The sequence below is a fragment of the Flavobacterium sp. genome (assembly GCF_043778725.1).
Classification (GTDB): domain Bacteria; phylum Bacteroidota; class Bacteroidia; order Flavobacteriales; family Flavobacteriaceae; genus Flavobacterium.
In genome coordinates, this window is sequence record NZ_JAYWFT010000065.1 from 1 (window position 1) to 46,779 (window position 46,779).

The 46,779-nt window shown below is 31.8% G+C and carries 45 protein-coding genes and 1 tRNA gene; 23 read left to right on the plus strand and 23 right to left on the minus strand.

Going from position 1 to position 46,779, the window contains the following annotated elements; all coding sequences use genetic code 11:
• Positions 1–145 (plus strand): TrmH family RNA methyltransferase (locus ACH2CG_RS05385; protein ID WP_395063053.1); only part of this gene is annotated, 145 nt, incomplete at its 5' end.
• Between the two features lie 22 nt (positions 146–167).
• Positions 168–2,222: a T9SS type B sorting domain-containing protein gene (locus ACH2CG_RS05390; protein ID WP_395062968.1), complete on the plus strand. Its 2,055-nt coding sequence runs from the start codon at positions 168–170 to the stop codon at positions 2,220–2,222.
• Here ACH2CG_RS05390 and folK read toward each other — a convergent pair.
• Positions 2,219–3,352: a 2-amino-4-hydroxy-6-hydroxymethyldihydropteridine diphosphokinase gene (gene folK / locus ACH2CG_RS05395; protein ID WP_395062970.1), complete on the minus strand. Its 1,134-nt coding sequence runs from the start codon at positions 3,350–3,352 to the stop codon at positions 2,219–2,221. The two genes, ACH2CG_RS05390 and folK, sit on opposite strands and share 4 nt — an antisense overlap.
• A gap of 140 nt (positions 3,353–3,492) precedes the next feature.
• Here folK and sppA point away from each other — a divergent pair, with 140 nt between their 5' ends.
• Together sppA and ACH2CG_RS05405 are read left to right on the plus strand one after the other, a co-directional pair.
• The gene (gene sppA / locus ACH2CG_RS05400; protein ID WP_395062972.1) at positions 3,493–5,250 is read left to right on the plus strand and encodes a signal peptide peptidase SppA; all 1,758 of its coding nucleotides are present in this window, start codon (positions 3,493–3,495) and stop codon (positions 5,248–5,250) included.
• Positions 5,251–5,450: 200 nt separating this feature from the next.
• Positions 5,451–8,057 carry an AsmA-like C-terminal region-containing protein gene (locus ACH2CG_RS05405; protein WP_395062974.1) on the plus strand — a complete coding sequence of 869 codons (2,607 nt, stop codon included), beginning with the start codon at positions 5,451–5,453 and terminating at the stop codon, positions 8,055–8,057.
• A 35-nt stretch (positions 8,058–8,092) separates the two neighbouring features.
• Here ACH2CG_RS05405 and ACH2CG_RS05410 read toward each other — a convergent pair whose 3' ends face one another.
• Complete coding sequence (locus ACH2CG_RS05410) at positions 8,093–8,887, minus strand: DUF2797 domain-containing protein (protein WP_395062976.1); 795 nt, start codon at positions 8,885–8,887, stop codon at positions 8,093–8,095.
• Positions 8,888–9,001: 114 nt separating this feature from the next.
• Here ACH2CG_RS05410 and ACH2CG_RS05415 point away from each other — a divergent pair, with 114 nt between their 5' ends.
• From ACH2CG_RS05415 to ACH2CG_RS05430, 4 genes are all read left to right on the plus strand, one after another.
• Positions 9,002–10,537, plus strand: a complete 1,536-nt coding sequence (locus ACH2CG_RS05415; RefSeq protein WP_395062978.1) for a GH3 auxin-responsive promoter family protein — start codon at positions 9,002–9,004, stop codon at positions 10,535–10,537.
• A 2-nt stretch (positions 10,538–10,539) separates the two neighbouring features.
• Positions 10,540–10,674, plus strand: coding sequence for a hypothetical protein (locus ACH2CG_RS05420; protein ID WP_395062980.1), 135 nt, complete (start codon positions 10,540–10,542; stop codon positions 10,672–10,674).
• A 14-nt stretch (positions 10,675–10,688) separates the two neighbouring features.
• A complete protein-coding gene (locus ACH2CG_RS05425; RefSeq protein ID WP_395062982.1) occupies positions 10,689–11,570 on the plus strand; it encodes a DMT family transporter in 882 nt (293 codons plus the stop codon).
• A gap of 70 nt (positions 11,571–11,640) precedes the next feature.
• Positions 11,641–13,833: a TonB-dependent receptor domain-containing protein gene (locus tag ACH2CG_RS05430; RefSeq protein ID WP_395062984.1), complete on the plus strand. Its 2,193-nt coding sequence runs from the start codon at positions 11,641–11,643 to the stop codon at positions 13,831–13,833.
• A 55-nt stretch (positions 13,834–13,888) separates the two neighbouring features.
• Here the strand turns inward: ACH2CG_RS05430 and clpX are convergent, their stop codons facing one another.
• From clpX to ACH2CG_RS05450, 4 genes are all read right to left on the minus strand, one after another.
• Entirely contained in the window at positions 13,889–15,121 is a 1,233-nt protein-coding gene (gene clpX, locus ACH2CG_RS05435; RefSeq protein ID WP_395062986.1) for an ATP-dependent Clp protease ATP-binding subunit ClpX, read from the minus strand.
• A gap of 85 nt (positions 15,122–15,206) precedes the next feature.
• Positions 15,207–15,878: an ATP-dependent Clp endopeptidase proteolytic subunit ClpP gene (gene clpP, locus ACH2CG_RS05440; RefSeq protein WP_395062988.1), complete on the minus strand. Its 672-nt coding sequence runs from the start codon at positions 15,876–15,878 to the stop codon at positions 15,207–15,209.
• A 331-nt stretch (positions 15,879–16,209) separates the two neighbouring features.
• Positions 16,210–17,535: a trigger factor gene (locus tag ACH2CG_RS05445; protein WP_395062990.1), complete on the minus strand. Its 1,326-nt coding sequence runs from the start codon at positions 17,533–17,535 to the stop codon at positions 16,210–16,212.
• A gap of 90 nt (positions 17,536–17,625) precedes the next feature.
• On the minus strand, positions 17,626–17,970 hold the full coding sequence (locus tag ACH2CG_RS05450; protein WP_395062992.1) for a phage holin family protein: 345 nt from the start codon (positions 17,968–17,970) through the stop codon (positions 17,626–17,628).
• A gap of 96 nt (positions 17,971–18,066) precedes the next feature.
• Here ACH2CG_RS05450 and ACH2CG_RS05455 point away from each other — a divergent pair, with 96 nt between their 5' ends.
• Positions 18,067–18,888 carry a T9SS type A sorting domain-containing protein gene (locus tag ACH2CG_RS05455; protein ID WP_395062994.1) on the plus strand — a complete coding sequence of 274 codons (822 nt, stop codon included), beginning with the start codon at positions 18,067–18,069 and terminating at the stop codon, positions 18,886–18,888.
• Positions 18,889–18,946: 58 nt separating this feature from the next.
• Here ACH2CG_RS05455 and ACH2CG_RS05460 read toward each other — a convergent pair whose 3' ends face one another.
• Together ACH2CG_RS05460 and ACH2CG_RS05465 are read right to left on the minus strand one after the other, a co-directional pair.
• Positions 18,947–19,708 (minus strand): alpha/beta fold hydrolase, encoded by a 762-nt coding sequence (locus tag ACH2CG_RS05460; protein ID WP_395062996.1) that lies wholly within the window; start codon positions 19,706–19,708, stop codon positions 18,947–18,949.
• A gap of 7 nt (positions 19,709–19,715) precedes the next feature.
• Positions 19,716–20,429, minus strand: a complete 714-nt coding sequence (locus tag ACH2CG_RS05465) for a pyridoxine 5'-phosphate synthase (protein ID WP_395062998.1) — start codon at positions 20,427–20,429, stop codon at positions 19,716–19,718.
• 157 nt (positions 20,430–20,586) lie between these two features.
• Between ACH2CG_RS05465 and ACH2CG_RS05470 the strand changes: the two genes are divergently transcribed.
• The 12 genes from ACH2CG_RS05470 (at position 20,587) to ACH2CG_RS05525 (ending at position 31,716) form a co-directional block, all read left to right on the plus strand.
• Positions 20,587–21,246, plus strand: a complete 660-nt coding sequence (locus ACH2CG_RS05470) for a CBS domain-containing protein (protein ID WP_395063000.1) — start codon at positions 20,587–20,589, stop codon at positions 21,244–21,246.
• 84 nt (positions 21,247–21,330) lie between these two features.
• The gene (locus tag ACH2CG_RS05475; RefSeq protein WP_395063002.1) at positions 21,331–22,215 is read left to right on the plus strand and encodes an NAD kinase; all 885 of its coding nucleotides are present in this window, start codon (positions 21,331–21,333) and stop codon (positions 22,213–22,215) included.
• Positions 22,216–22,382: 167 nt separating this feature from the next.
• Positions 22,383–23,063 (plus strand): DUF6089 family protein, encoded by a 681-nt coding sequence (locus ACH2CG_RS05480; protein ID WP_395063004.1) that lies wholly within the window; start codon positions 22,383–22,385, stop codon positions 23,061–23,063.
• 9 nt (positions 23,064–23,072) lie between these two features.
• On the plus strand, positions 23,073–23,819 hold the full coding sequence (locus ACH2CG_RS05485) for an isoprenyl transferase (RefSeq protein ID WP_395063006.1): 747 nt from the start codon (positions 23,073–23,075) through the stop codon (positions 23,817–23,819).
• Complete coding sequence (locus ACH2CG_RS05490; protein ID WP_395063008.1) at positions 23,746–26,493, plus strand: outer membrane protein assembly factor; 2,748 nt, start codon at positions 23,746–23,748, stop codon at positions 26,491–26,493. Before ACH2CG_RS05485 ends, ACH2CG_RS05490 begins: the two co-directional genes overlap by 74 nt.
• Before the next feature lie 34 nt (positions 26,494–26,527).
• A complete protein-coding gene (locus ACH2CG_RS05495; RefSeq protein ID WP_395063010.1) occupies positions 26,528–27,526 on the plus strand; it encodes an OmpH family outer membrane protein in 999 nt (332 codons plus the stop codon).
• Positions 27,527–27,557: 31 nt separating this feature from the next.
• Positions 27,558–28,055 carry an OmpH family outer membrane protein gene (locus ACH2CG_RS05500; protein WP_395063012.1) on the plus strand — a complete coding sequence of 166 codons (498 nt, stop codon included), beginning with the start codon at positions 27,558–27,560 and terminating at the stop codon, positions 28,053–28,055.
• 89 nt (positions 28,056–28,144) lie between these two features.
• Complete coding sequence (gene murI, locus ACH2CG_RS05505) at positions 28,145–28,924, plus strand: glutamate racemase (protein WP_395063014.1); 780 nt, start codon at positions 28,145–28,147, stop codon at positions 28,922–28,924.
• A gap of 68 nt (positions 28,925–28,992) precedes the next feature.
• Positions 28,993–29,859, plus strand: a complete 867-nt coding sequence (locus ACH2CG_RS05510) for a pseudouridine synthase (RefSeq protein WP_395063016.1) — start codon at positions 28,993–28,995, stop codon at positions 29,857–29,859.
• Positions 29,860–29,888: 29 nt separating this feature from the next.
• Positions 29,889–30,251, plus strand: coding sequence for a nuclear transport factor 2 family protein (locus ACH2CG_RS05515; protein ID WP_395063017.1), 363 nt, complete (start codon positions 29,889–29,891; stop codon positions 30,249–30,251).
• Between the two features lie 180 nt (positions 30,252–30,431).
• Positions 30,432–30,830: a YtxH domain-containing protein gene (locus ACH2CG_RS05520; protein WP_395063018.1), complete on the plus strand. Its 399-nt coding sequence runs from the start codon at positions 30,432–30,434 to the stop codon at positions 30,828–30,830.
• Positions 30,831–30,891: 61 nt separating this feature from the next.
• Entirely contained in the window at positions 30,892–31,716 is an 825-nt protein-coding gene (locus tag ACH2CG_RS05525; RefSeq protein WP_395063019.1) for a mechanosensitive ion channel family protein, read from the plus strand.
• Between the two features lie 4 nt (positions 31,717–31,720).
• Here the strand turns inward: ACH2CG_RS05525 and tsaB are convergent, their stop codons facing one another.
• Genes tsaB through ACH2CG_RS05540 form a run of 3 tightly spaced genes read right to left on the minus strand, consistent with a single transcriptional unit; the run spans position 31,721 to position 35,082 of the window.
• Complete coding sequence (gene tsaB, locus ACH2CG_RS05530) at positions 31,721–32,377, minus strand: tRNA (adenosine(37)-N6)-threonylcarbamoyltransferase complex dimerization subunit type 1 TsaB (RefSeq protein ID WP_395063021.1); 657 nt, start codon at positions 32,375–32,377, stop codon at positions 31,721–31,723.
• A gap of 22 nt (positions 32,378–32,399) precedes the next feature.
• On the minus strand, positions 32,400–33,698 hold the full coding sequence (locus tag ACH2CG_RS05535) for an efflux RND transporter periplasmic adaptor subunit (protein WP_395063023.1): 1,299 nt from the start codon (positions 33,696–33,698) through the stop codon (positions 32,400–32,402).
• A gap of 4 nt (positions 33,699–33,702) precedes the next feature.
• A complete protein-coding gene (locus tag ACH2CG_RS05540; RefSeq protein WP_395063025.1) occupies positions 33,703–35,082 on the minus strand; it encodes a TolC family protein in 1,380 nt (459 codons plus the stop codon).
• Positions 35,083–35,259: 177 nt separating this feature from the next.
• On the opposite strand from ACH2CG_RS05540, the gene ACH2CG_RS05545 reads away from it, so the two are divergent.
• Positions 35,260–36,651, plus strand: coding sequence for a DUF4403 family protein (locus tag ACH2CG_RS05545; RefSeq protein ID WP_395063027.1), 1,392 nt, complete (start codon positions 35,260–35,262; stop codon positions 36,649–36,651).
• A gap of 199 nt (positions 36,652–36,850) precedes the next feature.
• Here ACH2CG_RS05545 and ACH2CG_RS05550 read toward each other — a convergent pair whose 3' ends face one another.
• The 10 genes from ACH2CG_RS05550 to deoC form a co-directional block, all read right to left on the minus strand.
• Entirely contained in the window at positions 36,851–37,117 is a 267-nt protein-coding gene (locus tag ACH2CG_RS05550) for a hypothetical protein (RefSeq protein ID WP_395063029.1), read from the minus strand.
• Positions 37,107–37,649, minus strand: a complete 543-nt coding sequence (locus ACH2CG_RS05555; protein WP_395063031.1) for a DUF420 domain-containing protein — start codon at positions 37,647–37,649, stop codon at positions 37,107–37,109. The genes ACH2CG_RS05550 and ACH2CG_RS05555 overlap by 11 nt, the downstream gene beginning before the upstream one ends.
• Before the next feature lie 2 nt (positions 37,650–37,651).
• Positions 37,652–38,332 (minus strand): SCO family protein, encoded by a 681-nt coding sequence (locus ACH2CG_RS05560; RefSeq protein WP_395063033.1) that lies wholly within the window; start codon positions 38,330–38,332, stop codon positions 37,652–37,654.
• Between the two features lie 5 nt (positions 38,333–38,337).
• Positions 38,338–38,994 (minus strand): hypothetical protein, encoded by a 657-nt coding sequence (locus ACH2CG_RS05565; protein WP_395063035.1) that lies wholly within the window; start codon positions 38,992–38,994, stop codon positions 38,338–38,340.
• A 78-nt stretch (positions 38,995–39,072) separates the two neighbouring features.
• A complete protein-coding gene (locus tag ACH2CG_RS05570) occupies positions 39,073–39,423 on the minus strand; it encodes a cytochrome C oxidase subunit IV family protein (protein WP_395063037.1) in 351 nt (116 codons plus the stop codon).
• Between the two features lie 21 nt (positions 39,424–39,444).
• Entirely contained in the window at positions 39,445–40,479 is a 1,035-nt protein-coding gene (locus tag ACH2CG_RS05575; RefSeq protein WP_395063039.1) for a cytochrome c oxidase subunit 3, read from the minus strand.
• A 42-nt stretch (positions 40,480–40,521) separates the two neighbouring features.
• Positions 40,522–41,100 carry a heme-copper oxidase subunit III gene (locus tag ACH2CG_RS05580; protein WP_395063041.1) on the minus strand — a complete coding sequence of 193 codons (579 nt, stop codon included), beginning with the start codon at positions 41,098–41,100 and terminating at the stop codon, positions 40,522–40,524.
• Between the two features lie 2 nt (positions 41,101–41,102).
• The gene (cyoE, locus tag ACH2CG_RS05585; RefSeq protein ID WP_395063043.1) at positions 41,103–42,005 is read right to left on the minus strand and encodes a heme o synthase; all 903 of its coding nucleotides are present in this window, start codon (positions 42,003–42,005) and stop codon (positions 41,103–41,105) included.
• A 102-nt stretch (positions 42,006–42,107) separates the two neighbouring features.
• Positions 42,108–44,261, minus strand: a complete 2,154-nt coding sequence (locus tag ACH2CG_RS05590; protein ID WP_395063045.1) for a gliding motility protein RemB — start codon at positions 44,259–44,261, stop codon at positions 42,108–42,110.
• Entirely contained in the window at positions 44,233–44,976 is a 744-nt protein-coding gene (gene deoC / locus ACH2CG_RS05595; protein ID WP_395063047.1) for a deoxyribose-phosphate aldolase, read from the minus strand. The genes ACH2CG_RS05590 and deoC overlap by 29 nt, the downstream gene beginning before the upstream one ends.
• A gap of 281 nt (positions 44,977–45,257) precedes the next feature.
• Between deoC and ACH2CG_RS05600 the strand changes: the two genes are divergently transcribed.
• On the plus strand, positions 45,258–45,863 hold the full coding sequence (locus ACH2CG_RS05600) for a hypothetical protein (RefSeq protein WP_395063049.1): 606 nt from the start codon (positions 45,258–45,260) through the stop codon (positions 45,861–45,863).
• Here the strand turns inward: ACH2CG_RS05600 and ACH2CG_RS05605 are convergent.
• A complete protein-coding gene (locus tag ACH2CG_RS05605) occupies positions 45,858–46,559 on the minus strand; it encodes a porin family protein (RefSeq protein ID WP_395063051.1) in 702 nt (233 codons plus the stop codon). The two genes, ACH2CG_RS05600 and ACH2CG_RS05605, sit on opposite strands and share 6 nt — an antisense overlap.
• 24 nt (positions 46,560–46,583) lie before the next feature.
• Positions 46,584–46,668: transfer RNA gene (locus ACH2CG_RS05610), tRNA-Ser, on the minus strand.
• Between the last annotated feature and the right edge of the window lie 111 nt (positions 46,669–46,779).

The following is a 46,779-nucleotide window of genomic DNA, read 5'->3' on the forward strand; positions in this document are numbered from 1 at the left end:
TGAAGTTTACGGTGTTTCACAAGATGCAATTAAAATTTGTGATGGTTGTATAGAAATTCCGCAACTTGGAACCAAACATTCCTTAAATATTTCTGTTAGTGCCGGAATAGTTGTTTGGGATTTATTTCAAAAAATAAATCGATAATGAAATAAAATGCTTTAAAAAAATGAAAAATTACCCCATAAATAAAACCATACTTCTACTAACAATCTTTGTACAGTTTTTTGTTTATGCACAATCGTCTAATGTTGCTCCTATTTTAACTGCTTCAGGAAATCAAATTTATTGTCCCGGAAGTTCCATGAAAATTGTAACCAACATGACTATTGTTGATCCAGATGATGCTGGTGTTGACGCCGTTTATGTTCAAATATCGTCTGGTTATCAAATAGGACAAGATCTTTTAACTTTAACAGGTTTTCATCCCACAATAGTTAGTTCGTGGAATACGAGCACAGGAAAACTAACTCTCACTGGAATTGCAGGTCAACCCACTTATATAGCTTTGGTTGCCGCAATAAAAGACATTGAATATTCTAACAATACTACATATCCAACTGGCACAAAAACATTTTCTATTTCTATTGGCCAAGCTAATTACTTACCTTCTAATGGCCATTATTATCAATACATACCCAATATTGGTATAACTTGGAATAATGCCAAAATTGCAGCACCAACCAATTTTTATTATGGAATTCAAGGCTATTTAGCAACAATAACAGCATCCGACGAAGCACAACTTTCTGGAGCACAAGCTGCTGGAGCTGGATGGATAGGTGGTAGCGATGAGCAAACAGAAGGAGTTTGGAAATGGATGACTGGACCAGAAGCTGGTACAATTATGACTTTTACTTTTTGGAATACTGGCGAACCTAACAACCTGAATGATGAAGACTATACTCATGTAACTGCACCAGGAGTAGGAATTCCCGGCTCATGGAACGACATTTCAAATACAGGAAATTCTAGTGGTGATTACCAACCAAAAGGATATATTGTTGAATATGGCGGAATGCCTGGTGATCCTACAATTCAAATTTCTACAAGTACAACAATTACAATTCCTTCTATAACATCATCATCTGGAGCAACAATTTGTAATTCTGGCAGTGTAACTTTACAAGCCACTGCTACTATTGGAACCATAAATTGGTATACCAATGCAACTGGAGGAACATCTATTGCAAACGGAACTAGTTTTACAACTCCAATTCTAACATCAACAACAACTTATTATGCAGATGTATTTCCTGCTGGATGCACTACAGGAACTAGAACTGCAGTAACGGCAACAATAAACAATACTCCAATTATTGCTGCAACAAGTTCAGTTTCAATTTGCAGTACTGCTTCGGCACTATTGACAGCTTCGACTTCTATAGGAATTATTAATTGGTATTCTTCATCAACTAGCACAATTCCTGTAGCAACTGGTCTAAATTTTACTACGCCACTACTTACTCAAGACACTACTTATTATGTAGAAGGAAATAATAATGGTTGCCTTTCTGCTTCTAGAATTCCGGTAAACGTTTATGTTTTTCCGCTTCCTACTGTAGCTGATGAGACTAAAATACTCTGCGAAAACAGTACGATAATACTTGATACTGGGGTTTCAAACGCAACTTATTTATGGTCAACAACAGAAACTACTCCTAACATCGTTGTTACAACTCCAGGAATTTACAATGTTACAGTTACATCATTAGCGCCACAACTTTGTTCAAAGACAAAAACAATTACAGTTATTGAACATAACATTCCGCAAATTCAAGAAGTTGTGGTTGTTGGCAATTTGGCTACGATACTAATTTCTGGATTTGGCGATTTCGAATATTCTATTGACGGAATAATCTATCAAGATTCTAATGTTTTTACAGTTGCAGATGGCGGACTTTATACTGCTTTTGTTAGAGAAAAATTCAACTGTGGCGATGACCAATTGCACTTTATAGTCATCACAATTCCTGAATTTTTTACACCTAATAACGATGGAATTAATGATTATTGGATTATTAAAGGATTAATTTATTATCCGAAAGCCGAAGTGAAAATTTTTGATCGATTTGGAAAAGCAATTATAAAGTTAAGCGCTTTAAAATATGCTTGGGATGGAACTTTAAACGGAAAACTTTTAACTTCTGACGATTATTGGTACGTTTTTAAAATTGATGAAAATTCACCTGAAGTTAAAGGACATTTCTCGATGAAGCGTTAATTTATTTTTTTCTGAATTTCATTTAAAACGTACACATAATCTTCTTGATTTTTAAGAAAATCCAATTCGGAAACATCAATAATTAAAACGTTTAAATCTTTCTGAGTTTTGATATAATCAAGATAACCATTATTTATTTTTTCTAAATATTCGGCTGGAATTTCTTGCTCATAACTTCGACCTCTTCTTTTAATGTTCTGAAGTAATCGCTCGGTATTTTGATACAAATAAACATACAAATCGGGTTTTGGCATTTCTTTATAAATGATGTCAAAAAGTGTTTTGTACAATCTATATTCATCTTCGGCAAGAGTTACTTTGGCAAAAATGAGTGATTTAAAAATATGATAATCGGCAACAATAAAATCTTTAAACAAATCAAATTGTGCCAAATCATCAGAAATTTGCTGGTATCTATCGGCCAAGAAAGACATTTCTAACGGAAAAGCATAGCGGTTTTGATCTTTATAAAATTTGGGTAAAAAAGGATTGTCCGCAAATCGTTCTAAGACAGTTTTAGCATTAAAATCTTCAGCTATTTTATAAACCAAAGTTGTTTTTCCTGCGCCAATATTTCCTTCAACAGCAATATAATTGAACGTATCCAATTTGATTTTATTCAGAGGCGATTGCAATGGAGAAATTTTTAGGCATTTCCCTTTATCATCACAATTTGAAATTAAATCTGAAATGCTTTTTTGAAAAATCGGATGGATCCAATCGGATACAATTTCCTTCATTGGAAGCAAAACAAAGAGACGTTCGTGCAAAAATTTATGTGGCACTTGTAATGAGTCACTTTCAATAATTTCATCATCAAAAGCTACAATATCTAAATCAATAATTCGCGCTTGATAATCACCACTATCATTTCTAATTCTACCTAGTTTCTTTTCGGCTTTTAAAATGCTTTTTAAAACCTTTTGCGAATTTTTGTGCGTGTGTACTAAAACTGCGCAATTATAAAAAGAATCGCTTTCAAAACCCCAAGAATCAGATTCGTAAAGAGACGAAACTTTGACAATTGTCCCTACTTCATTGTGCAACAAATCTATACATTGCTCAATGTTTTCAAGGCGATTGCCCTGATTACTACCTAAAGAAAGTATGACTTGATGTTGCTTATTCATATCTCGCAAAATAACTAAAAGAATTTCAGAATTGAAGTATATTTGTGCCTTCTGTTGATAACTATTTTTATTTTAGAAATAAGTCAATGGTTTGTAACAAATTACCTTTAAACACTACTAATTAAGAAAATGATATTACTATGAAATTTTTAGGAAACGTATTAGCCACAATAGTTGGAATATTTGTTTTTTGCATGATTTGCTTTTTCGGATTACTACTTATTGGAGCATTGCTGGGAAGTGGAGAAGAAACTGTTAAAGTAAAAAATAATTCAGTGATTGAATTAGATTTGTCAAAAATCAATTATGATTATGCTGGAAAAGTAAATTTTAAAGATTTTGATTATTTTAAAGCGCAACACGACGGTTTATCTGATGTCTTAAAAGCTATTGAATATGCAAAAACCGACGATGATATTAAAGGTATTTCAATACTAAATAATGTTTCAAATCTTGGGATTGCCCAAACAAAAGCACTCCGTGATCAATTGGAGGATTTTAAAAAATCGGGTAAATTTATTTATTCTTATGCCGATGTTTATTCGCAAAAAGATTATTATTTAAATTCTGTTGCCAATACTATTTACATCAATCCAATTGGTGAATTAGAATTTAAAGGTTTGTCGGCAGAAATAATGTTTTTCAAAGATTTCCAAGAAAAATCAGGTCTAAAGATGGAGGTAATTCGCCATGGCAAATATAAAAGTGCCGTTGAACCATTCCTTGAAAATAAAATGAGTGATGCCAATAGAGAGCAAACTACAGCCTTACTAAACTCGCTGTGGAATTCAGTAGTAACAGAAGTTGCTAAAAGCAGAAAAATTTCTGTTGAACGATTAAATCAAATTGCTGATGGACTTTTAGCCAGAACACCAGAAATGGCAAAATCTGAAAGATTAATTGACAAAATTGCTTATGAAGATGTGTATCACAACGACATTAGAAAAGCATTAAAAGTAGATCAAGACGAAGATTACAACAAAGTTTCCATTGCAGATTATGCTGATAAAATAGCTACATCAAGCATCAACTTTGAAGCTAAAGATAAAATTGCCATCATTTATGCACAAGGAGAAATTGCAAGTGGTGAAGGCGATGTAAATGTTATTGGCGAAGGTTCAATGCGCCGTTCATTACAAGAAGCAAGAAAAGATAAAAACGTAAAAGCAATTGTACTTAGAATAGATAGTCCTGGTGGAAATGCTTTAACATCTGAACTAATTTGGAGAGAAATAGAATTGACCAAAAAAGTAAAACCAATTGTTGTTTCTATGGGTAATTATGCAGCATCTGGCGGATACTATATTGCTTGCAATGCTAATGAAATTTTTGCAGAAGCCAATACAATAACTGGTTCTATTGGAGTTTTCGGGATATTGCCAAACTTTACCGTTGCAGCCGAAAAAATTGGCTTGGATATTGAACAAGTTAGAACACATACCAATGCTTCGGGTTACAGTCCTTTTAAACCATTGGATGATAATTATAGAGCCTTTGCTCAAGAAGGTGTTGAACATATTTACAGCACATTTGTAAACCGAGTTTCGGCTGGAAGAAAATTAACATTTGAGCAAGTTGACGCCATTGGACAAGGAAGAGTTTGGAGTGGACAAGATGCTTTAAAAATTGGTTTGGTAGATAAAATTGGAGGAATGGACGAAGCAATTATTGAAGCTGCAAAACTTGGAAAAACATCTAAATACAGAACTCAAGATTACCCTGAATTTGAAAAAGATTTTGGCGATGTCCTAGCACAATTTGGACTAGCACAAAGCAAAGAAAGCATGATTAAAGAAGAGATTGGCGAGAAAAACTACGAAATGCTTCAACGTATTAAAGTTATGACAACTCAAAAAGGCGTTCAAGCAAGAATGGCTTATGAATTAAAAATAAATTAAAAACAATTGGGTTAGTTGTTTATATCCGTCTTGTTGAAAAACGAGGCGGATTTTTTTTGTAAAATGATTTCTACATAGTTGAATTTATACAACATTTTATGAAAATTTTACAAATCTTAACTGTTATAAAACACTAAATTTGTAGTTAAAACTAAGAAGTGAGCGTGCTATTTAGAGAAAATCATATTAAAAGAAACAACATGGTAAAGAAAATTTTAAAAATAATAGGTATTGTTTTGTTGCTACTTGTAGTTGCAGCCTTTGCTATTCCTTATTTATTTGAAGATCAAATTAAGGCAAAAATTGCAAAATCCATAAATGAAAATGTTGATGCAACTGTTGCTTTTAAAGATGCCGATTTAAGTTTGTTTAAAAGTTTTCCGAGCGCCAATGTTTCTATTGAAAAACTGTCTATCATCAACAAAGCACCTTTTGCTGGAGACACTTTAGTTTCGTTTGACGAGCTAAATTTAAAAATGTCTGTAATGGAACTTTTTAATAGCGACGATGAACCAATGAATATTGAAGGTCTTTCTTCTAAAAATGGTTTAATTAATATTATTTTCAATAAAGACGGAGTTGGAAATTATGATATTGCTTTAAAAAATGCAGAGAAAAAGCCCGACGATGGCAAAAGCAAACCTTTAGCTTTTAAAATAAAAGAATATGAAGTAGAAAATTTCAAGTTCAAATATTATGATGAATCTTCAAAAATTTCGATGGTTTTAGACAGCATCAATCATTCTGGAACTGGCGATTTTGCTAACGATGTTTTGGACCTTACTACTAAGACTACCGCTAAAGTTTCATTGAATATGGATAAAATGAATTATATGAATAAAGTAGCCATTTCATTAGACGCTATTTTAGGAATTGATTTAAAAAATAGCAAATATACTTTCAAAGAAAACAAGGCAAAAATCAATGAATTGCCATTAGAATTTGATGGATTCCTTCAAATGGTTGATGCTGGACAACAATATGATTTAAAATTTAAAACTCCAACTTCATCATTCAAGAACTTCTTAGGATTAATTCCTTCGGCTTATTCAAGCAGTTTAGACAATGTAAAAACTTCTGGCGATTTTACTGTTGTAGGTTTTGCAAAAGGATTGCTTTCTGACACTACTGTTCCAAAATTTAATATTGCAATTGCTTCTAACAATGCCTCTTTTCAATATCCAAATTTACCAAAATCGGTTAAAAACATTGTTATTGACACTAAAATCATTAATGAAACTGGTGTGATGAATGACACTTATGTAAATTTAGACAAGCTTTCATTTTCTATTGATCAAGATGTTTTTAGTGCTAAAGCAACTATTAAAAACGTAGCAACAAATGCATTAGTTGATGCCGCTTTAAAAGGAACAATCAATTTAGGAAATCTTTCTAAAGCTTATCCTATTAAATTAGAAAAACCACTTTCTGGTATTTTAAAAGCCGATGTGACTACAAAATTCGACATGGCATCGGTAGAGAAAAGTCAATATGAAAACATCAATAATGCAGGAACTATGAGTTTGTCTGGTTTTAAATATGTTGATGAAAACGGAAAAGCAATGAACATAAGTACTGCTTTGGTTCAGTTCAATCCAAGCAGAGTGAATTTGCAAGAATTTAAAGCTACAACAGGAAAAAGTGATTTAAGTGTAACTGGAGTTTTAGAAAATTTCTACGGATTTGTATTCAGAAATCAAGAACTAAAAGGAAATTTCAACTTAAATTCTAATCAATTAGCAGTTGACGATTTTATGACAACTGCCGAACCAACAAAAACAGAAGCTAAAGCAAAAACAGAAGCAATGAAAATTCCTGCTTTCTTAAATTGCTCACTTACAGCAAAAGCAAATACAGTATTGTATGATAATTTAACGTTGAAAGATGTTACAGGAAAATTAATTGTAAAAGACCAAGCGGTAACTTTAGAAAATGTAAAAACCAATATTTTTGGAGGTCAAATTGGCGTAAACGGAATGGTTTCTACCAAAGAAGAAACACCAAAATTCAATATGAATTTGAATCTAAATCAAGTTGACATTGCACAATCGTTTACACAATTGGATATGTTGAAAAAAATTGCTCCAATTGCTGGAATCATCAACGGAAAATTAAATTCGACTATAAAACTTTCTGGAAATCTTGATGCCAATGAAATGACACCCGACTTAAAAACACTTTCTGGTGATTTATTAGGTCAATTACTTTCTACTACAGTCAATTCTAGCAATTCAACTTTATTGACAGCTTTGACAAGTAATATCAAATTTTTAGACATGAAAAAACTAAATTTAAATGATATAAAAGCAGCAATATCGTTTAAAGACGGAAAAGTAAATGTAAAACCATTTGATATAAAATACCAAGACATAAAAGCAACTGTAAGCGGTACACATGGATTTGACCAATTGATGAATTACAATTTGAAATTGGATGTTCCTGCAAAATATCTTGGTACAGAAGCCAATGCTTTAATTGCAAAATTAACTCCGGCAAACGCAGCAAAATTGGATAACATTCCAGTTAATGCAATTATTGGAGGATCGTTTTCACAACCAAAAATCACTACCGATTTAAAAGCTGCGACAACAACATTAGTTACTAATTTGGTTAAACAACAAAAAGAACAACTAATTGGTAAAGGAAAAACAGAGCTAGAAAACTTGATTAACAAGAACAAAAAACCTGGTGACACAACAAAAACGAGCGTTCCTGCAACCAAAGAAGAAGTAAAAACTAAAGCAAAAGATTTACTTAATGGCTGGTTAAAGAAAAAAGAAAAGCCAAAAGAAACTACAACGCCATAACTAAAAAGCGCTTTCAGAATTTGAAAGCGCTTTTTTTACAAACTAATCTTAACAACGTAACCTTCAAAAGTTCTTACGTTAAAAACAGTTCCGTCTTCAAAAATTAAATACTGTCCTTTTATTCCTTTTAATTTTCCTGTGAAATTTGGTAGTTTATCAAGATTTAAACTCGAAACTTTCTTTGGATATTCCAAAACTGGAAAATGTAAATCATACAAATCATCTTTCTCCGGATGAAAATAATCTTGCACTTCCTTCGGAATTAAATATTTTAAACTTGCACGTTCTTTGATTAAATCAACAGGAAGATAGTCGTTTTTTAGCATTTTTTGCCAATTGGTTTTATCTGCAAAATGATTTTTCAAAGCAACTTCTGTAATTCCGGCTAAATACCTGTTTGGAACTTCCACAATCGGAATGGCTTGAACCGCACCTTGATCAATCCAACGTGTTGGTACTTGCGTTTTTCTAGTTACACCAACTTTTACTTCGCTTGATAAAGCCAAATAAACAATATGCGGTTGCAATTGCACCTTTTTTTCATACTCTAAATCTCTGTCTTCAATGTCTAAATGCGCAGTAGATAATTCAGGTTTCATAATCCAATCACCAGCAGATGCACTGCTCATAAAACAATCGTAACAAAATCCTTGACGGAAGATTTTCTTCTTTTTACCGCAATTTAAACATTGGTAACCCAGAAAATTAATTTCTAATGTTTTATCCAATAATTGATTCATGTTTAAAAAACTATTCTCAAAAACCAAGTAATATTGAATTGGATTGGAATATTCGGTTTGCATTTTGGTAAGAACGCCTTCGTAAATCATTTATTTAAAGTTTCAGGTTTAAAGTTTCTAGTTCAACAAAATTTGTTATTTTTGGTAAAGTTAATATTCTAATTTCAAACTTCATATTTCAAACTTAGTAAATCGTACCTTTATATGCCTTTTCCTATAATTAATTCTATTGCTACTTGGGTTTTAAAACAGCGCATTCATCAGATTGAGTTGTTTTTAAAATACCCTAATGAAGTTCAGGATGAGTTGCTTATGAATTTAATTCGCAATTGTGAAGAAACAGTTGTTGGCAAAAAATACGATTTTGAATCGATTAGAAATTACAAAACTTTTACCGATCGCGTTCCTGTTTCTACCTACGAAGAATTGGAACCAATGATAGAACTTACTAGAAAAGGCGCACAAAATGTTTTTTGGAACACACCTATAAAATGGTTTGCCAAATCGAGCGGCACTACCAATTCCAAAAGTAAATTTATACCTGTAAGTAGCGAAGCATTAGAGGATTGCCATTATAAAGGAAGCAAAGATTTGTTGTGTATGTACTTGAATAACAACGAAAATTCCGATATGTTTCTGGGTAAGAGTTTGCGTCTTGGAGGAAGTTCTCAAATTTATGAAAACAACAATACTTCGTTTGGCGATTTGTCGGCCATTTTAATTGAAAATATGCCTATGTGGGCCGAATTTAGTAGCACACCAAGCAATAAAGTTTCGTTAATGAGCGAATGGGAAACCAAATTGACTGCAATAATTAATGAAACTAAAACCGAAAATGTTACCAGTTTTGCTGGAGTTCCTTCATGGATGTTGGTTTTACTGAATAGAATTTTGACCGAAACTAACAATTCTAATTTGATGGAATTGTGGCCCAATCTCGAAGTTTATTTTCATGGTGGCGTAAATTTTGAACCTTACAGAGAACAATACCAAAAAATTCTGCCAAATACTGATTTCAAATATTATGAAATCTACAATGCATCTGAAGGATTTTTTGCCATTCAAGATTTGAATTATTCTAATGATTTATTGTTGATGTTGGATTACGGAATTTTCTACGAATTTATTCCGATGGATACTTTTGGAACTTCAAATCAAAAAATCATCCGATTGGCAGATGTTGAATTGTTTAAAAATTACGCCATTGTAATTACAACTAATTCAGGATTATGGCGTTATATGATTGGCGACACAGTTCGATTTACTTCGTTAAAACCTTACAGGATTAGAGTTTCGGGAAGAACCAAACATCACATTAATGTTTTTGGTGAAGAATTAATGGTTGAAAACACCGATTTAGCCATTGCCAAAACTTGTTCTGCTTTACACTGTGAAGTTAAAGATTATTCGGTTGCTCCTATATTTATGAAAAACAAGGAAAAAGGCGCACACGAATGGATGATAGAATTCAAGAAACATCCCGAAGATATTGCGCAATTTCAAAAAGTATTGGATGAAACTTTGCAAACAGTAAATTCTGACTACGAAGCCAAACGTTATAACAACATGACATTGAGTCAATTAAAAATAAATGTTGCAAGAGAAAATTTATTTTATGATTGGTTAAAAGAGCAAGACAAATTGGGCGGACAACATAAAATTCCGAGATTGTCTAACGAACGTGATTATTTGGAACAGTTGATTGGGATGCAGACGACTATAAATTCAGATAAAATCTAGAAATGAAAAAAATAATCCTATTTCTGCTAATTGCAATTTTCTTAATTTCCTGCGGACCAAGAAGAATGAAATGTTATGGAAAACGCTGTGTAGAAAATTCCATTAAAAAAGAAAATTCTAATAAAAGAACTTCTTAAAACCTCAACTTTTTTTGAAAACAAAATTATACGTTTCTTTATTTTGCGTTGCCTTTTTTTGGGGAACAACTTTCTTGGGTATTCGCATTGGAATTGAAACTATTCCTCCATTTTTAGTGGCTGGAATTCGAAATTTACTGTCTGGATTTATCATTTTCTTTTATCTATTGTTCCAACGGAAATTGGAGCCAATAAATCCGCGTCAACTGTTGCGTGCCTCTATTTTGGCGTTTATGATGATTGTTTTAGCCAACGGATTGACAACCTATTCTGAAAAATACATCACTAGCGGATTGGCATCTTTAATTTCAACACTATCTCCGTTTTTTGTATTGGTTTTAAATTTAATCTTGGGTAACGAAAAACTTTCTATAAAAACCATTCTCGGAATTTTGCTAGGCATGTTTGGAATATTCTTAATTTACCAAAACAGCCTTTCCGATTTATTAAATCCTGAGTATCGACAAGGTGTTTTTGCTATTTTAATTGCCGTTTTAATGTGGTCCATTGGAACTATAATTACTAAAAAAGGAAGTACAAACTCGTTGACAATGCTAATGAGTGTAAGTGTTCAAATGATTATTGCTGGAGTGATTTTGACATCAATTCAATTTGCAATTACGCCAACAATTTCAACAGAAAATTGGTCGTTACGAAGTATTTTAGCTATAGTTTATTTGGCATTATTTGGTTCGGTTGTGGGTTATGTTGCCTATAGTTATTTGATTTCGCAATTGCCATCTACTAAAGTTTCTGTTTTATCCTATGTAAATGTTGTCGTAGCATTATTCTTAGGCTGGTTAATTCTAGATGAAGTAATTACAAGTAGAATTATCATTGCAGCATCGTTAATTATTGGCGGCGTTTTTATTGTAAATTATAAAAAAGCAAAATAAATTCCTTTTTCGTTGTAACATTTATTGCTGATAAAAGTCTTATGATAAATCATCAATCAAATCAATCGCAATGAAATCATTATTCTTAGCATCAGTATTTCTTTTGACAACTAGTTTATTTGCACAAGAAACAAAAACTGAAAATGACACTGTAAAGAAAAAAGTTACTACACTTGACGAAGTAACTATTAAGACACAAAAGAAATTCATCAAAGTAGAATCGGACAAAACAACAGTTGCTATTAAAGACAACGCTATGTTAAGTACCGGAACTGCTTATGATGCTGTAAAAAAACTACCTGGAGTTATTGCTGCACCAACTGGTGGATTAACGCTAAACGGAAAAGGAGTTGCCATCTATATTGACGGTTCACCAAGTACTTTAAGCGGAAGTGATTTAGAAAATTATTTATCGTCATTGCCTGCAAATGTAATAGAAAAAGTAGAGTTAATCTATAATCCTGGAGCAGCATTTGATGCCAATGCAAGTGGTTCTGTAATTAATTTAGTAACAAGTTCTAAACGATTAAAAGGCATCAACGCAAGTTTCAACATCAATTATAATTTTAATAAATATCAAAAACCTAGTCCGCAGATTTTATTGAATGGAAAAACAAAAAAACTAAGCTGGCAAACCATGATGGGTTATAATTATATTGACAGAGAGCAACGTTCCAAAAACGGACAAACCTTTACTTCTTTTGATCCTGATAAATATATTGACCAACAGAAATTGACGGTAACAACCAACAGAAATTTCTACATGCGTCTTGGAACCAATTACAAACTGAGTGATAAATCTAATTTATTGTTCAATTATAATTCAACTTACAGTAACGATAGAGACGTTTTTAATGCAGCAACAACTGGTTCTGAAATTTCGGATTATTTAAATTCTGGGATTTCTAAAACAAAAAGCAGCAACCATGAGCTAAGTTTGCAATATAAAACCAAACTAGACACTATAGGAAGAACGCTTGATGTTGTGGCTTTTACAAATGTTTTTGACAGAAATCCAAATTCTAAGTCAAATGCATTTGAAAACAATACTTCTAGCTACAACAACTTTAAAAATGACTTTGGATTGCTAAATTATTACTTGAAATATGATTTTGCAATTCCGTTTGAGAAATTAAAATTATCGATAAATACTGGTGGAAAATTCAACACTATTAAAGTAAACAATACAGGAAATTACAATTTTAATTCGCCTACAAACCAAGTAATTGACTTTGATTATAAAGAAACTAATTTGGCATTTTATGCCGAGGCTAGACAAAAAATCAAGAAGTTTAATCTTACGGTTGGACTGCGCTATGAAGATTTTAATGTGGACAGAACAGGAATTGTTGACAACAATAGAACGGATATTAATTTTAAAAACAAAAATTTATTTCCAAATGTAAGTGCATTATATGAAGTTACAGACAATGTAAATATTAGTGCTTCTTATTCTAGAAAAATATCACAACCAAGTTACGGTGTTTTAGATCCAAATGGTGGAAATTTTGACCAATACAATTCGTCAAGCGGAAATTTATTGTTGAATCCTTCGTTTTATGACAATTATGAATTGAAAGTTACGGCTATGCAATTTGTGCAACTTGGAGGAAATTATACTGTTGCAAAGGACCATAATTTATTCATCTTTAATGCCAATCCAGGAGAATTGGTAAGTACGCAAACCTTCCAACAATTTGACCGTTTTAAAACGATGAGTGTTTATGCTAATTTTCCAATTCCTTTAGATTATTTCTTTAAAGGGAAAGAAGAATTTAAAAAACGAATGAACAACATCGACAAGATGAATTACATTTTCTTGAACATAAACTACATCAAGAATCTAACCGAAGGTTATAATTTTTCATTCAAAGCAAAACCAGTTTGGAACTATGCAGCACAAGCCCAAATTATGCTACCTTGGGATATTAAAAGCAGCATGACTTATTTTATTCTTCCCTCTGGTGGAGTTTGGGAAATTTATAAAATTACAAAACCAATACAACAGTTTGATATTTCTTTGAACAAGGATTTTATGAATAAAAAACTAAAATTAGGAATACACTTGTTTGATGCTTTCAATCAAAATGAAGTAAATGCAATAGTTTCATCAACAAATTTGGAAACTAAATTTTATGAGAAAAATGACTCAAGAAACTTTAGAATATCATTAACTTACAATTTTGGAAACTTAAAATTACAAAATGAAAACACTACAATTGAAACCGAAAAAGTAAAAAGTGGTGGAGGAATGGTGAAATAAAATTTCATTTTTAAAAACAAAAAATCCCGATTAACTCGGGATTTTTTGTTTTTATTTAAGAAGCAATTTCCAATCGTTTCAATAAATTTTTATTTAAAGTATCTTCGGTGTAAGCTCTGTCAATGTGAAGTTCTTTTTCGCTTGAACTTGGCAAATCATACATTGCATCGGTTAAAATAGCTTCGCATAACGAACGCAATCCACGCGCACCTAATTTGTATTCTAACGCTTTGTCAACAATATAATCTAAAGCTTCATTGTCAATAGTGAACTTTACTTCGTCCATTTCGAAAAGCTTTTTGTATTGTTTGATTAACGCATTCTTAGGTTCGGTTAAAATAGAACGTAATGTTTCTCTATCCAATGGATCCATGTGTGTCAATACTGGCAAACGACCAATAATTTCTGGAATCAATCCGAAATCTTTAATGTCTTTTGGAATAATGTATTGCAGCAAATTTTCCTTGTCGATATTATCGGTGTTTTTTGAAGTTGTATAACCAACAGCTTGACGGTTTAAACGTTTTGAAATAATACGTTCAATTCCGTCAAAAGCACCACCAGCAATAAACAAAATGTTTTGCGTGTTTACCTCAACAAACTTCTGGTCTGGATGTTTTCTTCCTCCTTTTGGTGGGACATTTACAACCGTTCCTTCCAATAATTTTAGTAATGCTTGTTGTACACCTTCACCCGAAACATCACGCGTTATTGATGGATTGTCGCTTTTACGAGCAATTTTATCAATTTCGTCAATGAAAACTATTCCGCGTTCAGCTTTAGTAACATCGTAATCTGCAGCTTGAAGCAGTCGTGTTAAAATACTTTCTACATCTTCACCAACATAACCAGCTTCGGTAAGCACTGTTGCGTCAACAATTGCTAATGGAACGTCTAGCATTCTAGCGATAGTTTTGGCTACCAATGTTTTTCCAGTTCCAGTTTGTCCAACCATAATGATGTTTGATTTTTCAATTTCTACATCATCATTCGAGCTTTGTTGCATCAATCTTTTGTAGTGATTGTAAACTGCCACAGACATTACTTTTTTGGTTTGGTCTTGACCAATTACATATTCATCAAGGAATGCTCTGATTTCTTTTGGCTTGCGCAAAACTAAATCGGTAGCAATTTTCACATTGGAATTGGTTTTTAGTTCTTCTAAAATAATTCCGTGAGCTTGTTCGATACAGCGGTCGCAAATGTGTGCGTCAATACCAGCAATTAATAAATTGGTTTCTGGTTTTTTTCTTCCGCAGAAGGAACATTCTAATTTTTCTTTTGCCATTTTTTATAGTCAAAAGTCTTAAAGTCAAAAGTCTTAAAGTCGTAGCGGTGCTTTTGACTTTTGACTTTTGACTTTCGACTTAAATTTATCTTCTTAAAACTTCATCAATCATTCCGTATTCTTTTGCTTCGTCGGCAATCATCCAATAATCGCGTTCTGAATCTTTGTGCACTTTGTCAAATGTTTGTCCTGAATGGTGCGAAATAATGTTATACAATTCATCTTTCAATTTCAACATTTCACGCAAGTTGATTTCCATATCAGTTGCAACACCTTGTGCGCCACCAGAAGGTTGGTGAATCATTACACGAGAATGTGGCAAAGCCGAACGTTTTCCTGCCGCGCCAGCACAAAGTAAAACTGCTCCCATTGAAGCTGCCATTCCTGTACAAATTGTTGCTACATCTGGCTTGATGTATTGCATTGTGTCATAAATTCCTAATCCTGCATAAACGCTTCCGCCTGGAGAATTTAGGTAAATTTGAATGTCTTTAGATGCATCCGCACTTTCTAAAAACAGTAATTGTGCTTGAACGATATTGGCAATTTGATCGTCAATTCCTGTTCCAAGAAAGATGATTCTGTCCATCATTAATCTAGAAAAAACGTCTAGTTGTGAAATATTCAATTGACGTTCTTCAATAATATAAGGAGTCATGTTTGTTGGAGTCATTGCGCCAACAATTTTGTCATAATACATTGCGTTTACACCTTGGTGTTTGGTAGCAAATTTTTTAAATTCTTTTCCGTAGTTCATTTTAAATTTTAGTTTAAAAGGTTTATATGCTTAAAAGTTTAAAGTTGTTGGACTAAAACTTATATTTTTTTATACTAATGCAAAGGTCGTACCTTTTATTTTATGTGACAAACTGTCTGTTGATTTAGCCCAGATAGCAGTGAAAAGCTTTTGGCAGTTGAAAACCAATTTTTGTTGTTGCAAAAAAGCGACCAAAGGAAGCTCTTTTTGTGGCTTACAAAAATGGTTAGAAACAAGAAAACTTGAAACGTATAGCTGGATTGGTTTCTAAAAAAATTGAGCGTCAAAAATAAACATTTCTGACGCTCAAATATACTAATTATTTTATAATTTATTCGTTGTACATTGCTGCTACAAATTGCTCATAAGTAACTTCTTTAGTTGTTGGATTTGCTTTTTCTACAAATAATTTCAACATTTTGTCGGCTACAACTTGCTCTGATAATCTTTTTACTTCGTCTTGGTTAGACAAAACTCGAGCCACGATTGATTCTACTTCAGCATCCGTTGGATTTGTTTGCCCGAATTGTGCCATTTGTTGACGAATTGAAACTGAAGTAAATGATTTTAAATCTTCAAAATTTACTTGGATATTACTTTGAGCCAAAGCTTTACCTTCGATTAATTGAAAACGCAATCCTTTTTCTGAACGGCTGTATTCTACTTCTGCTTCTTGTGGAGATAATTTTTTATCACCTACAGTTTGCAACCATTTTACTAGGAATTCTTTAGGTAAGTCGAATTTATTGTTTTCGATTAGGAAATCTTGAACGTCTGCCATTAATTTTTGATCTGCTTGTGTAGCAAAATGTTTTTCGGCATCTTCTTTGATTTTTGCTTTTAACTCTTCTACTGAATTTACATTTCCTGGTCCGAACAATTTATCGAATAATTCTTGGTTTAATTCTGCTGGATCATGTGCTACAACTTCGTCAATTGTAAATGTCACTTCTACATCTAAATCGTGAACATCGTCATGAGAAACTGCAAGGTAATCCATCAATTTGTGAGCATCGTGAAACAAACCTTTGGTATTCAATGTGATCACGTCTCCAACTTTTTTACCAATGAATGATTTTGCAACATTTTCATCAGCAAGTTCTTCTAAATCTATAGTTGAACGGTTATTGATTGCTGCAGTCTCGTTTACAAAAGTTCCAGAAACATCATTTCCTTCTGCAACAACATCTTTAGAAACTACTGCACCATATTGTTTTTGAATTCTTGCAATTTGTGCGTTTAACATGGTGTCATCGGCAATGATTTGATATTTTACAACATCGCTTTTTGCGTCAAGATCAATTTCAAAATTTGGTGCTAAACCAATTTCGTATTCAAAAGTTAGTTCTTCTGCATCCCAAGAAAAATCAGGGTTTACTTTAGGAAGTGGTGTTCCAAGAAGGTTGATTCTTTCTGACTGTAAAAAACGCTCAAGCGCTAGATCTACTACTTTTTTTACTTCTTCAACTTTTATAGCAGCACCATATTGTTTTTCTACCAATGCTTTTGGCACGGCACCTTTACGGAAACCTTTTACAGTTGCCAATGGCATTTTTTCATTTATTCTTTTAGCTACTTGACCTTTATAATCCATGTGCGGAACGGTAAGTACAATTACTTCATTTACTGCATCAATTGCAACTCTTTTAATATCCATCTTTGATAATAATTTACATAATAAAATTGGGTTGCAAAATTATAACATTTCTGCAACCCAACCAATTTTATTTTATTGATTTTTAAAGTATTATTTTGATTCGCCTGTAAGTTGATAAACCAATGATTGTGAAAGTGATAAAATAACACTAAAGAACAAAGCTGTCCAGAAAGAACTCACATCGAAACCATCAACAAAATGATCGCAAAGCATTATTATTACTGCATTTATTACTAACAAAAACAATCCGAGGGTAAAAAAAGTTACTGGTAATGTTAACAAAACCAGCACTGGCTTTACAAAAAAGTTTAGTAATCCTAGAACAATTGCAACGGTTAAAGCTGTTGTAAATTGATCGACCACTATACCTTTCATGAGATAAGAAATAGCCATAACTAGTAGTGCTGTGATTAGTATTCTTAAAAGAAGTTTCATATAAAATATTTAAGATTAAGTTATAAAAATATTAAAAAAATTGTTTCGATTAAAATTATCTTTATATTTGTTGTTATTAACTAAAAAAAAAAAACGATGAAAAAACTTTTACTTTCTGTTTTATTAGCTGGTGGACTGAGTGCTAGCGCTCAAACGGCTTTGTCCGAAACCTTTCAAGGGACTACTTTCCCTCCAACAGGATGGACTACAGCAACAGGCGTATCTACAAGGCCATGGGGATTTACGACAGACGTTTTCAATGCAACTGGACAGACAACTTTCAATATTACTGGAGGAAAATCTGCTGCAATTGGATGGATTGCTCAAGACAATGATGCGCATTTAACAAGTCCTTCTTTTAGTTTAGTTGGATATACAGATGCTAGTTTTGCTTTCAACACTAAAATTGGATATGAATATATGGTTTCTCCTTTTCCAAGTGGTGATTTATTTGCTAAAGTTTCAATTAATGGTGGAACAAGTTGGACAACTTTATGGGTAGAAGAAGACGAAGGCGTTTTTGCAGATTATGCAACATTAGCAATAACTTTAGACCTTACGCCTTATGTTGGACAAGCAAATGTTATGGTAAGATTTCAATATGTAGGCAATGATGCAGATTCAGTATCTGTTGATGACGTTGTGGTTTCTGGAACTTTAGGGTTGAATGATGTTATTTCTTCTAAATTTTCTACTTTTCCAAATCCAGTTAAGGATATAATTAACCTAAGAAATGCTCAAGCTACTAGTGTGTCTAATATTACAGTTACTGACATTAATGGTAGAATTATTAAAAACTTAGAAGTTGATAATTTATCTGAAGTCCAAATCAACGTTTCTGAATTAAACGCAGGTATTTATTTTATGAATATCACATCAGATTCTGGTAAAGCCGTTAAGAAATTTATTAAAAGCTAACTAGAAAATAACTAAATTTTCAAATAAAATCCTTTTCATTGATTTGAAAAGGATTTTTTTATTTTAAAAAGCTAATTGTTATCTCAAAAAACAACTTTGGGTTTTCGGCATGAAGCCAATGCCCAACATTAGGAATTGTGGCCAACTCAATATTGGGAAAATGTTTTTTTATTTCGGGCAAATCTGAATCTACTATATATTTAGAATTTCCTCCTCTAATAAATAAGGTAGGTTTTTCAAAAAAAGCTCCTTGTGGTAAAGCAGTTCCAATGACGTCCATTTTTTCATTAAAAACTTTAAGATTAAATCTAAAATCTAATTGACCTGGTTCTACCCAATACAAGTTTTTCATCAGGAATTGTCTTGTTCCAAAATCGGGAATGTATGGAAACAAAGTTTCTTCGACTTCTGTTCGGGTTGGTTTGGTTGAAAAATCTATAGTATTCAATCCAGCAAAAATATCTTGATGATGTGGTGTATAATATTTAGGTCCAATATCAGCAACAACAAGCTTTTCTACCATGTCTGGATAAGTAGTTGCAAATAACATAGCGACTTTTCCGCCCATAGAATGACCTATAATAGAAACTGTATCTAAATTATTTGTTCTACAATATTCTAAAACATCTTGCGACATAACATCGTAACTAAAATCATCCGAATGAAAGCTTTTTCCGTGATTTCTCAAATCTAACATGTGCGTTTGAAAACCTTCGGAAGCATAAAGTGAACCAAATGACTTCCAATTGTCAGACATTCCAAGAAATCCATGAATAATTAATAATGGCTTTCCTTGTCCTTCAACTCTTGAGTATAACATAATTTTATTATTTCAATTTTTGCAAATACATATTTACAACATTATCTAAGCCTAAATACAATGCTTCAGATATTAGCGCATGACCAATAGAAACCTCTAACAATCCCGGAATATTTTCTTTAAAAAATTTAATATTGTCTAAACTTAAATCATGACCCGCATTTATTCCTAAACTTAATTCGTTTGCAAAAATTGCAGCTTTAGTATAAGGTTCTATTCCGTTTTGATTTCCCAAACTGTATTGATATGCAAACTCTTCGGTGTACAATTCAATTCTGTCTGTTCCTGTAGCTTTTGCTCCTTCAACCATACCAAGAATTGGATCTACAAATATTGAAGTTCTAATTCCGTTTCGTTGAAACTCTTGAATAACTTCGGTTAAATAAGATTGATTTTTTATAGTATCCCAACCAGCAGAGGAAGTAATTGCACCAACAGCATCTGGCACCAAAGTAACTTGCTCTGGCTTACATTCTAAAACCAAATCAATAAAATTGTGTAGCGGATTACCTTCTATATTGAACTCGGTATAGACAACTTTTTTTAAATCGCGTGCATCTTGATAGCGAATATGTCGTTCGTCTGGACGCGGATGTATTGTAATTCCTTGTCCTCCAAATTTTTGGATATCCGAAGCAAATTGTAATAAATTGGGCACATTTCCGCCACGTGCATTTCTTAAAGTTGCTATTTTGTTGATATTTACACTTAACTTTGTCATAATTTCTTTGTCTTCAAATTATACAAATTTTCAAAAAAACTATTATTTGAAAAAATGCAACATGTGTTTTGAATTAATTTCTACAAAAATACAAAGTTAAAATAAGGAATTATGTTCTAAAATTTGATTATTTTGCAACGAATATTGAATTATTGCTATGACAGAAATTACAAACTATATCACAAACGACTATAAGGCTATTGATAGTCAGGAAACTATTGCTAAAGTGCAAGATTTTTTTGTAGATGTTTCTTTTTCACATTTTTCTGTTTTAAATGAAGGAATTTACATAGGATGCATTGCTGCAGATGATGTTGAAACATTTGATACTGATAAAAAAATTGCCGATTATAAATATACTTTAGAAGGTTTTTTTGCTAGAAAGAACATGATTTGGCTTGATGTTTTAGAAGTATTTGCCAAAAACCATTCTAATATTGTTCCCGTTCTAGACGAAAACAATTTATATTTGGGATATTATGAACTTGAAGATATTGTGAAATTTTTTCATGAAACACCATTTTTAAAAGAACAAGGCGGCATCATTGTAGTAGAAAAAAATTTAGTTGACTATTCAATGAGTCAAATAGCTCAAATAGTAGAAAGCAATAACGGCAAATTATTAGGACTTTTTGTTTCTGAGGCTGATGCTTTAAAACTTCAAATAACTATAAAAATTGCTGTTGGAAGTTTAAATGATATCATTCAAACCTTTAGAAGGTACAATTATGAAATTATTTCCGAACATAATGAAGACAACTATTTAAATAACTTGAAAGAACGATCAGAATATTTGGACAAATACTTAAACATTTAATAAAGGCACCTATTCGTTTATTTGTAAATTAGAAAAAATCTAGTATTGAGAAATTATCAAAATTAACTAGTTATATAATTAATTATGAAAGTAGCCATCTTCGGACAATATTATCAAAATGACACACGACCTATTATTCGTGATATCTTTGTGTTCTTTAACGCCAATAATGTTGAAATGATAATTGAGGAGGATTTTTTAAAAATATTATACGAAAATGAAATAGTAAAAAAAGAATATAAAACATTTAATAGTTACAAATGTTTAGATTCTAGTTTTGATATATTGGTAAGTATTGGTGGCGACGGAACCATTTTACGTGCGGCAACATATATTCGAGATTCTGGCGTTCCAATAATTGGAATAAATGCAGGAAGACTGGGTTTTTTAGCTAAGGTTCAAAAAGAAAATATTGAAATATTCCTTCAATTAGTTCTAGAAAAAAAATATACCATTTCTAAAAGGACACTTTTAAGCTTATCTTGCTCTCCAGATAACGACCAAATAAATGAATTGAACTTCGCAATGAATGAAGTAACTGTGAGTAGAAAAGATACTACATCTATGATAACTATAGAAACGTACCTAAATGACGAATACTTAAATTCATATTGGGCTGACGGATTAATAATTTCAACTCCAACAGGACCAACTGGATATTCTTTAAGTTGTGGCGGACCAATTTTAACTCCAGCAGTAAAAGGACTAGTCATTACGCCTATTGCGCCACACAATTTAAACGCAAGACCACTTGTAATTCCTGATGATACTATAATAAAATTAAAGGTTTCTGGACGCGAAGACCAATACCTCGTTTCTTTAGATTCTCGTATAGCAACTCTAGACAACAATTCTATTTTAACCATTAAAAAAACTCCTTTTCAAATAAATATGGTTGAAATTACAGAAGAAAGCTTTTTTAAAACCCTCAGAAGTAAACTACTTTGGGGTGAAGACAAAAGAAATTAATACTAGTTGTACATACTACTTTCTCTAGTTTTTCGTTTGATATCTATTCATTGAGAAATGAAATCTATTTTTAAAGTTTAACAATGTTAAATTTAATTATTATAAATACTAACAACTTGTTTTATTAGTAGCTATAATTGTTATATTTGCACGCTATTTTTGGATTAATGAAAAGATTAATTTTATTTATTTTTATTTTAGGATTAACAAAATTAAATGCTCAAATACACGAAGTTGGAGTTTTTCTTGGTGGTAGCAATTATATTGGAGATGTTGGAAAGACAAATTATATAAATCCTAATGAATTAGCATTTGGATTATTATATAAATGGAATAAAAGTCCGAGACATGCTTGGAGAATTTCCTATACACAATCTAAAATTACAGCAAATGATTTAGACTCTAAAGTGCCAGGAAGATATAAACGAGGATACGATTTTGAGAACAATATTAAAGAAATATCAGCAGGATTAGAATTTAATTTTTTTGATTTTAATCTTCATGATTTTGAAAAAAAATTAACACCTTATATTTATACAGGATTAAGCTATACCAACTATGATGAATTATATGTTATAAATGGCGAAACGAAAACCGATATAAATCATGGTACATTTTCAATACCAATGACAGTAGGTTTAAAAACTAACATAACGCCCAATTTTATAGTAGGATTTGAAGTTGGAGCTAGATATACAATGACAGACAATCTAGACGGAAGTTTACCAAAAAATGAAAACTTAGAGCCTTTAAAGTTTGGAAATATTAATAGCAAAGATTGGTATGTTTTTTCGGGATTTACATTAACCTATACCTTTGGAGAAAAGCCTTGCTACTGTGCAGATTAGAAAAAAAATATGAGTTTAATAGAATCTATAAATAAAGACAATTTACCCAAACACCTTGCAATTATTATGGATGGCAACGGTCGATGGGCAAAACAAAAAGGCTTATTGAGAACATTAGGACATGAAAGTGGTTCTAAATCTGTAAAGTCTACTGTTGAAAATTGTGCAAAACTTGGAATAGAAAACTTAACACTATATGCCTTTTCTACCGAAAATTGGAACAGACCAAAACTTGAAGTTGATACTTTAATGAAATTGCTAGTTCGTTCTCTAAAAAACGAACTCAAGACATTACAAAAAAATGATATCCGGCTTAATTCTATTGGTAATCTTACTAAACTACCCAATAGTATTTTAAAAGAACTAAACGAAGTCATTGAAAAAACAAAAAACAACACACGAATGACTTTAACACTAGCATTAAGCTATGGTTCTCGCGAAGAATTATTAAATGTTGTTAAAATCATAAGTGATAAAGTTAAAAATAATATAATTTCAATAGACACTATTGATGAATCAATTATAAATCAGCATCTTTACACGCACAATCTGCCTGATGTAGATTTATTAATTAGAACCAGTGGCGAACACAGAATAAGCAATTTCTTACTATGGCAAATAGCCTATGCAGAACTGTTTTTTACCGATGTTTTATGGCCCGATTTTACAGACGAACATTTATATGAAGCCATCATTAGCTATCAAAAAAGAGAACGAAGATTTGGAAAAACAAGTGAACAAATTAAACAACCCTAATAAAGTGCCAAACAATTACATCAAATCATTTATAACACTTTTATTTTTAGGAGTTGTTTTTCAATCAAATGCGCAAGACAGACTTCCATTTGATCAAGCAAAAAAATACATTCTTGCCAATGTAAATGTCATAGGTAAAATTAGTTATAATCAACAAACAGTTGTAACATTTGCCGGATTAGAAAAAGGTCAAAACATAACCGTTCCCGGAGAAGAAGTAAGTAATGCAATAAAAAAACTTGGTAAACTTGGGCTTTTTAGCGAAATTGACTTTTATGTAAATGAAGTAAAAGGTGACAGTATCTATTTAGATCTTGAAATTGTAGAATTACCTAAACTTAACGAAGTAAAATTTGTTGGTGTAAAAAAGAATAAAGTAGAAGATTTAGTAAAAGAAAACTCTTTGACTAAAGGCAAAATAGTGAATGAAAACCTTCTAACTACTACTAGAAATTATCTAGAAACTAAATATAAAAAAGAAGGCTATTTTAAAACCAAAGTTAACATTCGCACGGTTGCAGACTCAACTGGCAACAGCGTCAATATGATTGTAAATATTGATAAAGGAGAAAAAATCAAAATTTCGAAAATTGCTTTTGAAGGAAATGAAAAAATTTCTGATCAAAAACTTCGAAAAGCGATGAAAAACACTAAGCAAATAAATCCGATAAGAGTATTAAAAGCATCAAAATTCATAAAGAAGAAGTATGATGAAGATTTAGTTAAAATTATTGATGGTTATAAAGAAAAAGGATACCGCGATGCACGCATTATAAGTGACTCTGTATGGGTAGACAAGAAAAAAAATAAATTAGCGATAAACATTAAAGTTGAAGAAGGTAGAAAATATTATTTTGGTGATATAAAATTCTTAGGAAACTCTGTCTATTCTGATCAACTACTTAATAATATTCTTGGAATTAAAAAAGGTGATACTTATAATGGTGTACTTCTTGAAAAAAGAATAGCTGATAAATCTAAACCAGACGGAGAAGATATTACCAATTTATATCAAAACAATGGTTATTTATTTTCTACAATAAATCCAGTAGAAGTAAAAACAGCCAACGATTCAATAGATTTTGAGATTAGAGTTACTGAAGGTCCAATTGCCTATTTTAATAAAATAACAGTTGTAGGAAATGACAAAACCAATGATAAAGTTATTTATCGTGAATTAAGAACAAAACCAGGAGAAAAATACAGTAAAGAAGACCTTGTAAGAACTATTAGAGAGATTGGTCAATTAGGATTTTTTGACCCAGAAGCAATAGACCCAAAATTTAAAAATGTAGATCCAACAGCAGGAACTGTAGATATAGAATACAACCTTGTAGAAAAAGGATCGAGTCAAATTGAACTTCAAGGAGGTTATGGTGGCGGAGGTTTTATAGGAACTTTAGGATTATCGTTCAATAATTTTTCTGCTAAAAATTTATTTAAAGGTGCGGCATACAAACCACTTCCTATGGGAGACGGACAAAAAGTATCGTTGCGTTTACAAGCAAGTTCATTCTACCAAACATTTAGTGTTTCGTTTTCAGAACCATGGTTTGGCGGAAAAAAACCAGTAAGTTTTTCTACATCATTATCACAAAGTAAACAATTTTTATATACAGGAAGTTCAAGTAGCGTTGATAAAAGTAGAAGTTTCAACATCACATCGTTATCTATTGGTTTAGCAAAAAGATTGACAGTGCCAGATGATTACTTTGTACTTTCAAATGCATTAAGTTTTCAATATTATGACTTAAACAACTACAATACTGGTTTATTTACATTTGGAAACGGATCATCTAAAAACTTTGCATTCAATATAGGATTAACAAGAAATAGTAAAGGCGACAACCCAATATATCCAATAAAAGGATCAGAATTTAGTATTTCTACAAAATTTACACCTCCCTATTCTTTGTTTAATAAAATTGACTATGCCAATCTAAAAAACGAACAAGAATACAAATTACGATACGCTAGCACATCGGGAATTTCAACAACAATAAACGCTGCAGGTGAAATTGTTAAAGATGGAGATTATATAAAACAAACAACAAACAACTCTGGAATCTATGAAAAAGTAGATAGTTTTGAAAAAGCAGATGCTGACCAAGCCAAAATAGATCAAAAAAGATTTAATTGGTTAGAATACTACAAAGTTAAATTTAAAGCCGATTGGTATACCAAATTATATGGTGATTCGCAACATGCATTAGTTTTAAGAACCTTAGGAGAGTTTGGATATCTTGGCGCATACAATTCAGCAAGAGGAGTCGTTCCATTTGAAAGATTTTTTGTTGGTGGAGATGGATTAGCTAACTTTGCATTAGACGGAAGAGAAGTTGTACAACTTAGAGGTTATCCAAATCAATCTTTATCCTCAACAAATGGTGGCGTTATTTATAATAAATTTTCTCTAGAACTAAGGTATCCACTAACATTAAAAGGTGCAGCATCTATTTATGCACTATCTTTTCTTGAAGCTGGAGCATCTTATGACAATTTTAAAGATTATAATCCGTTCTTACTACAACGATCTGCTGGTCTTGGTATAAGAATATTTATGCCTGCCTTTGGATTGCTAGGAATTGATTTCGCTCACGGTTTCGATGCAGTTCCTGGAACAACAGAAAAAAGTGGATGGCAAACACATTTTATAATTGGTCAACAATTTTAGTATATTTGCTTAACATTTCTAAAACATAACAAGTATGAAGAAATATTTAGTATTGGTCTTGCTTACTTCATTATTAGTATCTAATAATGCAAAGGCACAAACACGCGGAATTAAAATAGGTTATATCGACATGGAATATATACTAGAAAAAGTACCCGATTATGCCGAAGCCAAAAATCAATTAGAACAAAAAGCAGAAAAATGGAAACAAGAAATTGAGACCAAAAAAAATGACATAACTAAATTAAAAGAAGCTCTAAAAACTGAAAAAGTTTTATTGACTAAAGAACTTATTGCCGAAAGAGAAGAGGAAATTACTTTTCAAGAAAATGAATTACTAGACTATACCCAGAAAAAATTTGGGCCAAATGGTGATTTAATTATTCAAAAAGCAGTTTTAGTTAAACCTATACAAGATCAAGTTTTCAATGCAGTTCAAGACATAGCTGAAGCAAAAAAATATGATTACATATTTGATAAATCATCCGATTTAACAATGCTATTTGCAGCAAAAAAACACGACATTAGCGACCGCGTTGTTCAAACACTTACTCGATCTGAGAAAAGAAAAGAAATGAATAATAAGCAACTTAAACTTGAAGAAGAAAGAGAACGTAAACAAGACATGATTGATGACAATCCTGAACTTTCTGAGAGACAAAAACTTATTGAAGAAAGAAAAAATGCTCGACTAAAAATGATTGAAGATAAAAAAATTGCAGCCGAAGAGAAGAAAGCCGAAACGGATGCAAAAAGAAAGCAATTACTAGAAGACAAAAATAATAAAAAAAATGGCACAGTTTCTGATAAGTCTAATATAGAAATAGCTAAAGAAGGAAAAGATGCCGAAGCTACTTCAAGCGCAGTAGATAAAAAAGCTGCTGCCGATGAAGCTAAAAAGAAATCTTTAGAAGAAAGACAAAAAATTATTGATGACAGAAAAAAAGCATCAGAAGAAAAAAGACTAAAAACAATTGCCGACAGAGAAGCTGCAAAAAAAGCAAAAGAAGACGCAAAGAATAATAAACCATAATAAATTAAAACAATAATTAACACTAAGAATGATGAAACAATTTAAGACTTTTTTAATAGCTGCCGTAGCTTTACTTGGTTTTCAAACAATTAATGCACAAACAAAAATTGCTCATGTAGATACTAATGATATCATGACAAAAATACCTGCTGCATTAGATGCTCAAAATCAATTAAAAAAACTAAGTGATACTTATACTGCCGAGTATAAAACTATGGTTGACGAGTATCAAGCAAAAATTAAAAAATATGACACAGAAGCTGCAACAGTAACAGACGCTGTTAACCAAACACGTCAATCTGAAATGCAAGATATGGGAAGAAGAATTGGTGAATACCAAGAAACAGCTCAAAAAGATTTACAGAAAAAAGAAGCAGATTTATTTAAACCAATCACAGAAAAAGTAAAAGCATCTATTCAAAAAGTTGGAAAAGCTAAAGGTTTTCAATATGTTTTAAATGCTAGCGATCTATTATTAGCTGATGGTACAGATATCACTGCTGATGTAAAAAAAGACTTAGGTTTCTAATCTAAATTCTTTTAATAATACAAAACTCAAACAAAATAATAAAACTGTTTCGATATAAATTCGAGACAGTTTTTTTTTACATTTGTTTTATGATAAATAATAATCCAATAGGACTTTTTGATTCGGGAATTGGCGGAACTTCCATTTGGAAGGAAATTCATCAATTACTTCCTTATGAAGATACTTTTTATCTAGCTGATAGCGCAAATGCACCTTATGGCCAAAAAACTAAAGATGAAATCATTCAACTAAGTTGCAAAAACACCGAGTTTCTTTTAAACTTAAATTGCAAAATAATTGTTGTTGCTTGCAATACAGCTACAACCAATGCTATTAAAGAACTTAGAACAAAATATGATATTCCTTTTATAGGTATTGAACCAGCAATTAAGCCTGCAGCACTTCATTCACAAACACAAAAAATTGGAATTCTTGCCACAAAAGGAACCCTAAACAGCGAATTATTTTATAAAAATGTAGAACAATTTCAACACATCAAAATCATAGAACAAATTGGATTTGGATTAGTTGAATTAATAGAAAACGGCAAAATATATTCGTCAGAAATGACCAAATTGCTAAAAGAATATTTAACACCAATGATTGCATCTAATATTGATTATCTTGTTCTAGGTTGCAGTCACTACCCTTTCTTGATTCCACAAATTAAAAAAATTCTTCCTTCAAATATAAAAATCATAGATTCTGGCGAAGCTGTAGCTAAGCAAACTAAGAAAATATTAAATGAAAAAATCGGACTAAGAGAAATTTCCAAACAGAGTTCACAAATTTTTTATACCAATTCGACAACTAATGTACTTTGCGATATACTAGAAAATAAATACGAAGTAATTCACAAACCGTTCTAAAAGGCTTTGCATTCAAATTCTTAGCATAAGTTACGACCAAAAAGAGTATCTTTGCAAAAAATAAGAGCATGAATAATTCCAATAATAAAAAACGAACTGGGTCAAGCAAGCCAAGTGGTGATAGAAAAAAAACTACATCAACTCCTAAGCCTGCAATGGACAAACGTTCTCAGAACAGAAAACCAGTAGTTAAAAAAGATTCTCCAAATATCCCAAAACCCATAAAATCGGACGAAATTAGATTGAACAAATACATCGCTAACTCTGGAGCTTGCTCGCGTCGTGATGCTGATATTTACATTCAATCTGGTAACGTAAAAGTAAATGGAATTCCTGTTACTGAAATGGGACATAAAATAAAACCTGGTGATGTTGTAAACTTTGATGGTGCAACATTAATGCCAGAGAAAAAAGAATATTTTGTTTTAAACAAACCCAAAAACTTTACAACATCTAACGAAGAAGTTGAGCATAGAAATGTTTTAGAACTTATTAAAGGCGCTTCAACATCTCCAATGGCACCTGTTGGAAGAATGGATAAAAATACTACAGGATTATTGTTGTTTACAAACGACACTGATATTATTAGAAAGTTTAGTTTGCCAAACCAAAAATCACCAAAAATCTATCAAGTAACTTTAGATAAAAATTTGAAATTTGAAGATTTAGAAAAAATAGCTTCTGGAGTCACTCTGGACGGCCACCGTCTATTTGTAGAAGAAATTAGCTATATAGAAAATGAGCCTAAAAACGAAATTGGTATAAAATTAAGAACTCCAAATGTAAAAGTTGTTCGAGCAATTTTTGAAAATTTCAAATACACTGTTATAAAAGTAGACCGAGTTGCCTTTGCAGGATTAACTAAAAAGAATTTGCCGCGAGGAAATTGGCGTGTGCTAACAGAGCAAGAAATTATAAATTTAAAAAACATATAACCACGCACATGCGTGGTTTTTTATCGAACATGAATTCTCAAAAAAATCTTTCTATTGCACATGCTTGGTTTGACGCATTTAACGCTCACAATCTTGAAAAGTTACTTTCATTATACGATGATGATGCCGAACATTTTAGTCCAAAATTAAAAATTATACATCCCGAAACCAATGGATTATTGACAGGAAAAGAGGCACTTAGAACTTGGTGGCAAGAGGCATTTGATCGTTTGCCAACTTTAAATTATAAAGTGAAATCACTAACTGCAAATTCAGATAGAGTATTTATGGAATACATTAGAACTGTAGAAAATGAAGAGGATATACTAGTAGCAGAAGTGCTAGAAATTAAAGAAGAAATAATTGTTGCCTCACGAGTTTATCACGGATAACATCCTGAAAAACAAAATGTAAATTTTAATTAAATGCCGTTAATTTACTTTGTCAAAAAGAACTGCACAACGAATTAAAATGAATAAATAACCATTTATTAAAATAACTTTTGCAAAAAATACAATTAAAGGCATCAAAAAAATTCGTATAATTGCATACTAATCATAAAATTAAATATCATGGGCTTAGGAGGATTTTTTAAAAACTTATTTGGTTCAGCCAAAGAAAAAGTAAGTGAAGTTGCTGACAAAGCAGAAGATTTAGCAACCGAAGCAATTCATAATGCAAAAGAAGCTGCTGCTCCATTAATGGATAAAGTAGAAGATTTTGCAGATGCAGCAAAAGAAAAAGTGAGCGAATATGTTCCTGCAGCAAGTGAAGCTATTGAAAATGCAGTTGAAACTGTAAAAGAAAAAGCAAGCGAATTTGCAGATAAAGCAGAAGAAATGGCTGGTAATGCTGTAGAATCTGTAAAAGAAAAAGTAAATTCTTTTACAGATGATGCTAAAGATGTTGTAGAAGAAACTAAAACAAAAGTAGCAGACGAGACAAACAGAGTTGAAGAAGACGCTGATTAATTTCAGAAAAAAACTATCTTTGTAAAAATTTAAATCACACTTTTAGTGTGATTTTTTTATTATGGAAAAACTACTTTACATCGCAACTATTGAGGATTACACAAAACTTTTGTATAAAATCCTAATAGATTATTCTCCCAAATTAATCACTGCAATTATTGTTCTTATTGTGGGTTTATATGCCATTCGATTTATTAATAGATTGGTTAGAAAACTTATGGTAAAACGCGAACTAGAACCAACACTATCCAATTTTTTGGCAGATTTATTAGTTTGGGCTTTAAGGATACTTTTATTTGTAACTTTCATATCAAAACTAGGAGTTGAAACAACTTCTTTTGCTGCAATACTTGGCGCAGCAGGTTTGGCTGTTGGATTGTCATTACAAGGATCTTTATCAAACTTTGCTGGCGGAATGCTAATAATATTGTTCAAACCTTTTAAAGACGGCGACACAATTGAAGCGCAAGGCGTGATTGGAACCGTTTCTGAAATTCAGATTTTTGTAACCAAATTACTTTCGGCTAACAATCAGACCATTTATATTCCTAATGGGATTTTATCTAATGGAATAATTACAAATTACTCTGTTGCCGGAATGCGAAGAGTTGATTTGGTGTTCTCTTTATCGTATGACACCGACATTAAAGCTGCTAAAAATGTAGTTTTGGAAGTAATGAGAAGTCATTCTAAAGTTTTAAAAACTCCAGAACCAGTTGTTGTAGTAAAAGATTTGACTGATAACGCTATTCATTTAGCCATTCGTCCGTGGGCAAAAAATGAAGATTTTAGTCAGGTTTCTTCCGATATTTTAGAAAATTGCAAAACTGCTTTTGATTTAAAAGGAATTGTAATTCAACCTTATGTGAGAGACGTTACAAAGTAATTACCTATTTGGCAAACATAAAATCTTTTAGATAATATGGCTCAAAATAAGCTACATCTTCAAAGTTATTCTGTTGGAATTTTCGAAATGAAAGCGCACTCATTTGCTTAGCTGAAGGAAAAATAAATTGATCAAGAAAAACAAAATTAGACTTTGTTAAAACTGTTTTTGCTTTCTCATTACTATCACCTACAAAATAAATAGTTTCAGAAAAATTTGAAAAACTATCTTCTGTAAGTACTTCTGCTTGAACCTCTCGAATCATTTCATTTTTGGAATTGAAAATGGCACTATAAACTTCCATTCTTCGAGCATCTATCATTGGAATTATCAAACCATCCTCTACAACAGCTTGATTAGCTAATGAAGCCAAAGTATCAACAGCTATTAAAGGGATTCCTAAAGCATAGCAAAAACCTTTTGCCGTAGAAACTCCAATGCGCAATCCAGTATAAGAACCTGGACCTTGACTTACTGCAATCGCAGCCAAATCACTCATTGAAATTCCTGCTTCTTTTATAATTTCTTCAATAAAAACATGCAATTTTTCGGCATGAGAATATCCTTGCTCTGCAATTTCTTTACAAACAATTGTAGTTCCATCTTTGGCCAATGCCACAGAGCAATTTTTGGTTGCCGTTTCAATATTGAGAATGTACAAAACTATATCAATTTAAATTAAGCTACTTTTTCTTTTCGGTTTTGGTATTGGCAGAGGCAAGTTTTACTTTATCACCTGAATTTAAATCTTTAGAAACGGTAACATATGGTCCAGTAATAACTTGATCTCCTTTTTGCAATCCCGATATAATTTCGATATTAGTGTCGTCTTGGATTCCTGTTTTTACAATTCTGATTTTAGCTTTATCACCAACTTTTACAAAAACACATTCTAGTTTTTTATCGGTTTTAGCCTTTACTTTATCACCTTCTTCTTCACCTACAACAACTTTTTTAGTAGCTGTAGTATCTGATTTTACAACCACTGAACTAATTGGCACACCAATCACATTCTCTTTTCTTGTAGTAATAATATCAACCGTAGCAGTCATTCCTGGTCTAAACGGAGAATAAGTTGCTGGTTTTCCTGCTAATAAATCTTGGTATGACTCTTTAAGAATTCTAATTTTTACTTTAAAATTAGTAACTTGATCTGCTGTAGTTGTAGAACTTGCAGAGTTAGAAATGCTTGTAACAATACCTTTAAATTCTTTTTTCAAATAAGCATCAACTTGTATTTTTGTTTCGTCACCTATGTTAATTTTTACAATATCATTTTCGTTTACGTCAACTTCAACTTCCATATTATTAAGATTTGCAACTCTCAATAATTCAGTACCTGTCATTTGTTGTGTTCCTAAAATTCTTTCACCAAGTTCAACACTCAACATAGAAATTGTTCCGTCTGCTGGAGCATAAATAGTTGTTCTTCCAAGATTATCTTTGGCTTCACTTACACTTGCAGAAGCACTTTGAACATTGTAATAAGCAGATTGTTTGCTAGCTTTTGCAACTTCAAAAGAAGCAATTGCTTTGTCCCAATCTGATCTTGAGATGATTCCTTTTTCAAACAATGTTTTGTTTCTTTCATAATTGGCTTGCGCTTCTTTAAATGAAGCATCGGCCTGACTTAAACCTGCTTTTGTTCCAGAATAATTAGAAACCGAACGGTTTAATCCTGATGTATATAAATCGGGATTTATTTTAACTAATAAATCACCTTTTTTAACCACTTGACCTTCTTTAACAGGCAAAGCAATAATTTCACCCGAAACTTGAGAAGATATTTTCACTTCAATTTCTGGCTGAATTTTTCCTGTTGCAGAAACAGTTTCAACAATAGTTATGGCATCAACTTTGGCTGTTTCAACTTCAATAGATGTATCTCTATCTCCAAAAACTCCTGCTTTTGACAATGCTACTAGCAAAATAACTAATGCTACTATTACTCCTAATATAATGTAAATTTTCTTTTTTGACATGGTGTTATCTATTTTCTATTATTGGTATTCCGAAATAAAACTCTACTACTTTAACTTTAAAAATATAATCAAATTTTGTTCTTAAAACTTCAGATTGTGCATTAACATAAAGTGTTTGCGATTGATTGTAATCAAAACTGTTCATCATTCCTACAGCATATTTTTCTTTAGCATAATTTAAAGCTTCTTTTCTTGCATCTAGTGCAATTTTAGAAGATTCATAAGCATTTAAAGCACCTTTTGCATCTGTTATTGCAGTATAAACATTTCTCTCTAAGTCGGTTTCTGCCTGTTTTTGAGTAGTTTTTGAACGTTCTAAAGCAATTTTTGATCGCTCAACATTGTTCTTGACAGAAAATCCATTTAAAATTGGAACGCTCAATTGCACACCAAAACTGTGGCCTTTGTTATTGCTAAACTGATCAAACAAAGGAAGTGGACCAGAAAAAATATAATTATTATTAGCATCAACACCAACAATTCTATCCGAATAACTAGCTCTTGTACTAAAACTATAAAAACCCGATAAAGTAGGTTGATAAGCACCTTTAGCAATAGTAACGTCTTTCTCTGCAATATCCAAATTGGTTTTTGCAATTTTTAATTCAACACGTTCTTGTTTAGCCTTTTCAATAATTGCCTCTGGTTGCTCAAGCATTGTAGCACTTGGCTTTGCATCATAATCAGTATCGGCAATATCAAAATCTTTAAATTCGTCTATTTGTAATAATTGTGCCAAACTCAATTTAGATAAAAATAAAGCATTTTCGGCAGCAACAACTTTTTGATTATCAGAGGCAACTGTAGCTTTCACGTCCAATAAATCTCCTCTTGCAACAACTCCAGAAGTAACCAATTCATCAGTTCGTTTTAATTGCTTTTCATCATTAGACAATTGCTCTTTTTGAACTTTCAAATTTTCTTTATTGAAAAGAATTTGTAAAAAAGCATTGGCAACATTTAACGAAACATCATCTTTCATTTTAGATAATTGATACTGTGATGCAATTATTGAAAGAGTAGCTCTTCTAAGTTTGTTTTGATTTTGCAATCCGTTATAAATTGCAATATTAGAACTCAATCCAGCCGAAGTAAATTGTGTTGTTTGATTTTGTAGCAAACCAGTTGTAATGTTCTGGTTCAAACCAATATTCCACGAGTGCGAGGCATTAGCATTAATATTTGGAAGAAAGTTTCCAATAGCGTCTTTCTTAGAAATTGCTGTTGTTTGTGCATCCAAGTCGGTTTGCTTTATGCTAATATTATTTTTAAGAGCATATTCTACACATTCTTGCAAGGTCCACTTTTTTGTTTGCGCTTGAGACGTCAATCCCAAGAACAAAACAAATAGCATCATTATTTTAAAACTAATTATTTTACTCATGTTGTATCTTCTATATGGCATCTGCAATAACAGATTTCATGTTCTTATTTTAAAACTGAAAACATAATTTGCAAATTTAATCGTTTTATAATAAAAACAACTAAATTAATATTTTCTTATCAGACGTTAAATTGGTTTTTTTGTTACATTCACACCGAAATTAATTTTGAATTTAAAATGAAAAAGATTTTTATCACTTTAAGCTACTTTACCTTCTTGTCTGCTTTAATTGGCTGTTCTTCAACCAATAAAATAGCAACTTTAAAACCCGAACCTTCACAAAATGTTCCTATGGCATATAAAACAACAACTTCTTTTGTGAGCATGCCCATGGAAATTTCGCTAAAAGAAATAGAAAATCAACTAAATAAATCTTTAAACGGATTGATTTATGAAGATATAAATCTTGAAGATGACAAAACCGAAATGAAAATCTGGAAAACAGCTCCGATAAAATTAATAGAAAAAGATGGGAAAATACAATCGGTTTTACCCATGAAAATTTGGACCAAAATAAAATACGGAACCGAATTTATGGGCTTAAATGACACTAGAGAAATAGATTTAAACGGAACCATAACTTTATTAAGTGATGTGAAATTGTCCAATTGGAAAATGATTACAACCTCTAAAATGGAAGATTTTGAATGGAGCGAAAGCCCAACAATATTGGTTGCAGGAAAAAAAGTACCTATTACCTATATTATTAATCCAACCTTATCGATTTTCAAATCTAAAGTAGCCAAGAAAATTGACGAAGCCATTGAAAAATCATGCGATTTTAAACCTTATGTTTTAAATGTTTTGCAAACCATGAGTACGCCATTTCAAACTAGCGAGCAATATGAAACTTGGTTCAAACTTAATCCCATTGAAGTCTATGTAACCGATGCCGTGATACAAAAAAATAAAATCAACATGGATTTAGGTTTAAAATGCACCATGCAAACTATGGTCGGTCAACAACCCAAAACCACGTTCGATAAAGAAGTAGTTTCGTTTAAACCAGTAACTAAAGTTCCAGATAAAACTGTTGCAACCGTTGCCGCAATTTCTACTTATGAAAGTGCTTCACGTATTATTACTAAAAATTTTCAAGGAAAAGAATTTGGTTCTGGAAGCCGAAAAATTGTAGTTCAAAAAGTCGATATGTGGGCTAAAGATGGCAAAATGATTATTGCTTTAGACATGACAGGAAGCATCAACGGAAGCATTTACTTGTCTGGAATTCCAAACTACAACAGCATTACAAAAGAAATTTATTTCGACCAAATGGATTATGTATTAAACACCAAAGGACTTTTAACAAAAACTGCCAATTGGCTTTTGCAAGGTACTATTTTAAGGAAAATACAAGAAAGTTGCCGTTATTCTATCAAGGAAAATCTAGACGAAGGAAAGAAAAGTTTACTGCCTTACCTAAACAATTATTCACCAATGAAAGGCGTTTTTGTAAATGGTACAATGAACGATTTCGAATTTGAAAAAGTAGAACTAACCAACGATGCCATCATCGCATTCATCACCACAACTGGCAAAATGAATGTAAAAATTGATGGAATGGAATGATTATTAAATTATCTCTTTATTTATACTAATTAGAAGCGAATGGTCTTCCCATCATTGCCAACCTTATTCCTGCTGCCTTTCCATCTCGTCCCAAAAGACGATATTCCCTTGCATCAGGGCTAGATAGTTTTTGTCTTTTATAAAATTTCAGGTTTCAAAAAAACTATTTTTAAGTATAGTATTTATGAACTAAACCCAGCTACTCTGCCTTTTTCTTGCTGTACATTCTGTAAACAACAATAGCTACAACTCCAACAAGAATGTAAGGAATGACCATTAAATAAACAATTCCGTCGTTTACTGCTTCTGCTTTGGCAGTATTTCCTTCACTTTCTAATGATGCTCTGCACATAGCACATTGCGCTTGAGAAGCAATTGGCAATAAGCAATAGGCAATAAAAAAAAGTACCTTCCAAAACCCATTCACTTTTGAGTTTTGAATTTTGGCTTTTGAATTAATTAACATAATACGGAGCAATCATTAAATAAACAATAACACCAGTCACTGCAACATACAACCACAATGGAAAAGTGATTTTGGCTAATTTTTTATGTCTATCAAACTGTTCTGACAATGCTCTAACATAAGTAAATAAAACCAATGGAATTATAATGACCGAAAGTGCAATATGTGTTATCAAAATAAAGAAATATACATATCTAATGATTCCTTCACCACCAAATTTTGTAGATTCAGAAGTCATGTGATAGGCAACATACATAACTAAAAAAACTATAGAACAAGCGATGGCACTAGTCATTAACTTTTCGTGTAACGAACGATTTCCGTTTTTAATAGCTCTTACAGCAAAAATCAACAACAAAGCTGTAATACCATTTATGGAAGCATAAATTGGAGGTAAAAACGAAAGTGGCTCTACTTCTATCCCAAAATCTTTAAGTTTAACACTAAACAATAATGCCACAACAATAGGAATTAGTAATGAAACTATAATTATTGGCGTTTTAAATTTTTTCTCGATTGCTTTATTTTCCATGATTATTCTTCTAATAGTAATTTAATATCTTCTTTTATTGCTTTCACTCCAGATTGTTCCAATCCATCATAATACAAAATAGGGTTTCCTTGCTTGTCTTTTCTGCATCTAATGTTTCCTTGTTTGTCTATCAAGGCAAAAAGTCCCGAATGTTCAAAACCACCATTTACTTTGCCGTTTTCTGCTGCAAACAAATTGAATCCTTTATTGGCTAATCCAAGAATATATGCTTTATCTCCAGTTAGAAAATGCCAATTAGACGAAGTTGCACCTATCTCTGTAGCGTGTTTCTTTAAAACTGCAGCCGTATCATTTTCTGGATTGATGGTTATTGAAGCAATTCCGAAGTTTCCGTTTTTAGAAAACTCATTTTGAATCTCCACCATATTTTTATTCATAACAGGACAAATAGAGGGACAAGTAGAAAAGAAAAATTCAAGAACATAAACTTTTCCAACATACTCTTTATTAGAAATTTTGACGTTGTTTTGATCCGTCAATTCAAATTTTGGTGCTGGTCCAATTTTCACTAAAGACGGTTCTTTTATAATTTCGTGAGAAAGACTCATTCTATCATTTTGAACCACCGATCCGTTTTTAATTCTATCAACAATTCTAGGAATAAATATAATTCCAAAAATTAATATGATTAATGAAATTCCAATGTATGATTTATTTTTCATCTCAATTATATTTGTCTGGTTGCATTATGATTTTTTTTCAAAGCTAATCTATATTCGGCGAGAATAATTTTAACATCATCTGTCATTTGGTTGTAAAGATCAGATACTAAAACAGTGTTATAACCTTCTTGATATTCTAGCTTACCTTTTTTATCATGACCTTTTCTTCCTCTTAAATTTCGTTTTTTATCAATTATAAACACATTTGGTGTTCCAAGTTTATCATCAAGTTTACCAACTAATTGAAGTTTATTATAAAACGTTTGGATTTCTTGAGGAGTTCCAAAAACAAAATTCCAACCCGATTGCGTTCCTAGTTTTTGTAAATCTATCTGCAATTCTTTTACTTCGTTTTGAGTTCCTTCTGGCAATATCATTACCATTTGAAAATCCTTGAAATCTTTATTTCGCGCATAAATTTTTTCGTAAAGATTAAAGAAGTTTCCTTTATGCTTTAAAACATCTTGTCCTATAAAGCCAAGAATTGTAATTTTATTAGTCAACGCAACTGGTTTATTGTCTAATGTTTTCCAAGAACTAATTTCGGGAATATTTTTAGTAATTGTAGGAAGGTTTGCAAAACTGTTAACGCCAGATGCAAAAAAAAGATAAGCAACAATTGGAAGAATAAATAATATAAATAGGACTATATTCTTTTTCATTTTTTTTATTATAATTTGATTCTACAAAAATAAAAAAAAGGTACGCAATGCGTACCTTTTTATTGAATTAATATAATGTTAAAAATTCCATTTAATTGTGGCATTTTTGAAAACGCCATAAATGTAATGTCCTTCTGTTAACAAAATAAACACTAAATATAAAATTAAGAAAATTACAGTCCAAACTACAGCTCTTCTCAAGGCTGGAGTTTCGCCTTCCATGTGCATGAAAGCCCAAACAATGTAATATGCTTTAAAAACCGTTAAGATAATAAATATCCAATTTAATAGGTTCATACCTAAAAAATTAGTTAAATGTAGTGACTCTGGCTTGATGATTCCTAAAATAACTTCTACAGTAGTAACTACTGATAAAAGTGCAAAAACCATCCAAATTCTTTTTGTATTAGAAACGTGTTCGTGTGACATAATATATAATTTCTAAAAATATTAAACTAAGTAGAAGAATGTAAATACGAAAACCCAAACTAAATCGACAAAGTGCCAGTAAAGTCCAACTTTTTCAACCATTTCATAGGTTCTTCTTTTTTCATACGTTCCCAAAAGAACATTGATAAAAATAATGATATTAATGATAACTCCAGAAAATACGTGAAATCCGTGGAAACCAGTAATAAAGAAGAAGAAATCGGCAAACAATTTACTTCCGTATTCGTTGTGTTGCAAGTTAGCACCTTCAACAACCATAGTTGCATCAGCCAATCTTTTTTCAGATTCTGCTCTTGACAATACAAATTTATGTTTCGGTCTGTTAAGTGATTTATCTTCGTTTAATCCTTTAGCAGTTTCTAGCGTTTCTGGATCATTGATTACTTCAGTTCTTATTAATAAGTCTGGATGCGATTTAAATCCGGCTTGAACCTGCTCTACAGAATAAGTAGGTAATGAACCTTCCTCCATAAACCATTTTCCTTTTCCTCTTGTAAGTTGTTCTCTTTCTTTAGGAATACTTGTATCTGCGAACTCTTCAAGAGCAACGCGTTTTCCTTTAGCATCAACAAACTGAAGAATACTTCCTCCTTTAGTTTCGATAGCACCATATTCACCTTGAATGAAGTTTTTCCATTCCCAAGCTTGTGAACCAACGAAAATTAAACCTCCAATGATGGTCAAAAACATGTAGAAAGCTACTTTTCCTTTATTCATATTGTGACCAGCATCAACAGCCAAAACCATTGTTACAGATGAACCAATTAAAATAAAAGTCATTAATGCCACATAATACATTGGCATTGAAACTCCGTGAGCAAACGGAAAGTGCGTAAACACTTCATCGGCTAGAGGCCAAGTTTCAATAAATTTAAATCTAGAAAAACCGTAAGCTGCCAAAAATCCTGAAAAGGTCAATGCATCTGAAACGATGAAGAACCACATCATTAATTTTCCGTAACTTGCTCCTAATGGCTCATTTCCGCCATCCCAAGTTTTTCCTACAGTATTTGCAGTTGTAACTGTCGATCCCATAAAAAGTTGTTGTTAAAAAGTTCCCAAATTTACGTTTTTTTCTTATTTAAAGAAATATAAAAACAAAAATAAATAAATCCACAAGAAATCAAGAAAGTGCCAGTACATTGCACCTAGCTCAATACCAAGAAATTGTGACGAATTGTACTTTTGTTTAAAATGATTATAAATTATAATTAATAGCGAAATTATACCTCCAGACAAGTGAGCAAGGTGTACATAGACCAAAACATACAAGAAAGAAATGGTAATTGAACCCGATCCACCAGTTGGATACAAATGACTATCGAATAATTGATTGAATCCTTGAAGTTGCGAATATACAAAAGCTAATCCAAAGGCTAATGTGGTCAATAAGAAAATAGTTGTTGCTTTTCTGTTGTCTTTTTGAATTGATTTTTTAGCCAAATGAATGGTTACACTACAAGCCAAAATAAAAATTAAACTAAAGAAAAAAGAAATAGGCATTTCAAAATTTGTCAACCAATCTGGTCGTGACTTGCTTACAACCAATGCGCTTGTTAAACCAGCAAACATCATGGTCATGCTTATCATTGCGAAAATCAACAAGAGTTTGTATGACCTTGCTGTACGCGATTTGTATTCTTCATTTGTCATCATAACTATCTTAAAAATTTATCTGTTATATAAATTATTTGCAACAAGGTAATATAAGAAACACTAACCAACATCAGCGTTCGTGCTGCTTTGGGCGTTCTTTGTTTATAAAGTTTTACTGCATATACAAGCATCCACAATCCTAATAAAAACACAAGAACTGCTGCTATTGGACTGATAAAAAACTGTCCGGTAAATCCAAAACATGGCAAAAGTGACGCAACAATTAACCAAAGTGTATATAAAATAATTTGGACTGCCGTTTTATTATCTCTTTTCCCTGTTGGCAGCATAAAAAAACCTGCTTTTTCATAATCTTCAAACAAGAACCAACCGATTGCCCAAAAATGAGGAAACTGCCAAAAAAACTGAATCATAAATAAAGTTCCTGCTTCAATTCCGAAATTTCCTGTGGCGGCAACCCATCCTAACATAAAAGGAATTGCTCCTGGAATTGCTCCAACAAAAACAGATAAAGATGTTGCCGTTTTTAATGGAGTGTATACACTTGTATATAAAAATATTGAAATCGCTCCAAACATTGCTGTCTTTGGATTAATCATATACAATAAAATCAATCCGATTATGGTGAGTAGACTTGCTATAAACAAAGCTACATTGGGCGACATTCTTCCGGCTGGAACAGGACGATTTTTAGTTCTATCCATTAATGCATCTAAATCTTTTTCAATAACTTGATTGAATGCATTGGAAGCTCCAACCATACAATAGCCTCCAACAGAAAGCATAATTAAAGTTGCCCAACTAAAAGGATGACTAGAATTGAACCCTAATAAATAGCCTGCAATTGATGAAAAAAGTACACTTACTGCCAATCCGGCTTTGGTGATTTCTTTAAAATCTTGAAAGATGGCTTTAAATGAAAAAGTATTTGTTGAAGTATTCAATGTACTTGAAAATTGTTTTTAGTTTTCGTGATGCAAAAGTAGTTTATCAAAAAGGATTTGACAAAAAACAATTGATAAAATTAATAAAAACAATGCTTTTTTCTAATAATCAAAATACCAATTGAATATATCGCATCTTAATCCTAAAGAAAACCATGTAGTACTATCTTTTTTAACCAAATCTGTTTCAGCATTCGGACTAAAATTTCTGTAAATTAAACTTCCAAAAACTTTTAAATTTGTTGCTGGATTGATTAAATATCCAGCTTGTAAATCGGCGATAAAAATATTGGTTTTATTTCCTTGACCAATTACAACTCCCGTATTGTACGGACGATTATCATCATAACTTAAATAGATATTTCCTCCATAATTATAAGAATCTGTAGCGGTATTAAAATCTAGTCCTCGAATACCCATTGTGATTTTCGCATCGGCAAAATAGCGACCTTTGTGATAACGTGCAATTGCTATTAACTCTTGTGCATTTCCACCCCATTGATGTCCAAGACTTTGATTACTACTTCCGTAATTTGTCAATGCATTACTATGAGAATATACGTAAGGACGAACTCTGTTGTACTCAACTTGCAGTAATAAATTATCAATATTAAATGCATTGAAGTATTTTGCTCCTATTTGATAGGCAAATTTATTTTTCCAGCTTTGGTTTCCAGCTTTTACTTCACTAAATGAAAACTCATCAATTAGAAATTGTCCGTAAAAATTAAATTGATTGTTCAATTTATATTTATATGTTAATCCCAAAAGAGCATTTCCGCTTTTAGACGAAGCCGAAATTTCTACGGCACGATAAAAAATAATTGGATTTACAAAACTCATATCAAAACCACGATTGTTTTGGTTAGCCCAAACAACTGATTCAAAAAAACCAAGATTCAATTTTTTGGTAACATTCCAACTCAAATAATGGTTTGCCATAAATTTAGTAGCATATGTTCCGTCAACAGTTGCGGCATCACGAACATCTTTTAGCCACATGTAAGTATTGGTATATTTAATTTTCCAAAACGTAGTATTGATTTTAAAATAGGGATACGGACTAACGCCATCGCTCAAAATTAGCGAACGGTAACCGTCACCAATAAAATTTCTTCCATAACCCAATTGCAAATCAAACGACTTGCTTGGCGCAAAAGTCAAATTAGCTTCTGCCATAGGAAAATCGTACGCATCGGTTTTAAACTCTTTTGCAATTCCAATTCCAGGAATTATTGCAGGATTTCCTCCTGATGGACGTATCGAATTTGCATAATTATTGAAATAATCTGCAAAACGTCCTTGACTTTCATAAATGGTTGTTGTAAAATTCAACTGCGCTCCTATTCCACCTCTAATTTGGATTCCGCGTGTGTTTACATAGGTATAATCCTTTTTACTTGGATCACTTTTCCCTAGTTGCAAGTCAAAAATTGGATTCATTGTAAACCAATAATCATCACCTTGAATTGCTACTGTATTTTCGTTCCACAATTTTTTGCCCCACCAAGAAGTTTTGTTTTTCATCAACTTTTGGTTTTCTTCTTCTAGATTGTAATATTTGAAAACTTCGGCATAAGTATAAGGTTTAGAAGCTGTATGATTGTTACTTCCCACACGATTCATAGCTGGATCAAATTGAGCATAATAACTGTGCGAAAGCGGAATGCTTAAATGGCTTTTAAATTGTGGATTACTGAATTTTTTATAGGCTATACTATCAAATTCTGTAAGTTCTTTATTTTTATCTTTTAACGAATATACTGTAGATTGCGGTTTAGAATCTTGTTCTTTTTGAGCTTTTGCATCAGCAGGATTTTGCAACGGAATGGCTATTTTAATCGTGTATTTAGCATATGTTGGTTTTCCGTTGTAAGTTGCCGGACTCACTTTGGGTAGTTTTGCAAAAACACGTTTGCTTTCTGCAATCAAATCTTCGTTGTTGGCATCTACATATTGTACTTTAAAAGTTCCCTTGTCATCTACTTCAAAAAGTACAATTACCGTTCCTTTATAATCGGAAGCAAGATTTTGTGGCACTTTATAATTGGTAAATACAAATGTTTGCACTTCGTTATCAAAGCAATTTTCTAATTCTTTTCCTTGTAATTTTTCACAGCTAGGAAAAATCGGCATTTGTTCGCTATTTTTTTGAGCCAAAGCAGTTGTAAGACTTAAAAATAAAAAAAGTAACGTTATGTTTTTGAACATTTTAATATAATAAAAATTAGTAATTGCTAGTTGTAGTTTCGCCATTGGCAATCGCTTTGGCAGATGATGTTCCTATTCTTTTTACGCCAAGTCTTATCATTTCAACAGCTTCGTCATAAGTTCTTACGCCACCAGCTGCTTTTATAGAAAGAGGTGAGCCGTTTTCGAGCATTATAATAATTGCTGGAACTGTTGCTCCGTTTGGCAATCCGTTTTCGGTTTTGTAAAATCCTGTAGATGATTTTACAAATACTGATTGATAACACTCTTCTTTAAAGTTAGACATCACCACATTTTTTATCAATGCAGACAATTGTATAATTTGGTCGTTGCTCAGCGCGGCAACTTCAATAATCCATTTTACAATTTTATGGTTTTCTAGTCCAAGTTTAGTTCCTTCTAGAACTTCTTTTTTCACCAAGTCTATTGCGCCATTTTTAAACGCTTCATAGTTGCATACAAAATCCAAATCGTCGGCACCATCAGCAATTGCTATTTGAGCTTCTGTAAGTTTTTCTTCTAGCAAATATGTTCCTTCATGAAAACCAATTACGGTACCAATAGTAAGTTTAGAATTGGAATCGATTACCATTTTCTTCGCCATGGCAACCATGTTTGGTCTAATCATGATTAATTTAAACCCTTCATCAATCGCTTCTTGAACAAAGTTTTTTACAACTTTAGTATTTTCGGCAACAGAAAGACCAGCTTGATTGGGCGTTTTTAAGTAAGTCGAATCTAAATAGTTCTTGATGTTCATTTTGTTATTTATCAATGGATAAAGGTACAAAAAAAGTTTTTCGTTTTATCGTGAACAAAAATAACAATAATTGGTTGCTTGTGAAGTTTTGTTTTTAGTTATTTTTTTTTTGAGGAGTGCATGGCTAGTAATTTCCTTGCTATCCATTTTCCTGCTATCCATTACAATTTCGTCTCGTTCCAAAAAACGAGACGATATTTTCATTACTATCAGGACTAAAAGGTTTTGTCTTTTGTGAAAATAAAAAACAAAATCCTATATTTGTTTAAAATAAAATTGCCTTGAAAAAAGTTCTTCCTTTTTTTTCTTATCTCTTCCATCCCATTTTCATTCCTATACTAGGAACCGTTTTTTACATTCTCAATAGTGATGGCTATTTTCCAAAAGAACAATACTATTTATTACTCTTTCAGGTAATAATTATTACTTTTTTTCTTCCGTTATCCTTTTTTTATTTGCTAAAAACCTTTGGAAAAGTAGACACAATAATGCTTTCTGATGCTTCACAAAGAAAAATTCCTTTATTGATGCAAATTGCTTTAACCATAATTCTCATTAGTAAAAGCGTAACAATAGAACGATTTCCAGAGTTATACTTTTTCTTTCTTGGCGGAATTTGCAGTACCATAATTGCATTTGCTTTAATCTATGCTAAGATAAAAGCTAGCATTCACATGATTGCCTTAAGTGCATTAAGTTTTTTTGTAATTGGAATGAGTGTTCATCATGAATTAAACATCATATACAGTATTGCAACACTTTTTTTAGCCACAGGAATTGTTGCTTCGTCAAGACTTTTTATGAAAGCACATACCATGGAAGAATTGATAATTGGCTATGTATCTGGAATGTTACCCCAAATGGTTTTGTGGGTATTTTGGTTATAAAATATAAAACTGCAATCCTACATTAAAGGTACTCATTTTAATTTTTTCACCATCAATTTCACCCGATTTAAATATTGGATTTAATCCATAATACGCATAGAAATTCCAAGTATTCCAGCCAGCAGCCATGTAGCACCCATATTGCAATTTATTTAAATCTGGATTCTTTTTATAGATATTTGTTTGCACATCATTTACAAATTTATAGCGATCACCAATTAGGTAACTAAGTTTAAAACCTGTGTAAACCCTCCAAAATTTATGACTTTCTGGTGTAGAAGCACGCCATCTTATTTCTATTGGTAAATCAATATAATGCAACGATAATTTATTTTTATCATAATAAATATCTTGCGATAGTAATTCATAATTATTATCAGAAACTCCATTAGAAGCCTGAGATTTATATACATACAAATTACTATTATAAATATTTAATGAATAGCCCAATCCTGTGGCAAAAGAGAAGGTTCGGCTTTTATTGATAGGCATATCTCTTAAAAAACCTATACAAAATCCGGAAGAGAATTTATTTTGGTTCAATCCCTTTAATTTTTGAAGATTATTATAAGTAAAATTCAAATAAAATTGATCTTCACGATATAAAGAATCTACAACTTTAGTTTCCGCAACTTCTTGTTGTGCAAAAGCACATAAAGAAAAAAAGAAGATCACTATGAAACTATATAAACGCATAGTAGTAAACGTTAATTAACTAAGCAGAGAGGAAGGGATTCGAACCCTCGATATGTTGCCATATACACGCTTTCCAAGCATGCGCCTTCAGCCACTCGGCCACCTCTCTAATTGGGATTACAAATAACTATAAAATTTATCAATAATCAAAGTTTAAGTTTAAACCATTTCACCTCGAAGCGAAGTTTCAAAAATGGTTTTAAAAACATTAGGAGCCACA

What these genes read in the sequence shown, in the direction of transcription:
- ACH2CG_RS05390 (WP_395062968.1), top strand. Translation starts at nt 168, where the DNA reads ATGAAAAATTACCCCATAAATAAAACCATACTTCTACTAACAATCTTT.
- folK (WP_395062970.1), bottom strand. Translation starts at nt 3,352, where the DNA reads ATGAATAAGCAACATCAAGTCATACTTTCTTTAGGTAGTAATCAGGGC.
- sppA (WP_395062972.1), top strand. Translation starts at nt 3,493, where the DNA reads ATGAAATTTTTAGGAAACGTATTAGCCACAATAGTTGGAATATTTGTT.
- ACH2CG_RS05405 (WP_395062974.1), top strand. Translation starts at nt 5,451, where the DNA reads ATGGTAAAGAAAATTTTAAAAATAATAGGTATTGTTTTGTTGCTACTT.
- ACH2CG_RS05410 (WP_395062976.1), bottom strand. Translation starts at nt 8,887, where the DNA reads ATGATTTACGAAGGCGTTCTTACCAAAATGCAAACCGAATATTCCAAT.
- ACH2CG_RS05415 (WP_395062978.1), top strand. Translation starts at nt 9,002, where the DNA reads ATGCCTTTTCCTATAATTAATTCTATTGCTACTTGGGTTTTAAAACAG.
- ACH2CG_RS05420 (WP_395062980.1), top strand. Translation starts at nt 10,540, where the DNA reads ATGAAAAAAATAATCCTATTTCTGCTAATTGCAATTTTCTTAATTTCC.
- ACH2CG_RS05430 (WP_395062984.1), top strand. Translation starts at nt 11,641, where the DNA reads ATGAAATCATTATTCTTAGCATCAGTATTTCTTTTGACAACTAGTTTA.
- clpX (WP_395062986.1), bottom strand. Translation starts at nt 15,121, where the DNA reads ATGGCAAAAGAAAAATTAGAATGTTCCTTCTGCGGAAGAAAAAAACCA.
- clpP (WP_395062988.1), bottom strand. Translation starts at nt 15,878, where the DNA reads ATGAACTACGGAAAAGAATTTAAAAAATTTGCTACCAAACACCAAGGT.
- ACH2CG_RS05445 (WP_395062990.1), bottom strand. Translation starts at nt 17,535, where the DNA reads ATGGATATTAAAAGAGTTGCAATTGATGCAGTAAATGAAGTAATTGTA.
- ACH2CG_RS05450 (WP_395062992.1), bottom strand. Translation starts at nt 17,970, where the DNA reads ATGAAACTTCTTTTAAGAATACTAATCACAGCACTACTAGTTATGGCT.
- ACH2CG_RS05455 (WP_395062994.1), top strand. Translation starts at nt 18,067, where the DNA reads ATGAAAAAACTTTTACTTTCTGTTTTATTAGCTGGTGGACTGAGTGCT.
- ACH2CG_RS05460 (WP_395062996.1), bottom strand. Translation starts at nt 19,708, where the DNA reads ATGTTATACTCAAGAGTTGAAGGACAAGGAAAGCCATTATTAATTATT.
- ACH2CG_RS05465 (WP_395062998.1), bottom strand. Translation starts at nt 20,429, where the DNA reads ATGACAAAGTTAAGTGTAAATATCAACAAAATAGCAACTTTAAGAAAT.
- ACH2CG_RS05470 (WP_395063000.1), top strand. Translation starts at nt 20,587, where the DNA reads ATGACAGAAATTACAAACTATATCACAAACGACTATAAGGCTATTGAT.
- ACH2CG_RS05475 (WP_395063002.1), top strand. Translation starts at nt 21,331, where the DNA reads ATGAAAGTAGCCATCTTCGGACAATATTATCAAAATGACACACGACCT.
- ACH2CG_RS05480 (WP_395063004.1), top strand. Translation starts at nt 22,383, where the DNA reads ATGAAAAGATTAATTTTATTTATTTTTATTTTAGGATTAACAAAATTA.
- ACH2CG_RS05485 (WP_395063006.1), top strand. Translation starts at nt 23,073, where the DNA reads ATGAGTTTAATAGAATCTATAAATAAAGACAATTTACCCAAACACCTT.
- ACH2CG_RS05490 (WP_395063008.1), top strand. Translation starts at nt 23,746, where the DNA reads ATGAAGCCATCATTAGCTATCAAAAAAGAGAACGAAGATTTGGAAAAA.
- ACH2CG_RS05495 (WP_395063010.1), top strand. Translation starts at nt 26,528, where the DNA reads ATGAAGAAATATTTAGTATTGGTCTTGCTTACTTCATTATTAGTATCT.
- ACH2CG_RS05500 (WP_395063012.1), top strand. Translation starts at nt 27,558, where the DNA reads ATGAAACAATTTAAGACTTTTTTAATAGCTGCCGTAGCTTTACTTGGT.
- murI (WP_395063014.1), top strand. Translation starts at nt 28,145, where the DNA reads ATGATAAATAATAATCCAATAGGACTTTTTGATTCGGGAATTGGCGGA.
- ACH2CG_RS05510 (WP_395063016.1), top strand. Translation starts at nt 28,993, where the DNA reads ATGAATAATTCCAATAATAAAAAACGAACTGGGTCAAGCAAGCCAAGT.
- ACH2CG_RS05515 (WP_395063017.1), top strand. Translation starts at nt 29,889, where the DNA reads ATGAATTCTCAAAAAAATCTTTCTATTGCACATGCTTGGTTTGACGCA.
- ACH2CG_RS05520 (WP_395063018.1), top strand. Translation starts at nt 30,432, where the DNA reads ATGGGCTTAGGAGGATTTTTTAAAAACTTATTTGGTTCAGCCAAAGAA.
- ACH2CG_RS05525 (WP_395063019.1), top strand. Translation starts at nt 30,892, where the DNA reads ATGGAAAAACTACTTTACATCGCAACTATTGAGGATTACACAAAACTT.
- ACH2CG_RS05535 (WP_395063023.1), bottom strand. Translation starts at nt 33,698, where the DNA reads ATGTCAAAAAAGAAAATTTACATTATATTAGGAGTAATAGTAGCATTA.
- ACH2CG_RS05540 (WP_395063025.1), bottom strand. Translation starts at nt 35,082, where the DNA reads ATGAGTAAAATAATTAGTTTTAAAATAATGATGCTATTTGTTTTGTTC.
- ACH2CG_RS05545 (WP_395063027.1), top strand. Translation starts at nt 35,260, where the DNA reads ATGAAAAAGATTTTTATCACTTTAAGCTACTTTACCTTCTTGTCTGCT.
- ACH2CG_RS05550 (WP_395063029.1), bottom strand. Translation starts at nt 37,117, where the DNA reads ATGTTAATTAATTCAAAAGCCAAAATTCAAAACTCAAAAGTGAATGGG.
- ACH2CG_RS05555 (WP_395063031.1), bottom strand. Translation starts at nt 37,649, where the DNA reads ATGGAAAATAAAGCAATCGAGAAAAAATTTAAAACGCCAATAATTATA.
- ACH2CG_RS05560 (WP_395063033.1), bottom strand. Translation starts at nt 38,332, where the DNA reads ATGAAAAATAAATCATACATTGGAATTTCATTAATCATATTAATTTTT.
- ACH2CG_RS05565 (WP_395063035.1), bottom strand. Translation starts at nt 38,994, where the DNA reads ATGAAAAAGAATATAGTCCTATTTATATTATTTATTCTTCCAATTGTT.
- ACH2CG_RS05570 (WP_395063037.1), bottom strand. Translation starts at nt 39,423, where the DNA reads ATGTCACACGAACACGTTTCTAATACAAAAAGAATTTGGATGGTTTTT.
- ACH2CG_RS05575 (WP_395063039.1), bottom strand. Translation starts at nt 40,479, where the DNA reads ATGGGATCGACAGTTACAACTGCAAATACTGTAGGAAAAACTTGGGAT.
- ACH2CG_RS05580 (WP_395063041.1), bottom strand. Translation starts at nt 41,100, where the DNA reads ATGATGACAAATGAAGAATACAAATCGCGTACAGCAAGGTCATACAAA.
- ACH2CG_RS05590 (WP_395063045.1), bottom strand. Translation starts at nt 44,261, where the DNA reads ATGGCGAAACTACAACTAGCAATTACTAATTTTTATTATATTAAAATG.
- deoC (WP_395063047.1), bottom strand. Translation starts at nt 44,976, where the DNA reads ATGAACATCAAGAACTATTTAGATTCGACTTACTTAAAAACGCCCAAT.
- ACH2CG_RS05605 (WP_395063051.1), bottom strand. Translation starts at nt 46,559, where the DNA reads ATGCGTTTATATAGTTTCATAGTGATCTTCTTTTTTTCTTTATGTGCT.